This window comes from Mycobacterium sp. IDUB_5, assembly GCF_055419565.1.
The window spans coordinates 114,113-159,673 of sequence record NZ_JBVAXX010000003.1 but is presented as its reverse complement, the minus strand read 5'-3'; the positions used below and the strand labels follow the sequence as shown (position 1 = coordinate 159,673).

General features: G+C 67.4%; 41 protein-coding genes and 3 tRNA genes (1 of these 44 running past the window's edge). 18 read left to right on the top strand and 26 right to left on the bottom strand.

Going from position 1 to position 45,561, the window contains the following annotated elements; translation table 11 throughout:
• Positions 1 to 32 precede the first annotated feature (32 nt).
• Positions 33 to 806: an alpha/beta fold hydrolase gene (locus ACZY1G_RS10030; protein WP_463822311.1), complete on the bottom strand. Its 774-nt coding sequence runs from the start codon at positions 804 to 806 to the stop codon at positions 33 to 35.
• 47 nt (positions 807 to 853) lie between these two features.
• On the opposite strand from ACZY1G_RS10030, the gene sthA reads away from it, so the two are divergent.
• A complete protein-coding gene (gene sthA, locus ACZY1G_RS10025) occupies positions 854 to 2,269 on the top strand; it encodes a Si-specific NAD(P)(+) transhydrogenase (protein ID WP_463814134.1) in 1,416 nt (471 codons plus the stop codon).
• Positions 2,270 to 2,331: 62 nt separating this feature from the next.
• Here the strand turns inward: sthA and ACZY1G_RS10020 are convergent, their stop codons facing one another.
• The 8 genes from ACZY1G_RS10020 to ACZY1G_RS09985 all read right to left on the bottom strand — a co-directional run bounded on the left by ACZY1G_RS10020 (position 2,332) and on the right by ACZY1G_RS09985 (position 16,435).
• Positions 2,332 to 6,285 (bottom strand): DNA-directed RNA polymerase subunit beta', encoded by a 3,954-nt coding sequence (locus tag ACZY1G_RS10020; protein ID WP_463814133.1) that lies wholly within the window; start codon positions 6,283 to 6,285, stop codon positions 2,332 to 2,334.
• 48 nt (positions 6,286 to 6,333) lie between these two features.
• On the bottom strand, positions 6,334 to 9,828 hold the full coding sequence (rpoB, locus tag ACZY1G_RS10015) for a DNA-directed RNA polymerase subunit beta (protein ID WP_463814132.1): 3,495 nt from the start codon (positions 9,826 to 9,828) through the stop codon (positions 6,334 to 6,336).
• A gap of 351 nt (positions 9,829 to 10,179) precedes the next feature.
• Entirely contained in the window at positions 10,180 to 11,784 is a 1,605-nt protein-coding gene (locus tag ACZY1G_RS10010; RefSeq protein WP_463822310.1) for an alpha/beta hydrolase, read from the bottom strand.
• 294 nt (positions 11,785 to 12,078) lie between these two features.
• On the bottom strand, positions 12,079 to 13,158 hold the full coding sequence (locus ACZY1G_RS10005; RefSeq protein WP_463814130.1) for an ABC transporter ATP-binding protein: 1,080 nt from the start codon (positions 13,156 to 13,158) through the stop codon (positions 12,079 to 12,081).
• Positions 13,159 to 13,346: 188 nt separating this feature from the next.
• Complete coding sequence (rplL, locus tag ACZY1G_RS10000) at positions 13,347 to 13,736, bottom strand: 50S ribosomal protein L7/L12 (RefSeq protein WP_046361092.1); 390 nt, start codon at positions 13,734 to 13,736, stop codon at positions 13,347 to 13,349.
• 53 nt (positions 13,737 to 13,789) lie between these two features.
• Positions 13,790 to 14,317, bottom strand: coding sequence for a 50S ribosomal protein L10 (rplJ, locus tag ACZY1G_RS09995; RefSeq protein WP_463814129.1), 528 nt, complete (start codon positions 14,315 to 14,317; stop codon positions 13,790 to 13,792).
• Between the two features lie 246 nt (positions 14,318 to 14,563).
• On the bottom strand, positions 14,564 to 15,466 hold the full coding sequence (locus ACZY1G_RS09990; RefSeq protein ID WP_463814128.1) for an ROK family protein: 903 nt from the start codon (positions 15,464 to 15,466) through the stop codon (positions 14,564 to 14,566).
• A 15-nt stretch (positions 15,467 to 15,481) separates the two neighbouring features.
• Positions 15,482 to 16,435 carry a helix-turn-helix transcriptional regulator gene (locus tag ACZY1G_RS09985; protein WP_463822309.1) on the bottom strand — a complete coding sequence of 318 codons (954 nt, stop codon included), beginning with the start codon at positions 16,433 to 16,435 and terminating at the stop codon, positions 15,482 to 15,484.
• Between the two features lie 64 nt (positions 16,436 to 16,499).
• Between ACZY1G_RS09985 and ACZY1G_RS09980 the strand changes: the two genes are divergently transcribed.
• A complete protein-coding gene (locus tag ACZY1G_RS09980; RefSeq protein ID WP_463822308.1) occupies positions 16,500 to 17,108 on the top strand; it encodes a TetR/AcrR family transcriptional regulator in 609 nt (202 codons plus the stop codon).
• Here the strand turns inward: ACZY1G_RS09980 and ACZY1G_RS09975 are convergent.
• Complete coding sequence (locus ACZY1G_RS09975) at positions 17,054 to 17,626, bottom strand: DUF308 domain-containing protein (RefSeq protein ID WP_463814125.1); 573 nt, start codon at positions 17,624 to 17,626, stop codon at positions 17,054 to 17,056. The two genes, ACZY1G_RS09980 and ACZY1G_RS09975, sit on opposite strands and share 55 nt — an antisense overlap.
• Positions 17,627 to 17,750: 124 nt before the next feature.
• Here ACZY1G_RS09975 and ACZY1G_RS09970 point away from each other — a divergent pair, with 124 nt between their 5' ends.
• Both ACZY1G_RS09970 and ACZY1G_RS09965 read left to right on the top strand, forming a co-directional pair.
• Positions 17,751 to 18,287, top strand: a complete 537-nt coding sequence (locus tag ACZY1G_RS09970; protein WP_463814124.1) for a DinB family protein — start codon at positions 17,751 to 17,753, stop codon at positions 18,285 to 18,287.
• Between the two features lie 3 nt (positions 18,288 to 18,290).
• Complete coding sequence (locus tag ACZY1G_RS09965; RefSeq protein ID WP_463814123.1) at positions 18,291 to 18,887, top strand: DinB family protein; 597 nt, start codon at positions 18,291 to 18,293, stop codon at positions 18,885 to 18,887.
• A gap of 3 nt (positions 18,888 to 18,890) precedes the next feature.
• Here the strand turns inward: ACZY1G_RS09965 and ACZY1G_RS09960 are convergent, their stop codons facing one another.
• Entirely contained in the window at positions 18,891 to 19,487 is a 597-nt protein-coding gene (locus ACZY1G_RS09960) for a TetR/AcrR family transcriptional regulator (RefSeq protein WP_463822307.1), read from the bottom strand.
• A gap of 82 nt (positions 19,488 to 19,569) precedes the next feature.
• Here ACZY1G_RS09960 and ACZY1G_RS09955 point away from each other — a divergent pair, with 82 nt between their 5' ends.
• The 5 genes from ACZY1G_RS09955 (at position 19,570) to ACZY1G_RS09935 (ending at position 24,871) form a co-directional block, all read left to right on the top strand.
• The gene (locus tag ACZY1G_RS09955; protein ID WP_463814121.1) at positions 19,570 to 20,550 is read left to right on the top strand and encodes an oxygenase MpaB family protein; all 981 of its coding nucleotides are present in this window, start codon (positions 19,570 to 19,572) and stop codon (positions 20,548 to 20,550) included.
• Entirely contained in the window at positions 20,547 to 21,902 is a 1,356-nt protein-coding gene (locus ACZY1G_RS09950; RefSeq protein WP_463822306.1) for an ABC1 kinase family protein, read from the top strand. The genes ACZY1G_RS09955 and ACZY1G_RS09950 overlap by 4 nt, the downstream gene beginning before the upstream one ends.
• Positions 21,902 to 22,804: an alpha/beta fold hydrolase gene (locus tag ACZY1G_RS09945; RefSeq protein WP_463822305.1), complete on the top strand. Its 903-nt coding sequence runs from the start codon at positions 21,902 to 21,904 to the stop codon at positions 22,802 to 22,804. The genes ACZY1G_RS09950 and ACZY1G_RS09945 overlap by 1 nt, the downstream gene beginning before the upstream one ends.
• Positions 22,805 to 22,942: 138 nt before the next feature.
• Positions 22,943 to 23,821 carry a cyclopropane mycolic acid synthase family methyltransferase gene (locus tag ACZY1G_RS09940; RefSeq protein ID WP_463814118.1) on the top strand — a complete coding sequence of 293 codons (879 nt, stop codon included), beginning with the start codon at positions 22,943 to 22,945 and terminating at the stop codon, positions 23,819 to 23,821.
• A gap of 150 nt (positions 23,822 to 23,971) precedes the next feature.
• Entirely contained in the window at positions 23,972 to 24,871 is a 900-nt protein-coding gene (locus ACZY1G_RS09935; RefSeq protein WP_463814117.1) for a cyclopropane mycolic acid synthase family methyltransferase, read from the top strand.
• Between the two features lie 340 nt (positions 24,872 to 25,211).
• Here the strand turns inward: ACZY1G_RS09935 and rplA are convergent, their stop codons facing one another.
• The 11 genes from rplA to ACZY1G_RS09880 all read right to left on the bottom strand — a co-directional run bounded on the left by rplA (position 25,212) and on the right by ACZY1G_RS09880 (position 29,988).
• Positions 25,212 to 25,919: a 50S ribosomal protein L1 gene (gene rplA, locus ACZY1G_RS09930; RefSeq protein ID WP_463814116.1), complete on the bottom strand. Its 708-nt coding sequence runs from the start codon at positions 25,917 to 25,919 to the stop codon at positions 25,212 to 25,214.
• Positions 25,920 to 25,983: 64 nt separating this feature from the next.
• Positions 25,984 to 26,412 (bottom strand): 50S ribosomal protein L11, encoded by a 429-nt coding sequence (rplK, locus tag ACZY1G_RS09925; protein WP_046361080.1) that lies wholly within the window; start codon positions 26,410 to 26,412, stop codon positions 25,984 to 25,986.
• 55 nt (positions 26,413 to 26,467) lie between these two features.
• Positions 26,468 to 27,157, bottom strand: a complete 690-nt coding sequence (nusG, locus tag ACZY1G_RS09920; protein WP_463814856.1) for a transcription termination/antitermination protein NusG — start codon at positions 27,155 to 27,157, stop codon at positions 26,468 to 26,470.
• A gap of 193 nt (positions 27,158 to 27,350) precedes the next feature.
• A complete protein-coding gene (gene secE / locus ACZY1G_RS09915; protein ID WP_463822304.1) occupies positions 27,351 to 27,815 on the bottom strand; it encodes a preprotein translocase subunit SecE in 465 nt (154 codons plus the stop codon).
• A gap of 101 nt (positions 27,816 to 27,916) precedes the next feature.
• Positions 27,917 to 27,989: transfer RNA gene (locus ACZY1G_RS09910), tRNA-Trp, on the bottom strand.
• A gap of 127 nt (positions 27,990 to 28,116) precedes the next feature.
• Positions 28,117 to 28,668, bottom strand: coding sequence for a (3R)-hydroxyacyl-ACP dehydratase subunit HadC (gene hadC / locus ACZY1G_RS09905; protein WP_463822303.1), 552 nt, complete (start codon positions 28,666 to 28,668; stop codon positions 28,117 to 28,119).
• Between the two features lie 13 nt (positions 28,669 to 28,681).
• Complete coding sequence (gene hadB / locus ACZY1G_RS09900) at positions 28,682 to 29,110, bottom strand: (3R)-hydroxyacyl-ACP dehydratase subunit HadB (protein ID WP_463814113.1); 429 nt, start codon at positions 29,108 to 29,110, stop codon at positions 28,682 to 28,684.
• Positions 29,097 to 29,576, bottom strand: a complete 480-nt coding sequence (gene hadA / locus ACZY1G_RS09895; RefSeq protein ID WP_463814112.1) for a (3R)-hydroxyacyl-ACP dehydratase subunit HadA — start codon at positions 29,574 to 29,576, stop codon at positions 29,097 to 29,099. The genes hadB and hadA overlap by 14 nt, the downstream gene beginning before the upstream one ends.
• A 15-nt stretch (positions 29,577 to 29,591) precedes the next feature.
• Positions 29,592 to 29,759 (bottom strand): 50S ribosomal protein L33, encoded by a 168-nt coding sequence (gene rpmG / locus ACZY1G_RS09890; RefSeq protein WP_003929651.1) that lies wholly within the window; start codon positions 29,757 to 29,759, stop codon positions 29,592 to 29,594.
• Between the two features lie 54 nt (positions 29,760 to 29,813).
• A tRNA-Met gene (locus tag ACZY1G_RS09885) sits at positions 29,814 to 29,887 on the bottom strand.
• A 28-nt stretch (positions 29,888 to 29,915) separates the two neighbouring features.
• Positions 29,916 to 29,988 (bottom strand) — tRNA-Thr (locus tag ACZY1G_RS09880).
• A 125-nt stretch (positions 29,989 to 30,113) separates the two neighbouring features.
• On the opposite strand from ACZY1G_RS09880, the gene ACZY1G_RS09875 reads away from it, so the two are divergent.
• Positions 30,114 to 30,830 carry an MBL fold metallo-hydrolase gene (locus ACZY1G_RS09875; protein WP_463814111.1) on the top strand — a complete coding sequence of 239 codons (717 nt, stop codon included), beginning with the start codon at positions 30,114 to 30,116 and terminating at the stop codon, positions 30,828 to 30,830.
• A 29-nt stretch (positions 30,831 to 30,859) separates the two neighbouring features.
• Entirely contained in the window at positions 30,860 to 31,921 is a 1,062-nt protein-coding gene (locus ACZY1G_RS09870) for a phospholipase effector Tle1 domain-containing protein (protein WP_463822302.1), read from the top strand.
• 9 nt (positions 31,922 to 31,930) lie between these two features.
• Here the strand turns inward: ACZY1G_RS09870 and ACZY1G_RS09865 are convergent, their stop codons facing one another.
• Positions 31,931 to 32,068 (bottom strand): hypothetical protein, encoded by a 138-nt coding sequence (locus ACZY1G_RS09865; protein WP_463814109.1) that lies wholly within the window; start codon positions 32,066 to 32,068, stop codon positions 31,931 to 31,933.
• A 352-nt stretch (positions 32,069 to 32,420) separates the two neighbouring features.
• On the opposite strand from ACZY1G_RS09865, the gene ACZY1G_RS09860 reads away from it, so the two are divergent.
• Both ACZY1G_RS09860 and ACZY1G_RS09855 read left to right on the top strand, forming a co-directional pair.
• Positions 32,421 to 33,122, top strand: a complete 702-nt coding sequence (locus tag ACZY1G_RS09860; protein WP_463814108.1) for a crotonase/enoyl-CoA hydratase family protein — start codon at positions 32,421 to 32,423, stop codon at positions 33,120 to 33,122.
• A 17-nt stretch (positions 33,123 to 33,139) separates the two neighbouring features.
• Positions 33,140 to 34,135: a magnesium transporter CorA family protein gene (locus ACZY1G_RS09855; RefSeq protein ID WP_463822301.1), complete on the top strand. Its 996-nt coding sequence runs from the start codon at positions 33,140 to 33,142 to the stop codon at positions 34,133 to 34,135.
• 28 nt (positions 34,136 to 34,163) lie between these two features.
• On the opposite strand, the gene ACZY1G_RS09850 is transcribed toward ACZY1G_RS09855, so the two are convergent.
• The 3 genes from ACZY1G_RS09850 to ACZY1G_RS09840 form a co-directional block, all read right to left on the bottom strand.
• The gene (locus ACZY1G_RS09850) at positions 34,164 to 34,826 is read right to left on the bottom strand and encodes a GNAT family N-acetyltransferase (protein WP_463822300.1); all 663 of its coding nucleotides are present in this window, start codon (positions 34,824 to 34,826) and stop codon (positions 34,164 to 34,166) included.
• 78 nt (positions 34,827 to 34,904) lie between these two features.
• Positions 34,905 to 35,297 carry a hypothetical protein gene (locus ACZY1G_RS09845; protein WP_463814105.1) on the bottom strand — a complete coding sequence of 131 codons (393 nt, stop codon included), beginning with the start codon at positions 35,295 to 35,297 and terminating at the stop codon, positions 34,905 to 34,907.
• Between the two features lie 312 nt (positions 35,298 to 35,609).
• Positions 35,610 to 36,710 carry an NAD(P)/FAD-dependent oxidoreductase gene (locus ACZY1G_RS09840; RefSeq protein WP_463822299.1) on the bottom strand — a complete coding sequence of 367 codons (1,101 nt, stop codon included), beginning with the start codon at positions 36,708 to 36,710 and terminating at the stop codon, positions 35,610 to 35,612.
• 108 nt (positions 36,711 to 36,818) lie between these two features.
• Here ACZY1G_RS09840 and ACZY1G_RS09835 point away from each other — a divergent pair, with 108 nt between their 5' ends.
• The 5 genes in view from ACZY1G_RS09835 to recD are tightly spaced (at most 39 nt apart) and all read left to right on the top strand, a layout consistent with a single transcriptional unit that may run on beyond the window.
• Positions 36,819 to 37,484, top strand: a complete 666-nt coding sequence (locus tag ACZY1G_RS09835; RefSeq protein ID WP_463814103.1) for a DUF3060 domain-containing protein — start codon at positions 36,819 to 36,821, stop codon at positions 37,482 to 37,484.
• A 39-nt stretch (positions 37,485 to 37,523) separates the two neighbouring features.
• On the top strand, positions 37,524 to 40,799 hold the full coding sequence (gene recC, locus ACZY1G_RS09830) for an exodeoxyribonuclease V subunit gamma (RefSeq protein ID WP_463822298.1): 3,276 nt from the start codon (positions 37,524 to 37,526) through the stop codon (positions 40,797 to 40,799).
• Positions 40,800 to 44,141 carry an exodeoxyribonuclease V subunit beta gene (gene recB, locus ACZY1G_RS09825; RefSeq protein ID WP_463822297.1) on the top strand — a complete coding sequence of 1,114 codons (3,342 nt, stop codon included), beginning with the start codon at positions 40,800 to 40,802 and terminating at the stop codon, positions 44,139 to 44,141. It begins immediately after the preceding gene.
• Positions 44,138 to 45,064 (top strand): NYN domain-containing protein, encoded by a 927-nt coding sequence (locus ACZY1G_RS09820; protein WP_463822296.1) that lies wholly within the window; start codon positions 44,138 to 44,140, stop codon positions 45,062 to 45,064. The genes recB and ACZY1G_RS09820 overlap by 4 nt, the downstream gene beginning before the upstream one ends.
• On the top strand, positions 45,061 to 45,561 hold the beginning of the coding sequence (gene recD, locus ACZY1G_RS09815) for an exodeoxyribonuclease V subunit alpha (protein ID WP_463822295.1). It continues 1,176 nt past the right edge of the window; the window shows 501 of its 1,677 coding nt (coding positions 1–501); the start codon lies at positions 45,061 to 45,063; its stop codon lies off the right edge, out of view. Before ACZY1G_RS09820 ends, recD begins: the two co-directional genes overlap by 4 nt.

The following is a 45,561-nucleotide window of genomic DNA, read 5'->3' as shown; positions in this document are numbered from 1 at the left end:
GCGGTGAGGCACGAGCCGCGTTGAGGAGCCGCCTATAAGGCCAGGCGGGCGACGATCAACTCGAGCACGGGCGCCACCGCGGTGAGGAACACCCCGAAGTGGGTCTGGCCGGCGATCACGTCGAGGGTCACGCTGCGACGAAGTGGGCGGCGGCACAGCGCCGCGACGTCGTCGCGGACATGCGGCACGATCCAGTCCCGCGCTCCCACGTAGTAGGTGGCCGGGCAGGCGATCGACGCGAGGTCGATGTACCGGGTGGGCTGCAGGGACCCTGTGATCGCGGCCGCCACCGCGAGCGGATCGTTGCCACCTTCGAGCATGTCCTGCACCGCGGTGTCGGTGATGCCGAACGCCGTCCAGATGCCGGCCCAGTCGCGGCGGCCCAACAGCTCGGCGAACCGCGTCAGCATCCGGGCGCCCTCCATCTCGTGGGCATGCATCGCATAGGCGCCCACGACCAGGTGTGCCACGCGGTCGGGGTGGCGGCTGGCCAGGGCAGCCGCCAACCAGCCGCCGCGCGAGTACCCCCACACGGTCGCCTGCGAGACCCCTTCGGCGTCGAGGACCGCGACCAGATCCGCCGCCACACCCGACGCCCGGTAGACCTCGGGATTGTGGGGCTTGTCGCTGTCGCCGTGCCCGAGGGGGTCCACGGCGATCACCCGCCACCGCTCGGCCAGCGCATCGACGTAGCCGAGGTCCTTCCACTGACTGGCCGCCAGCAGCGTTCCCGGCACAAGAACCAGAGTCGGGCCGACCCCGGCGACGGTGTAGTGGATGCCGAACCCCCGCGATGTCACCCGCACCCCACGAGTGTGGGGTGTAGCTCGCCGAAATGGGGAAAGGTAAGGGCATGGCGTCGCAGACGGAGTACGACCTGGTGGTCATCGGCTCGGGCCCGGGAGGGCAGAAAGCGGCGGTGGCCGCGTCCAAACTCGGCAAGTCCGTCGCCGTCATCGAGCGGGGCTGGATGCTGGGCGGGGTGTGCGTCAACACGGGCACGATCCCGTCGAAGACGCTGCGTGAGGCCGTCATCTACCTGACCGGCATGAACCAGCGCGAGCTCTACGGGACCAGCTACCGGGTCAAGGACCACATCACCACCGAGGACCTGCATTTGCGGACGTCCCACGTCATCACCCGCGAGATCGACGTGGTCCGCTCGCAGCTGATCCGCAACCGGATCGACCTGTTCACCGGGCACGGTCGCTTCGTCGACCCACACACCGTCATCGTGGAGAACGACAACGACAGCGAACACATCACCGTCACGGCCGAGAACATCGTGATCGCGACCGGCACCAAGCCGGCCCGCCCGGAAGACATCGAGTTCGACGACGAGAAGGTGCTCGATTCCGACGGAATCCTCGGGCTCAAGAAGGTCCCGTTGTCGATGGTGGTGGTCGGCGCCGGCGTCATCGGTATCGAGTACGCCTCGATCTTCGCCGCACTGGGCACCAAGGTGACCGTCATCGAGAAGCGGCCCTCGATGCTGGAGTTCGTCGACTCCGAGATCGTCGAGGCACTCACCTTCCATCTGCGCGACCACGCGGTGACGTTCCGCTTCGGCGAGGAGGTCACCGGGGTGGAGATCGGCGAGGACACCACGCTGACGACGCTGGCGTCGGGCAAGCGGATCGCCGCCGACACCGTCATGTACTCGGCCGGCCGGCAGGGTCTCACCGACGGCCTGGACCTGAAGGCGGCAGGCCTGGAGGCGGACAAGCGGGGACGCCTGCAGGTCGACGACGACTTCCGCACCCCGGTCGACCACATCTTCGCCGTCGGCGATGTCATCGGCTTCCCCGCCCTCGCAGCCACCTCCATGGACCAGGGGCGCCTGGCCGCCTACCACGCGTTCGACGAGCCGGCCAACGACATGACCGCCCTGCAGCCCATCGGCATCTACACGATCCCGGAGGTGTCATTCGTCGGTGCGACCGAGGCCGAGCTGACAGAGAAGGCCGTGCCATACGAGTTCGGTGTGGCCCGCTACCGCGAGCTGGCCCGCGGACAGATCGCCGGCGACTCCCACGGCATGCTCAAGCTCCTGGTCTCGACCGAAGACCGAAAGCTGTTGGGAATTCACATCTTCGGCAGCAATGCCACCGAGCTGATCCACATCGGACAGGCCGTGATGGGCTGCGGCGGCACGGTCGACTACCTCGTCGACGCGGTGCTGAACTATCCGACGTTCTCCGAGGCCTACAAGATCGCTGCGCTCGACGTCACCAACAAGCTGCGCGCCGTCGAAGAGTTCCAGAAATAGAAAAGAACCCCCACCCTCTGTCGAGAGTGGGGGTTCTTCTCTGTGCCGACTAGTGGTAGTCGCTACCGGTAATCGCTGTAGCCGTAATCGTCCAGCGGCACCGCGGCACCGGTGGCCTGGCCGAAGTCCGGGCTGTAGTACTGATCCTCGTAGGACGGGATCGTGTACGCCGCAGCGCGGGCCTCTTCGGTCGGCTGAACCTGGATGTTGCGGTACCGGTTGATGCCGGTACCGGCCGGGATCAGCTTGCCGATGATCACGTTCTCCTTCAGACCCTGCAGCTTGTCGCTGCGGCAGTTGATCGCCGCATCGGTCAGCACGCGGGTGGTCTCCTGGAACGACGCCGCCGACAGCCACGAATCCGTGGCCAGCGATGCCTTCGTGATACCCATCAGCACCGGACGCCCCGCCGCGGGCTCGTTGCCCTCGGCGACCACCCGACGGTTCTCCGTCTCGAACTCGCCACGCTCGGTCAGCGAGCCGGGCAGGAACTCCGTCGCACCCGAATCGATGATCGTGACGCGACGCAGCATCTGCCGGACGATGACCTCGATGTGCTTGTCGTGGATCGACACACCCTGAGCGCGGTACACCTCCTGGACCTCCTTGACGAGGTGGATCTGCACCTCGCGGGGACCCTGGACGCGCAGCACCTCGTGCGGGTCGGCCGAGCCTTCCATCAGCTGCTGGCCCACCTCGACGTGGTCGCCGTCGGTCAGCAGACGCTCGGAGCCGTCGTCGTGCTTGAACACCTTCAGACGCTGACGACGCGAGAGCTTGTCGTACACGACCTCTTCGCCCCCGTCGTCGGGAACGATGGTGATCTTGTAGAACTTGTCGCTCTCCTCCAGGCGAATCCGCCCGGTGACGTCGGCGATCGGAGCGCGGTTGCGGGGCACACGTGCCTCGAACAGCTCCTGCACGCGGGGCAGACCACCGACGATGTCCTGACCGCCGGTGACACCACCCTGGTGGAAGGTACGCATCGTCAGCTGCGTGCCGGGCTCACCGATGGACTGCGCGGCCACGATGCCGACGGCCTCGCCGATGTCGACCAGCTTGCCGGTCGCCATCGAACGCCCGTAGCACATCGCGCACACGCCGGTGCCTGTCGTGCAGGTCAGCACCGACCGCACCTTGACCTCGGTGATGCCCGCGGCCAGCAGTGCGTCGATCGCCGGATCACCCAGGTCGTGTCCACGCTCGACCACGACGTTGCCGTCAGCGTCGACCGCGTCGGTCGCCAGGGTGCGGGCATAGGCCGACGTCTCGATGTGCTGATCGCGCACCATGGTGCCGTCGTCCTGACGCTCGGCCAGCGTGACGTTGATGCCACGCTCGGTCGCGCAGTCGTTCTCCCGGACGATGACGTCCTGCGACACGTCGACCAGACGACGGGTCAGGTACCCCGAGTCGGCGGTACGCAGCGCGGTGTCGGCCAGACCCTTACGGGCACCGTGGGTGTTGATGAAGTACTCCAGCACCGTCAGGCCCTCGCGGAACGAGGACTTGATCGGACGCGGGATGAACTCACCCTTCGGGTTCGTCACCAGGCCCTTCATGCCGGCCAGGGTGCGGGTCTGGGTGAGGTTGCCCGTCGCGCCGGACTTCACGATCGTGATGATCGGGTTGTCCTCGGGGTAGTACTCCTCCAGCGCCTTACCGACCTCTTCGGTCGCGTCCTGCCAGATCTTGACCAGGGCCTCGTTGCGCTCGTCGTGGTTGAGCGCACCGCGCTGGTACTTCTTCTCGATCCCGTCGGCTTCCTTCTCGTACCGGTCGAGGATCTCCTGCTTCTGCGGCGGCACCAGCACGTCGGCCATCGAGACCGTCACCCCGGAACGCGTCGCCCAGTGGAAGCCGGCGTCCTTGAGCTTGTCGACGGTCTGCGCGACGACGATCATCGGGTAGCGCTCGGCAAGGTCGTTGATGATCCGGGCCTGCACCTTTTTGTGCATCTGCTCGTTCACGAACGGATAGCCCTTGGGCAGCAACTCGTTGAACAGCACGCGACCCAGCGTCGTGTCGGCGGTCCAGGCGTCGCCCGGGGTCCAGCCGTTCTCGAACAGTTGCGCCTCGAGATCGGCCGGCGGACGTTGCTGCGTCAACCGGACGCGGATCTTCGCGCGCACCGACAGCGCGCCACGGTCGAGGGCCATGATGGCCTCGGCCGGGCTGCTGTACACACCGGACTCCGGCTGATCCTTGGCGGCCGGCGTGTACTCGCCGGTGTCGCCCTTGATCTCGGTGGTCAGGAAGTACAGGCCGGTCACCATGTCCAGACGCGGCATGGCCAGCGGGCGGCCCGACGCGGGAGACAGGATGTTGTTCGACGACAGCATCAGGATGCGGGCCTCGGCCTGCGCCTCCGCACTCAGCGGGAGGTGCACGGCCATCTGGTCACCGTCGAAGTCGGCGTTGAACGCCTCACAGACCAGCGGGTGCAGCTGGATGGCCTTGCCCTCCACCAGCTGCGGCTCGAAGGCCTGGATGCCCAGGCGGTGCAGCGTGGGCGCACGGTTGAGCAACACGGGGTGCTCGCCGATGACCTCTTCGAGGACGTCCCACACCTGCGGACGCTGACGCTCCACCATGCGCTTGGCGCTCTTGATGTTCTGCGCGTGGTTCAGGTCGACCAGACGCTTCATCACGAACGGCTTGAACAGCTCGAGAGCCATCAGCTTCGGCAGACCGCACTGGTGCAGCTTGAGCTGCGGGCCGACCACGATGACCGAACGGCCCGAGTAGTCGACGCGCTTGCCGAGCAGGTTCTGACGGAACCGACCCTGCTTGCCCTTGAGCAGATCCGACAGCGACTTGAGCGGGCGGTTGCCCGGGCCGGTGACGGGACGGCCGCGACGGCCGTTGTCGAACAGCGCGTCGACGGACTCCTGCAGCATCCGCTTCTCGTTGTTGACGATGATCTCGGGGGCACCGAGGTCGATCAGTCTCTTGAGACGGTTGTTGCGGTTGATCACACGGCGGTACAGGTCGTTGAGATCCGACGTGGCGAACCGGCCACCGTCGAGCTGCACCATCGGGCGCAGCTCCGGCGGGATCACCGGGACCGCGTCGAGGACCATGCCCATCGGCGAGTTCCGATTGGTCTGGAACGCCGCGACGACCTTCAGTCGCTTGAGCGCACGCAGCTTCTTCTGGCCCTTGCCGTTCTTGATGGTGTCGCGCAGCGACTCGGCCTCGGCGTCGATGTCGAAGGTCTCGATGAGCTTCTTGATCGACTCGGCGCCCATGGCGCCTTCGAAGTACTCGCCGTAGCGGTCCTGCAGCTCGCGGTAGAGCAGCTCGTCGACGATCAGCTGCTTGGGAGCCAGCTTGGTGAACGTCGTCCAGATCTCCTCGAGCCGGTCCAGCTCACGCTGGGCCCGGTCGCGCAGCTGACGCATCTCGCGCTCGCCACCGTCGCGGACCTTGCGCTTGACGTCGGACTTGGCGCCCTCGTCTTCGAGCTCCTTCATGTCGGCTTCGAGCTTCTGCGCCCGGGCCTCGAGGTCGGCGTCGCGCTGATCCTCGAGAGCCTTGCGCTCGACGGCCATCTCGGCCTCGAGCGTCGACAGCTCGTTGTGCCGCATCTCGTCGTCGACAGCGGTGATCACGTAGGCCGCGAAGTAGATGATCTTCTCGAGATCCTTCGGGGCCAGGTCGAGCAGGTAGCCCAACCGCGACGGCACACCCTTGAAGTACCAGATGTGCGTGACGGGAGCGGCCAGCTCGATGTGACCCATCCGCTCACGACGCACCTTGGCGCGAGTGACCTCGACGCCGCAGCGCTCGCAGATGATGCCCTTGAAGCGGACGCGCTTGTACTTGCCGCAGTAGCACTCCCAGTCGCGAGTCGGTCCGAAGATCTTCTCGCAGAACAGGCCGTCCTTCTCGGGCTTGAGCGTGCGGTAGTTGATGGTCTCCGGCTTCTTGACCTCGCCGAAGGACCAGTTACGGATGTCGTCCGCGGTCGCGAGACCGATGCGGAGTTCATCGAAGAAGTTGACGTCTAACACGTAACTCCCTTTCCCCTTTCGGGACTAGAAAAATTCACAAGGCCAGATCTACGCAAGGTCTTCCACAGAGGCGGATTCGTTGCGGGACAGGTTGATTCCGAGGTTGGCAGCAGCACGCTCCAGGTCCTCGTCGTCGCCGTCTCGCATTTCGATCGCCGCGCCGTCCGAAGACAGCACCTCAACGTTCAAGCAGAGCGACTGCAGCTCCTTGAGAAGCACCTTGAACGACTCCGGAATGCCCGGCTCGGGGATGTTCTCGCCCTTGACGATGGCCTCGTAGACCTTGACGCGACCGACCGTGTCGTCGGACTTGATCGTCAAGAGCTCCTGCAGCGTGTAGGCAGCGCCGTAGGCCTGCATGGCCCAGCACTCCATCTCACCGAATCGCTGACCACCGAATTGCGCCTTACCACCCAGCGGCTGCTGCGTGATCATCGAGTACGGACCGGTGGAGCGGGCGTGGATCTTGTCGTCGACGAGGTGGTGCAGCTTCAGGATGTACATGTAGCCGACCGTCACCGGGTACGGGAACGGTTCGCCACTGCGACCATCGAACAACTGTGACTTGCCCTCGGCGTTGACCATCACGTCACCGTCGCGGTTCGGCAGCGTCGAGCCCAGCAGGCCCTCCAGCTCGCCCTCGCGGGCACCGTCGAACACCGGGGTGGCCACGATGGAATCGGCCGGGGCCGACTGCATGCCCTCGGGCAGATTGGCCGCCCACTCCGGGCTTCCCTCGATGTTCCAGCCGGCCTTGGCCACCCACCCGAGGTGGGTTTCCAGAATCTGGCCGATGTTCATACGACGCGGCACACCGTGGGTGTTCAGGATGATGTCCACCGGGGTGCCGTCCGGCATGAACGGCATGTCCTCGACGGGCAGGATCTTGCCGATGACGCCCTTGTTGCCGTGGCGTCCGGCGAGCTTGTCGCCGTCGGAGATCTTGCGCTTCTGGGCCACGTAGACGCGGACCAGCTCGTTGACACCGGCCGGCAGCTCGTCGTCGTCCTCACGGGAGAAGACGCGGATGCCGATGACCTTGCCGGACTCACCGTGGGGCACCTTGAGCGACGTGTCGCGAACCTCGCGGGCCTTCTCGCCGAAGATGGCGCGCAGCAGGCGCTCCTCGGGAGTCAGCTCGGTCTCGCCCTTCGGCGTGACCTTGCCGACGAGGATGTCGCCGTCGCGGACCTCGGCGCCGATGCGGATGATGCCGCGCTCGTCGAGATCGGCCAGCACCTCATCGGAGACGTTCGGGATGTCCCGGGTGATCTCCTCGGCGCCCAGCTTGGTGTCGCGGGCATCGATCTCGTGCTCCTCGATGTGGATCGAGGTCAGCACGTCCTCTTCGACCAGACGGTTGGAGAGGATGATCGCGTCCTCGTAGTTGTGCCCTTCCCACGGCATGACGGCGACGAGCAGGTTCTTGCCCAGTGCCATCTCACCGTTCTCGGTGCACGGACCGTCGGCGAGGACCTGACCTGCCTCGACACGCTGCCCGGCGTCCACGATCGGGCGCTGGTTGGCGCACGTGCCGTGGTTGGAACGGGCGAACTTGCGCATCCGGTAGGTGTGCCGGGAACCGTCGTCGGCCATCACGGTGATGTAGTCGGCCGACACCTCTTCGATGACGCCCGCCTTCTCGGCGACGATGACGTCACCGGCGTCGATGGCGGCGCGCAGCTCCATACCGGTGCCGACCAGCGGGGCCTCGCTGCGGACCAGCGGAACGGCCTGGCGCTGCATGTTGGCACCCATCAGGGCACGGTTGGCGTCGTCGTGCTCGAGGAACGGGATCATCGCCGTCGCGACCGACACCATCTGGCGCGGCGAGACGTCCATGTAGTCGACCTCGGCCGCCGAGACGAACTCGACCTCGCCGCCCTTGCGTCGGACCAGGATTCGCTCCTCTTCGAAGCGTCCGTCACCGTCGAGCGGCGAGTTGGCCTGCGCCACGACGTGGCGGTCCTCCTCGTCGGCGGTCAGGTAATCGATCTGGTCGGTGACCCGGCCGTCGATGACCTTGCGGTAGGGCGTCTCGATGAAGCCGAACGGGTTGACCCGCGCGTACACCGACAGCGAACCGATCAGGCCGATGTTCGGGCCTTCCGGGGTCTCGATCGGGCACATGCGGCCGTAGTGGCTGGAGTGCACGTCGCGGACCTCGAGGCCGGCGCGCTCACGGGACAGACCGCCGGGGCCCAGCGCCGACAGGCGGCGCTTGTGGGTCAGACCCGACAGCGGGTTGTTCTGGTCCATGAACTGGCTCAGCTGGCTGGTGCCGAAGAACTCCTTGATCGCCGCCACGACGGGACGGATGTTGATCAGGGTCTGCGGCGTGATCGCCTCGACGTCCTGAGTCGTCATGCGCTCACGCACGACGCGCTCCATACGCGACAGGCCGACCCGGATCTGGTTCTGGATCAGCTCGCCGACGGTACGCAGACGACGGTTGCCGAAGTGGTCGATGTCGTCCACCTCGACCGGCACCTCGACACCGCCGGGCACCGTCATCGTGGTCTGGCCGTCGTGCAGACGGACCAGGTACTCGATGGTCGCGACGACGTCCTCTTCGGTCAGCGTCGAGCTGGTGATCGGCTTGCCTGCGTTGAGGCCCAGCTTCTTGTTGACCTTGTAGCGGCCCACGCGGGCCAGGTCGTAGCGCTTCTCCTTGAAGAACAGGTTCTCCAGCAGGGTCTGCGCGGACTCCTTGGTCGGGGGCTCGCCCGGCCGCAGCTTCCGGTAGATGTCGAGCAGCGCCTCGTCGGTGCCGGCGGTGTTGTCCTTCTCCAGCGTGCCCATCATGATCTCGGAGAAGCCGAAACGCTCGGTGATCTGCTCGTTGGTCCAGCCCAGCGCCTTCAGCAGCACGGTGACCGGCTGGCGGCGCTTGCGGTCGATGCGCACACCGACGGTGTCGCGCTTGTCGACGTCGAACTCCAGCCACGCGCCGCGGCCGGGGATCACCTTGACGCTGTGCAGCGTCTTCTCGGTGGACTTGTCGATCGTCTCGTCGAAGTACACGCCCGGCGAGCGGACCAGCTGGCTCACCACGACACGCTCGGTGCCGTTGATGATGAAGGTGCCCTTCTCCGTCATCATCGGGAAGTCACCCATGAACACCGTCTGGCTCTTGATCTCGCCGGTGTTGTTGTTGATGAACTCGGCCGTGACGAACAGCGGAGCCGCGTACGTCATGTCCTTGTCTTTGCACTCGTCGACGGGTGCCTTGACCTCGTCGAAGCGTGGGTCGGAGAAGGACAGCGACATCGAACCCGAGAAGTCCTCGATCGGGGACAGCTCCTCGAGAACCTCCTGCAGACCACCCTTGGGGTCCACATCGCCGCGGTCGACGGCACGCTGGAACCAGTCCTGCGCGCCGATCAGCCACTCGAACGATTCGGTTTGGACGTCGAGCAGCCCGGGAACCTCGAGAGGCTCGCGGAGTTTCGCGAAGGAAATTCTGTTTGGTGCTCCGGGAACGGAGTTGTTGGTTACTGACTCGATCTGGCGGGACCCTGCCAAGATGCATCCTTCCAGCACCTCATGCGACCGTGGAGACCGGAGGAGACCGGACCATCGTGCCGCGATTCTGCGTCGGTTCGGCTGGCTCCACGAGCCGCCTCCGGCGCACGGCACGCGTCGAGATCGCTGAGCAGAACTCAGGCTTCGACTACGTGGGCGGTGCGGATGAGGTGGGCAGGATGCAGCCAGCGCAACGTCCAACGATAGCGCAGGACGGGCTATTCCTCAACATCCAGGCACAGATCGCATGCTGTGAAGGCTTGGTCGCTGGCTGGCGTCCTCATCCCGTGCAAACATGCTGGCCAATAGATTGGCCCGGTTTCGCTGTTCCGTCAAGAGACAACGCGGTGTTTGGGAGTAATTGGAACATCAGATCGTCACGGTGCGCACGCGCCGGGGCGACGACGAGGTCAACTGATCCCACCACCAGCCGGTGACGACGCTCCACGCCGAGGCGTCGCTGTCGTAGAGCCGGTCGGTGTGGGTGCCGTCGAGCATGTCGTTGATCCAGCCCGCGGCGAGCACCTTGTTCGCCATCACGTCCAGCGGCGACGAGTGCCCCATCGCCAGGTAGGCGAAGTACTGCACGATCGGCGCGGTGGTCTGCATACCGTCGGCGTGCGACCCGTCCCGGAACGTGACGCCGGTGAACATGCCGGGCCGGACGGCGCTGAGCTTGCGGTTCGTGTCGCCGTACCAGTTCCAGGAGCTGGGCCCGGCCGCGATGTTGTACACGGGGATCGATGTCGGGATCGCGGCGATGTCCTGGCTCATGTAGCTGAGCGTGCCGACCCCGTCGAACATGATCAGTCCGGCCAGATCGTCGGCGTTGCCGGTCTGGACCATGTATCTCCCGACCATCGCCACCAGGCCGCCACCTGCCGAGTGCCCGGCCAGCACGACCCGGTCGGGCAGCACCCCGTCGTACCCGGCGGCGTGTGCGCTGGCCGTCAGCGCCGCGCGGTCACCGGCGAACAGGGCCGCGATCGCTCGACCGGTGCTCGGCCATTCGAGCGGGTAGTTCTCGACGTCGAATGGATTCCACGTCAGCGACGGCACCACGACGATGCTGTCGGTCTTCTCGGCCAGATATGCCGCGGTCGCACTGTAGAACGATGCGTTGGCCAGGAAGCCGTGCTGCAGGTAGATCAACCCGGCGGGGGTGTCGGTGTCGGGGAAGTACCAGTCGGCGGGGACGTCCTTGTGGCCGCCGATGGTCAGCGTCGACGATTCGACCCGGACAGTGCTGCCGAACGGCGCGCGGACCGGGCCGGCAAAGAACTGCATGGTGTCGGTGTAGAAGTCGTAGAACTTCTTGCCGATGGTGTTGAGGACGTCGAGCAGGGTCGTCGTCTGCGCCGGCGGCGCGTCGGCGGCAGCCAGGCGCATGACCATGGCCCCGTCCGGCGCGCCCAGATCGGTCTCTATGCCGGTGGCGAACATGCTCGGACGCACGAGACGCCGGGGCTGCGCGACGGTTTCGGACGACGATGGTTCGGACGACGATGTCTCGACGACGGGCGTCACGGTGGGTTCATCGGACGGTTCGGCCTCGTCGGTAGCACCGGCGTCCTCGGATGCGACGGATTCCGTGTCGGGCTCCGGCGCACGGTGTCTACCGCCGCCGAACAGGTCCCGCAAGGGTGTGCGCACCGGCTTGTCGATCGCGGACTCCTCGGGGGCCGCTGTGTCCGGTGGGGTCACCTCGGGTTGCGACACGTCGGGCTCGGGCTTGTCCGACCCGGGCTCGCCCTGGTCTGGCTTCTCCGGTTCTGGCTTGTACGATTCCGTCCGGTGCGGCTTCACCCCGAATGTACGGTCCCGTTTCGTCACCGGCTTCGAAGTCACCGTCTTCGAAGTCACCGTCTTGGCCTGCGACGCTTCATCCCCGCCGCCGGCATTCGACGACGCCTGGGTGCCCGTGCCCGACGACGATGCATCGTCGGCTGCCGCGACACCCGCGCTCGTCAGCATCGCAGCTGACATTCCCCCCGCTAAAACGCCTGCCCCAACCCAGACCCGATAGCGGTCGACCATTATTCTCCTGTGTCAGAAAGCGCTGAGAAACCGCGTTTCTGTGCCCTAAGTGCGATTTTCCGCACGGCAACGCGATTCTGGCAAACTGTATAACCACCGCGGCGGAGCCGCAAGACAACGATCGATGAAAACTTGACGGGCGCCAAGAGACGGCGCCGAACAGGCCTGATTCAGAGCGCGCGACAGCGACTCACGCCAGGTTGAGGGGGCGCCCGCAGAGCGGGCGGGACATCAGCGGTTCTCGCCGCCGACGGGGATCCGACCGGTGGGTGCGTCGTCCTCGTCACGGCGCGAGGACGACTCCGCGTCGTAATCGCGGGCCGAGTTGTTGTTCGAGCCGTCCAGGTCGGCGCGGATGGCTTCCTGGGCGGCCGGAGGCAGGGTGTGCATGATCTCGCGCACCCGGGCCTGGCGACGGCCCACAGCCTTGCGCTCGGGCATGCCAGGGGTCGCCATCACCTGCGGCGGAACGCCCTCGATCTCCTCGGTGCCACCGTCATGGTGACCCGCGTCGACCATGGCCTGCTCCTCGGCCATCGTCGACTCGTCCTTCTCCTCCGACATACCGATCGGGCCGATCCGTCGACCGTTGAGGAACTGCTTGACCACCGGCTCATCGCTGGTCAGCAGCACTTCGCGGGGACCGAACATCACCAGGTGCTTGCGGAACAGCATGCCCATGTTGTCGGGCACCGTGCGGGCGATGTTGATGTTGTGCGTGACGATCAGGATCGTGCAGTCGATCTGGGCGTTGATGTCGATCAGCAACTGCGACAGGTACGCCGTACGCACCGGATCCAGACCAGAGTCCGGCTCGTCGCACAGGATGATCTGTGGGTCCAGCACCAGCGAGCGGGCCAGGCCGGCGCGCTTGCGCATACCGCCGGAGATCTCGCCCGGGAACTTGTCCTCGTCACCGCCCAGACCCACCAGGTCCAGCTTCTCCATCACGATCTGACGGATCTCGGATTCCTTCTTCTTCGTGTGCTCACGAAGCGGGAACGCCGTGTTGTCGTACAGGCTCATCGATCCGAACAGCGCGCCGTCCTGGAACATGACACCGAACAGCGTGCGGATCTCGTAGAGCTCCTTGGCCGAGCACTCGATGATGTTCGTGCCGTCGACGATGATCTTGCCGCGCTCCGGGCGCAGCAGACCGATCAGCGACTTCAGGAACACCGACTTACCGGTACCCGACGGGCCCAGCAGAACGCTCACCTCGCCGGCGGGCAGATCGAACGTGACGTCTTCCCAGATTCGCTGTGAGCCGAAGGACTTCGTCAACCCCTCGACCTGGATACCAATACCCACGCGAATTCCTCTCGCCAATCCAGCATCTGCTCGCCACGGATCCCCGCTTGTGGCTTGAGTCACCATAACCTACCGGTCACACGGCCGGGGCCGGACCGGGCCCGAACGTAGCGCGGGGCTGGTCTGTTTGCCAGACCAGCCCCACGACTGACGTCACCGTCAGAACGACGGCTCCGGAATACCTCTTACTACTTGACCGACACCGATGCGCCGGCGGCCTCGAGCTTGGCCTTGGCGTCCTCGGCGGCCTCCTTGGTGACCTTCTCGAGCAGCGGCTTGGGGGCGCTGTCGACCAGATCCTTGGCTTCCTTGAGGCCCAGGCCGGACACGATCTCGCGGACGACCTTGATGACGCCGATCTTCTTCTCGCCGGCACCTTCGAGGATGACGTCGAATTCCGACTGCTCCTCGGCGGCCTCGGCGGGGGCACCACCGGCGGGGCCGGCAGCGGCGACGGCGACCGGCGCCGCAGCGGTGACCTCGAAGGTCTCCTCGAACGCCTTCACGAACTCGCTCAGCTCGAGCAGGGTGAGCTCCTTGAACGCGTCGAGCAGCTCTTCAGTGGACAGCTTGGCCATGATGGTCCTTCCTTCGTTACTTCTTGATGTCAGTGGTGTGTGCCGAGCAGCCGTCAGGCCGCTTCCTCGGCGGCCTTCTTTTCCTGCAGTGCGGCAGCCAAACGTGCGACCTGCGACGCCGGAGCGTTGAACAGACCGGCAGCCTTGGTCAGATTGCCCTTCATCGCGCCGGCCAGCTTGGCCAGCAGCACCTCGCGCGACTCGAGGTCCGCGATGCGGTTGACCTCGTCGACGGACAGCGCGCGGCCGTCCATGTAGCCGCCCTTGATGACCAGCGCCTTGTTGTCCTTGGCGAAGGTCTTGATCGCTTTGGCGGCGTCGACGGCCTCTCCCTTGACGAACGCGATCGCGGTGGGACCGGCGAACAGTTCGTCGAGGCCTTCGATGCCTGCCTCTGCCGCCGCACGCTTGACCAAGGTGTTCTTGGCAACGGTGTAGGTGGCGGAGTCGCCGAGCGAACGGCGCAGCTGCGCGAGGTTGGCGACCGTCAGTCCGCGGTATTCGGTGACGAGCGTCGCCGTCGCCTCCTTGAACTGTTCGGCGATGTCGGCGACCGCGGTGGCCTTTTCAGCCTTGGCCATGCATGCCTCCTCGTGGTGGGTGTACGGATGTCCCGTCGAGGAGCGCCGGCCGGACGCAGGAGAGAAGGTCTTGTGACGTCGTGAAACGACGAACGCCCCGACGCAGACAGGTCGGGGCGCACACATGTGAGGTACGTGCCTCGTCCTCCTGCGTGGGCCGCCGGGTGAAACCCGGACCTTCAACCATGTGACTGGTGACCGACGGTCTTCGGTGGAACCCGGCAAGAATAGCCTGCTGCGCCCCGATCAGCCAAAACGGCCGAGAGCGGCGGCGCCGATCAGCCCGGCGTCACCTCCCAGGTGGGCCGGCACCACCTCCAGGCCGCGGAGAAAACTCAACCCCGCGTACCGGTGCAGCGCCGCCCGCAGCGGGTCGAACAGCAGCTCCCCGGCGCGGGCCACACCGCCGCCGATGACCACGCGATCCAGGTCGCACACGGCGCCGACAGAGGCGATCATCCGGGCCAGCGCGTCGGCACCGCGACCGAATGCCTGCACGGCTACCGGGTCACCCCGCCGCGCGTCCTCGGCCAGCTCCTTCGCGCCGGCCTCAGGTGGGGCCTGCCATCCGCGCTCGCGCGCCCACCGCGCCAGCCACGGGCCGGCTGCGACTGTCTCGACGCAGCCGTGCCCACCGCATGTGCACGGAGCGCCGTCCGGTTCCACCACCACGTGACCGACGTGGCCGGCGTTGCCGGTCCGTCCGTGACACGGCGCGCCGTCGAGAACGAGGCCGCCGCCGACGCCGGTCGAGACGACCATGCCGAGCAGGAATCGGGCTCCCACGGCCGCTCCTCGCCACTGCTCCCCCAGCGCCATGCACAATCCGTCACCGCCGAGACGCACGGTCGCGCCCGTGCGCTGCGCCACCCGCGCAACGATCGGAAAGCGTTGCCAGGCAACGATGTTGATAGGACTGACGGTGCCAGCCGGGACGTCGATCGGTCCGGCGGACGCAATGCCGACGGCGTCCACATCGCCACCGGCGGCGGCCAGGGCATCGACGAGCAGGGCGTCTGCGACGGCCCAGACCGCCTCGGCGTCGGCGCGCGGGGTCGGCAGTTCCGCGCGGTATCGCAGCGCACCGGAGTCGTCGACCAGTCCGACCGCGAGCTTCGTGCCGCCGACGTCGAGGGCGAGCGTGACCATCAGGTCGTCCTTTCTTCAGTGCGTGGCCCGGCGCAACCGCTCGCCGACCGCGGCCACAGCCTCGGCCACCTCGGGCGACCCGAGGACCTCGAACTCGGCGTCGACCATCGCGAGGTAGGGAACCATCTGCCGGGGATCGTCGGCACCTGCGGTGACGATGGTGGCGTCGGGGCCGTCGGCTTCGACGTTCACCGAGCCGGGCGGGAAGCACGGGGCGACGGTGTCGACGGGTGCGTGGTAGCGGACCCGGGCCACGTACCGGTAGGGCGATGTGCTGATGGATCGGCGCACGTAGGCGGCCGCGTCGGGGGCGTCGCGTGCGGTGAACGTGGTGCCGACGGCCGCGACGTCGGACATGCGGTCCAGCCGCAGGCTTCGCCAGTCTTCCCGGTCACGGTCGTAGGCGAGCAGGTACCAGCGGCGTCCCGTGGTCACCAGCTGGTAGGGCTCCAGGCGGCGTCGCGTCGCGGTGCCGCCGCGGTCCACGTAGCCGGCGGTGACGTGCTCGCGGTCCCGGCTGGCCCGCGCGAGTGTCATCAGGACGTCGGGTTCGACGACGGATTCGGGTGCGCCCGACGTCAGCGTGACCGTGGCCTCGTGGACCGCGGAGACCTGGGAACGCAACCGCCGCGGCATCACCTGGTCGAGCTTGCTGAGCGCCCGCAGTGCCGACTCGCCGACCCCGGCGACGCTGCCGCCGGCCGCGAGCCGCAGGCAGACCGCCATCGCGACCGCCTCGTCCGGGTCCAGCAGCAGCGGCGGCAGCGCGGCGCCGGCGCCCAGTTGGTATCCGCCACCGTGTCCCCTGCTGGCGGCGACGGGATAGCCGAGCTCGCGCAGCCGTTCGATGTCGCGGCGAACGCTGCGGGTGGTGACGTTAAGCCGGGCGGCCAGCTCCTCCCCCGACCACACCCGTCGTGACTGCAGTAGGCCGAGGAGCTGCAGAACGCGGCTGGTCGTCTCGGACATCTCGTCAGCGTGCCAGATTCTGCGGACCGAAACTGTCCTATGAGGCGGGCGCTAACGTAGTCACGTGGCTACAGACAGCAGCACGCAGAGGGAGGCCGGTGCGCGCATCCGGCCCGTCCTGCTCTCCCATGCCGCGGATCTGTTCGCCGAGCGCGGACCGGCGGCCACGAGCCTGCGCGACATCGCCGAGCGCTCGAACATCAACGCTGGACTCATTTTTCGCCATATCGGCAATAAGGACGCCGTGGTGGCGGCGACGTTGGATCATCTCGCCGAGGAGCTGGACGCGGCTCGCTCGACGGCGGCGGGTCCGCACGATGTCGAAGCTCTGGCCCAGCGCAACTGGACGGTGATCGCCAGGGCGTTGCTCGATGGTTTCGACGTCGGGCGGATGCAGCACCGGTTCCCGAATGTGGAGCAATTGATCGCTGTCGCCCGGGATCGTCTCGGAGATGACCAGGCTGCACGGGTGGCCACCGCCGATGCACTCGCGCTGCAGCTGGGATGGCGCCTGTTCGGACCGTTCTTGAAAGTGGCGACGGGCCTGGAGGACGGGCCGCCCGCCACCGTCCCGAACGCCGGCCCGCTGGCCGACCAGCTCGCCGACCCCCGGGGACTTCAGCGTGAGCGCAGCAGCGACACGGAGAGCCAGCCCGCCGATACGAGGAAGTAGAGCGCGCCGAAGGCGGCATAGGGCGCGATGTCGGCGACGCTCGGAACACTCTGGCCGCCCGCTTTGACGAGGAACATGACGCCCGCGGCCGCGGATTGCACGCCGCTGATCACCAGAAACCATCGCCCCCCGACCCCCGTGCCGCGGCGCACGGTGGTGGCGACGAGCAGCAGGCCGGACAGGACCGCCCACACGCCGAACACGGCCAGAACGGCGTTCATGCCCAGGGTGAGCGCCCCGCCGACAGCCGCCGTGGTCACGACGCTGACGAGGACATTGACCAGGTGGGTGGGGTTGCGCCGGAGACCGCCCGCGCGCCGGGCGTCGGCGATGTTGGCGAGCGCATCCCAGGCCGGATAACCGACCAGCAGGACGCCGGACAGAACGGGCGACATCGGGCCGACGGCCAGGGCTGTGGCCACCCACGCCAGCGATACGGCGCCGCGCACCGCGTAGTACCCCCGCAGCCACGAAGCTGTATCCGCGGTGCGGCGTGCGTCGAGCGTCGTTCCGGTCATGATTTCTCCTCAGAGTGTAGTCAATCGACTACACAAGTGTAGTCACACGACTACACCCACCGAAACTGTGAGACCGTCTGGTTTCAGGACCGGAACAGTCCTGAATGGGTGCGATGCTGACGCCATGGACGTCACCGACGAACTGATCGACCAACTCGACCTGCACTGGCGGTCGCAGCTGCGGCCGCGGCTGACCGGGCTCACCGACGACGAGTACTACTGGCAACCGGTCCAGGACTGCTGGACGGTGCACCGCGACGGCCGCGTCGACTTCGCCGCCCCGCCTCCGGATCCCGAACCGTTCACCACGATCGCGTGGCGGCTGGCGCACGTGATCGTCGGAGTGCTGGCGATGCGCAGTCACTCGCACTTCGGGGGACCGCCCGCGGACTATGACTCCTGGCCCTACGCCACCGACGCCGCGACCGCGCTCGCCCAACTCGACGACGAGTACGACCGCTGGCTGCGCGGTGTCCGCAGCCTCGACGCCGACGCCCTGGAACGCCCGTGCGGACCGGCCGAAGGCCCGTACGGCGAGCGCCCGATGATCACGCTGGTACTGCACATCAACCGAGAGATGATCCACCACGGTGCCGAAATCGCTTGCATCCGTGATCTTTACGCACACACCAACCTTCGCGCACAAAACAAGGAGAAGTGACAAATGCCCGGACTCCCCCCACCCGCCACCGGCGAACGCCAGAGCCTGATCGAATTCCTCCGGTTCAACCAGAATGCGTTCTTCTCGGTGACCCACGGTCTGACCGACGAACAGGCCCGGGCAACGCCCTCGGCGAGCGCGCTGTCGGTCGGCGGCTTGGTCAAGCATGCCGCCGGCGTGCAGCGCGGCTGGCTCGCACGTGTCCTCGCGGCGCCCGACTTCCCCGCCCCCGACCCGCGGCCCATCGAGGAGCAGATGGCCGAGCACGCCGACCAGCACGTGATGCGCGACGACGAGACGTTGACCGAGCTGCTCGACGACTTGCGCAGCGTCAGCGACGACGTGCTGGCGGCGTTCGCCGAGAAAGACCTCGACACTCCCGTCCCGGTGCCCCATCAGGTGCCGTGGTTCCCCAGCGACGTGGATTTCTGGACCGTGCGCTGGGTGGGATTCCACCTCATCGAGGAGCTGACCCGGCACGCGGGTCACGCCGACATCATCCGCGAAACCTGCGATGGCGCAACGATGTACGAGTTGATGGCCGCCCACGAGGAATGGCCGGAGACCGACTTCATCAAGCGCTGGCGCCCAGCTGGCTGAGCCTCAGCGCAGCACGAGGGCGAGCGCGTGGTCGACGACGGCGTCGAGATCGTCGCCGAGGCGCCCGGCCAGCCACTGCTGCGCCAGCTCGGCCATCGCGCCGGCGTACAGCGCGGCCGCCACCTGCGCGGCCACCGGGTCGGAACCCGGGTGTAGTCGCCACCCCTCCGAGAGCACCGCCTCCCGCAGCAGGTCCTGGGTGGCGGCCCGGCGAGCGGCGAGTACCGGGTTGGCCCGGGCGTCGGTGAACAGCACCCGGCCCCGGCGCGGATCACTGGAGCTGAACTCGAGCACCGCGGCCATCCCGGCGCGGGTGCGGGCAGACAGGGATGCGCCCGCTGTGGTCATCGCGGCGTCGACCGCGGAGGTCAGCCCGACGCTGACCCGGTCGTAGACGGCGCCGAGAAGGGCGTCGACGTCGGCGAAACTCTCGTAGAAGTAGCGCGAGTTCAGGCCGCTCTCCCGGCATACGGACCGCACCGAGAGCGCCTGCTCACCGCCCTCCCCGAAGATGCGGTAGGCGGCGTCGACCAGCAGCTCCCGTCGCTCGGCGCGGCGGTCGACCAGCGGGACGCCCGCCCATCTCGTGGGAGTCGACACCCGATAAGGGTAGGCCGCCGCAGATCTGGTCACAACCGTATCCAGAAGCTAAACTGGGCACACCCGTGACCAGGAGGACCAGATGTTCCTGCCGCACCAGCTGATCGGCCAGGTGCTCGACCGTCGCTTCGACCAGGACGTCCGCCGCCACTTCTTCAAGGGAATGGAGTTCGCGACCCCCGCGGGAGATCCGGGCTGGTTCGGCCCGGACAGCGCCGTGTGGCACGTGCACTCGCACACCCACGCGCTGATCTTCGGGCTGCAGTGCGCCGCGTTCCTCGAGCGTCTCGACCCCTCCATCTATTGGATGGGCGTCCATCACTCCCGACTGGTTCGAGACGACACCCGCGATGACCCGATGCCCCAGATCGATCCCAAGGGCGCACTCACCCGGCTCGGACACTCGGTCGCCTTCTTCATCGGCACGGCCTACGGCTCGACCGAGACCGCCGAGCGCCTGGCCACCACCGTGGCTTCCATGCACCACACGATCAAGGGCACCCGGCCCGACGGTGCGCGTTACGACGCCGACGACCCCGAATGGTTGCGCTGGAACTACGCGACGGTCGCCTGGGGCATCGCCACCGCGCACGAGCTCTACCATCCGAATCCATTGCGCGGCAAGAAGATCGACCGCTACTACGGTGAGTTCGTGCGCGTCGGGCACGCGCTGGGCGGCACCGATCTGCCCACCACGAAAGCCGACACGCTGGACTGCCTGAAGTCCTATCTGCCCAAGCTCGCGGTCACCTACGGCACCGCCATGGCGACCGGGCCGAACCTGCCGCTGCCGCAGGCCGCCCTGAACTGGGCCGTTCGCGACACCATGCCGTCCTGGGCCAAGGGACTGATCCAGCACCGCGACCCCAACATCGTCGAGCGCACCGCCCGGCGCGCTCTCGTGTGGTCCATCATCAACGGCGTCTCCGCCGCCTCCGGCGCGATGCCGGAGTTCACCCAGGCGAAAGCACGGGTGGCCGCGGGCTCACAGACAGAGCAGCCTGTGACCCGGGGCACACACATTTTCGAGCGTGCAGGCTCCTTTGAGACACTGCAGGGATGAGTACAACGCGGAACACACAGCACCGCGAGGTAGCCAAGCTCGATCGGGTGCCCCTGCCGGTCGAGGCAGCGCGCATCGGCGCGACTGGATGGCAGGTGACGCGCACCGGCGCCCGCGTGGTGGCGAAACTGCGCTCCCGCGGTTCGCTGCAGCAGAAGATCGTCAAGCAGATCCCCCAGGCCTTCGCTGACCTGGGCCCCACCTACGTCAAGTTCGGCCAGATCATCGCGTCCAGCCCCGGCGCGTTCGGTGAGCCCCTGAGCCGGGAGTTCCGCAGCCTCCTGGATCGCGTCCCGCCCGCCGACGCCGAAGCGGTGCACAAACTGTTCCGGGAAGAGCTGGGCGACGAGCCGACGAATCTGTTCGCCTCGTTCGACGAGAAGCCGTTCGCCTCCGCGTCGATCGCCCAGGTGCACTACGCGACGCTGCACAGCGGCGAAGAGGTCGTCGTGAAGATCCAGCGGCCGGGCATCCGCCGCCGCGTGGCCGCGGACCTGCAGATCCTCAAGCGGGGTGCCCGCATCGTCGAGATCGCCAAGCTCGGGCAGCGGCTCTCCGCGCAGGACGTCGTGGCCGATTTCGCCGACAACCTGGCCGAGGAGCTGGATTTCCGGCTGGAGGCGCAGTCGATGGACGCCTGGGTGGCCCACATGCACGCCTCCCCGCTCGGCAAGAACATTCGGGTGCCGCAGGTCTACTGGGACCTCACCAGCGAGCGGGTGCTGACCATGGAACGCGTCTCGGGTACTCGCATCGACGACGTGGCCGCGATCCGCGAGAAGGGTTTCGACGGCACCGAGCTGGTCAAGGCGCTGCTGTTCAGCCTGTTCGAGGGCGGGCTCCGGCACGGCCTGTTCCATGGCGATCTCCACGCCGGCAATCTCTCCGTCGACGACGACGGCAGGATCGTGTTCTTCGACTTCGGCATCATGGGCCGCATCGATCCGCGGACCCGGTGGCTGCTGCGCGAGCTGGTGTACGCGCTGCTCGTCAAGAAGGACCACGCTGCGGCCGGCAAGATCGTCGTGCTGATGGGTGCGGTTGGCACGGTCAAGCCCGAGGCCCAGGCGGCCAAGGATCTCGAGAAGTTCGCCACCCCGTTGACGATGACGTCGCTGGGTGACCTCAGCTATGCCGAGATAGGTAAGCAGCTCTCCACGCTCGCCGAGGCTTACGACGTGAAATTGCCCCGCGAGCTGGTGCTCATCGGGAAGCAGTTCCTCTACGTCGAGCGCTACATGAAGCTGCTGGCGCCGAGCTGGCAGATGATGAGCGACCCGGCGCTGACGGGTTACTTCGCGAACTTCATGGTCGAAGTGTCCCGGGAGCATGACCAGGAGCTGGACGCCTGATGCAGGTGCGCAGTGGCACCGCGCCGTCCGGCGAGATCGACATCCACTACGAGGACATGGGCGACCCGGGCGACCCGGCGGTCCTGCTGATCATGGGGCTGGGTGCGCAGATGATCTTCTGGCGCACCGAGTTCTGCGAGAAGTTGGTCAACCAGGGCCTGCGCGTGGTCCGCTTCGACAATCGCGACTGCGGGCTGTCGGGCAAGCTGCGCGGCCAGCGCTCTGGGGCCCCGCTGCCGTTCAGCATGGCGCGCTCGTTCCTCGGCATCGCGAGCCCGGCGCCCTACCGGCTCGAGGACATGGCCGACGACACCGCCGCGCTGGCCGACCATCTGGGCATCGAGCGCGCACACGTCGTCGGGGCGTCGATGGGCGGCATGATCGCGCAGGTGTTCGCCGCGCGCCACGCCGACCGCACCCGGTCGCTGGGCGTGATCTTCTCGAGCAACAACCAGCCGGCGCTCCCGCCGCCCGGGCCGCAGCAACTGCTCGCGATCCTGTCCAAGCCGTCGGGCACGGGGCGCGACGCGATCGTCGACAACGCGGTCAAGGTCAGCAAGATCATCGGCAGCCCGGGATACCCCCGGTCCGACGATGCGCTGCGCGCCGAGGCCATCGAGGGCTTCGACCGCTCCTATTGCCCGGCGGGGATCGGCAGACAGTTCTCGGCGATCCTGGGCAGCGGCAGCCTGCGCCACTACAACCGCGCGACCACCGCACCCACGGTCGTGATCCACGGCACCGCCGACAAGTTGATGCGCCCGTCGGGCGGCCGCGCGATCGCCCGCGCGATCCCCGACGCCCGACTGGTCCTGCTCGACGGCATGGGCCATGAGCTGCCCGAACCCCTGTGGGACGACATCGTCGGGGAGCTGAAGACGACGTTCGCGCAGGCGCGCTGATAAGACGCTGAAGCTCCGGGCACGTCAATTCGGGCGATTCGGGACCTGCCGGGGAGACCACGTAACATGCCTGACGGACATGCGTGACCGCCGTTTCAGGAGATCCTCTTCGGGCAGCATGCCCAGGAAGCCACGCTCATGGCCTCGAATAAGAAAAACCTGACTCCCCACTTCGACGACGTCCAGGCGCACTACGACCTGTCCGACGAGTTCTTCCGCCTGTTCCTCGACCCGTCGCAGATGTACAGCTGCGCGTACTTCGAGCGCGAGGACATGACGCTGGAAGAGGCGCAGCGCGCCAAGGTCGATCTGGCGCTCGGCAAGCTCGGTCTCGAGCCCGGCATGACGCTGCTCGACGTCGGCTGCGGCTGGGGTTACACGATGATGCGCGCGATCGAGCTCTACGACGTGAACGTCATCGGCCTGACGCTCAGCGAGAACCAGAAGGCACACGTGGAGCGCACGTTCGCCGCGTCGCAGAGCCCCCGCACCAAGGAGATCCGCCTCGAGGGCTGGGAGAGCTTCGACCAGCCGGTGGACCGCATCGTCTCCATCGGGGCGTTCGAGCACTTCGGCAAGGACCGCTGGGACGACTTCTTCACCACCGCCTACAAGGTGCTGCCCGACGACGGTGTGATGCTGCTGCACACCATCACCGCGCTGACGATCCCGCAGATGATCGAACGCGGCATTCCGCTGACCTTCTCGGTCGCCCGGTTCATCAAGTTCATCCTCACGGAGATCTTCCCGGGCGGGTACCTGCCGACGATCGAGCTGGTCGGTGAGTATGCCGGCAAGGCGGGCTTCACGTTGACTCGCGAGCAGTCGCTGCAGCCGCACTACGCGCGCACCCTGGACCACTGGGCGGCCGCGTTGGAGGCGCACAAGGACGAGGCGATCGCCGTGCAGTCCGAAGAGGTCTACGACCGCTACATGCACTACCTCACCGGCTGTGCCGATTCGTTCCGCAAGGGCTACACCGACGTCAACCAGTTCACGTTGGTCAAGAAGCCCTGAGCGGATTGGCCCGTGCAGACGCCGACCCGATAGGCTGATCGCCCAAGAGAGCGTGTTTACCGCTAGGCCGTGCACTGTTTGGGTACGGTCGGGACACCATCGCGATGTCGCATCGGGCGGGGGCCCACGAAATTGAGGACGAACAAGCGCATGTCTGACAACTCCACCGGCACGAAGGATCTGACCCCTCATTTCGAGGACATCCAGGCCCACTACGACCTGTCGGACGACTTCTTCGGTGTGTTCCAGGACCCCACCCGCAAGTACAGCTGTGCGTACTTCACCGGTCCCAACGCAACGCTGTCGGAAGGCCAGATCGCCAACGTCGATCAGCATCTGGATCGGCTCGACCTCAAGCCGGGGATGACGCTGCTCGAGGTCGGCTGCGGTTGGGGGCTGACGCTGCAGCGAGCGATGGAGAAATACGACGTCAACGTCATCGGCCTGACGCTGAGCAAGAACCAGAAGGCCTACTGCGATCAGTTGCTGTCGAGGCTGGACACCGAGCGCACGTTCGACGTGCGCCTGGAGGGCTGGGAGCAGTTCCACTCCCCCGTCGACCGCATCGTGTCCATCGAGGCCATCGAGCACTTCGGCTTCGACCGTTTCGACGATTTCTTCAAGTCGTGCTTCGACATCCTGCCCGAGGACGGCCGGATGACGATCCAGAGCAGCTGCGGCTACCACCCCTACGATCTGCAGGCCCGCGGCAAGAAGCTCACCTTCGAGCTCGCCCGCTTCGCGAAGTTCATGGCCGAGGTGATCTTCCCAGGTGGCCGCATCCCGTCGACGAAGATGCTGGTGGAGCACGGCGAGAAAGCCGGTTTCACGGTGCCCGAGACGCTGTCGCTACGGAACCACTACATCAAAACGCTCGGCATCTGGGCCGCTCGCCTCGAGCAGCACAAGGACGAGGCTATCGCCGCGGCCGGTGAGCAGAGCTACAACGACTACATGCGCTACCTGACCGGTTGCCAGTACTACTACGTCGACGAAGCGCTCGACGTCAGCCTCGTCACCTACCTGAAGCCGGGTGCCGCGGCCGTCTGAGCCCCTTCCCTTTTCACTGATGACGGCGCGGTTGCCCGTCACCGGTGTTATGTTGCTGGCAGGGGCTCCTCGACCACCGCATCAGGGTTCGATGTGGGGGACAACTCGGATCTCCGGCTGATGCCGCTCACCTGTCGTTCGTGGGGGACGACGGCTGCGCCTTCGGCCGGGCTCGTCGGTGGTCGAGGAGCTTTTCAGCACCCCCTACATACCGAAAAGTCCCCCACGCCGAAGCGCGGGGGACTCTTGCTGGATTCGGCTGGCGCCTACTCCTCCGTGCCCATGGTCGGATTCGGCTGGCGCCTACTCCTCCGTGCCGATGGTCGGATTCGGCTGGCGCCTACTCCTCCGTGAAGTTGCGGGTCACCGCCGGGTCCACCGGGATGCCGGGGCCGGTGGTGGTCGAGACGACGACCTTCTTCAGGTAGCGGCCCTTCGAGGAGGACGGCTTGGCGCGCAGGATCTCGTCCAGCGCGGCGCCGTAGTTCTCCACCAGCGACTTCTCGTCGAACGACGCCTTTCCGATGATGAAGTGCAGGTTGGCCTGCTTGTCCACGCGGAAGTTGATCTTGCCGCCCTTGATGTCGTTGACGGCCTTGGTGACGTCCGGGGTGACGGTGCCGGTCTTGGGGTTCGGCATCAGGCCGCGGGGCCCGAGGATGCGTGCGATGCGGCCGACCTTGGCCATCTGGTCGGGGGTGGCGATCGCGGCGTCGAAGTCGAGGAACCCGCCCTGGATCTTCTCGATCAGGTCGTCGCTGCCGACGACGTCGGCGCCGGCGGCCAGCGCCTGCTCGGCCTTGTCGCCGACGGCGAACACCGCGACGCGGGCCGTCTTACCGGTGCCGTGCGGCAGGTTGACGGTGCCGCGCACCATCTGGTCGGCCTTGCGAGGATCGACGCCCAGGCGGATCGCGACCTCGACGGTGGCGTCCTGCTTCTTCGACGACGTGTCCTTGGCCAGCTTCGCGGCCTCGAGCGGCGTGTAGAGCCGGGTCTTGTCGACCTTCTCGGCGGCTTCCTTGTAGGCCTTGCTGTTCTTGCTCATTGATGTCTCCTTGATTCAGAGGTCGTGGTTGCGAGCCGAAGCGGGCTCTCCCACAGGGGTGGTCTTATTCGACCGTGATACCCATGGACCGGGCCGTACCGGCGATGATCTTCGCGGCCTGATCGATGTCGTTGGCGTTGAGATCTTCCTTCTTGGTCTCGGCGATCTCGCGCACCTGATCCCAGGTCACCTTGGCGACCTTGGTCTTGTGCGGCTCACCGGAACCCTTCTGCACGCCGGCAGCCTTGAGCAGCAGCTTGGCCGCAGGCGGCGTCTTCAGCGCGAACGTGAAGGTGCGGTCCTCGTAGACGGTGATCTCCACGGGGATGACGTTGCCGCGCTGCGACTCGGTCGCCGCGTTGTACGCCTTGCAGAACTCCATGATGTTGACGCCGTGCTGGCCGAGCGCGGGACCGACCGGCGGGGCGGGGTTGGCCTGCCCGGCCTGGATCTGCAGCTTGATCAGCCCGGAGACCTTCTTCTTCGGGGGCATGGTTGTGCTGTCCTTCTTCTATCTCGTGGGCGTCCTCACGACCGAGGGGCCCGGCTTAAATCTTGGCGACCTGGTTGAAGGTCAGTTCGACCGGTGTCTCACGACCGAAGATCGACACCAGCACCTTGAGCTTCTGCTGTTCGGCGTTGACCTCGCTGATCGATGCCGGCAGCGTCGCGAACGGCCCGTCCATGACGGTGACGGACTCGCCGACCTCGAAGTCGACCAGGATCTCGGGACGCTCCATCGATGCCTCGGACGATGCCGCCGACGTCGACGCAGCCTTGCCGGGCTTCTTAGCCGCTGCCGGGGGCAGCAGGAACTTCACCACGTCGTCGAGCGACAGCGGCGAGGGCCGCGACGTCGCGCCGACGAAGCCGGTGACACCGGGGGTGTTCCGCACGGCGCCCCACGACTCGTCGTTGAGCTCCATGCGCACCAGGATGTAGCCGGGTAGCACCTTGCGGTTGACCTGCTTGCGCTGGCCGTTCTTGATCTCGGTGACCTCTTCGGTGGGCACCTCGACCTGGAAGATGTAGTCGCCGACGTCCAGGTTCTGCACGCGGGTCTCGAGGTTGGCCTTCACCTTGTTCTCGTACCCGGCGTAGGAGTGGATCACGTACCAGTCGCCCGGCTTGAGACGCAGCTCCTTCTTCAGCGCGACCGCGGGGTCTTCGTCTTCCTCGACAACCGGTGCTTCGTCGGCTTCAGGGGCCTCGGCGGGGGTTTCGTCGGCCGCATCCAGGGGCGCGTCCTCGACGGCTTCGGCCGGGCTGGTCTCCTCGAGATGCTCGGCGGCCTCGTCGGCGATCACCACTGCCGGATCGGCCTCTTCGGCGCGCGCCTCGGACACGCTCGCGGCAGTCTCGCCGTCGAAGCTGGTCACGTGTCAGTCCTCTCTACAGATGTATTGCGTCGGGGTGGGGTGACCGTGCAGGTCAGCCGAACACCAACGTCACGAGCTTGGCCAGGCCCAGGTCCACTCCGCCGATCAGCGCCACCATGAAGACCAGGAACACCAGCACCACGGTGGTGTAGCTGACCATCTGCTTGCGGTTCGGCCAGATGACCTTGCGCAGCTCGGCGACAACTTCCTTCAGGTAGTTGAGGACGAAGAGGATGGGATTGCGCGACGGCCCGTCCTTGGCCTTCCTCGCCGTCTTCTTCTTCGCCTTCGGGCCCTTGCCGTCGTCCTTGCCGCCCGACCCGTCGGCCTCGGGTGCCGCGTCGATGTCGGAGGTGTCATCGGCAGTGCCATTGCCATCCGCCGCCCGGCGCGACCGCTTGCCCGTCGGTCGCAGCGGGCGGTTCACGACCGCGGTCTGCGCTCGTGCGTCACCGCCGTCGGTCTCCGCGCCGCTGTCGGTGCCTGCCGAGCTGGCACCGTCGCGCTCGTCGCTCACCGCGTGCTCCCTCGTGATCGGTCGTCATGGGTCCCGGTTCGCGGGCCCCTCCAGTCCAGTATCCAGACCGGCCGGTCCCACGTATCGAGTATTCAGTTGAGCAGGGGCGACAGGACTTGAACCTGCAACCTGCGGTTTTGGAGACCGCTGCTCTGCCAGTTGAGCTACGCCCCTAGACGGGTTCCCTGTAGGGCCCACACAATTTGCGCGCTCCCCGTGCGGTGACACAAGCCCCGACGGACAGCGCGCTCAACTGGGAAAACCCCGAGGACCGAGTGTAGCGCGCCGCGGGTCGGAGTTACTAATCCGTCGCCGGCTCCGCGCCCAGCGAGTCATCGGAGGTGTCGTGTGTGACGGGCTTGCGCACCACCTGGCCCGTCTCGGGATCCCACCCCGCCGAGATGGAGTTGTCACCTTCGTGGCCCATCAGGGTGGTGAAGGACTCCATCACGATCTCGCCGTCCGGATCGGTGAGGACGTTGCGGGTGGTGACGATGTCGGCGCCGAACCGTTCGTCGACGCTCTGGATGTACATCGTCCCGTTGAGCGCGTCGCCGGCCCTGATCGGACGGTGGAACAGGAACTTCTGATCGACCTGCACGATCTGCATGGTCGCCAGGCCCACGTCGACGTGCTGGAAGAAGTGGTTCTGGATCATCACCGCGAAGATCGACATGAACGTCGGCGGGGCGATCAACGAATCGTGCCCGAGCTCGGCGGCGGCCTTCTCGTCCAGAGTGGCGGGATCGGTGGCCTTCACGGACTTGGCGTACTGGCGGACCTGTTCGCGGCCCACCAGGAAGGTGTCGGGGTACTTCCAGACCATCCCGCGGATGTCGGTTTTGAGTGCCATGAGTCAGACCTGCCTACGCCAGCTTCGCCGTCGCCACGGCACGGCCGAAGATCTTCTTGCCGCCTGCGGTCGCGGTGAGCGCGATGGTGATCGACTTCGATTCCGGCTCAACAGATTTCACGCGGCCGTTGAACACGATCTCGGCACCCTTGCCGTCGTTGGGGACGGGGACGACGGCGGTGAAGCGCACGTTGTACTCGGTGACAGCGGCCGGGTCGCCCACCCAGGCGGTGACGTACCCGCCGCCGAGGCCCATAGTCAGCATGCCGTGGGCGATCGCGGTGTCCAGGCCGACCTGCTTGGCGATGTCGTCGTCCCAGTGGATCGGGTTGAGGTCGCCGGACACGCCGGCGTAGTTCACCAGATCGGCCCGCGTCAGCGGGATGACCCGCTCGGGAAGCTGATCGCCGACCTTGACCGAACTGAACTCACGCAGTGCCATCTGAAAAGCCACTCTCTCCGTCTTCTTCGCTCCGCCCCGCCAGGGTGGTGTAGGACTCCTGGACGACGTCGCCGTTGCCGTTGCTGACGATGTTCTTGGTGACGATGATGTCGGTGCCGTGCGCCGTGCGCACCGAATCGATCCACACGTCGATGTACAGCGTGTCGCCGGCCTGGATCGGGCGAACGAATTTCAGCGACTGATCGACCTGCACGATCTGGGCGTCGGCGATCGCGATGTCGGCGGAATCGAACATCGCCCGCTGCGCCTGGTAGCCGAACACCGAGATGAACGTCAGTGGGGCGAGCAGAGCGTCGTACCCGAGTTCGGCACTGGCCTGCTCGTCGAAGAACGCGTCGTCGTCGTTCTTGACCGCGGTCGCGTACTCGCGGATCTTCTCACGGCCGACGACGTAGTGATCGGGATGCCGATAGTGCAGCCCGACGAACTCGTCCAGGAAAGACACGGCGCAGCGGTGGTCCTAGCGGGACTCTTTGTGAGCCTGGTGCTTGCCGCAGTTCGGGCAGAACTTCTTGATCTCGAGCCGATCGGGATCGTTGCGGCGGTTCTTCTTGGTGATGTAGTTACGGTGCTTGCACACCTCGCAGGCCAAGGTGATCTTGGGCCGTACGTCGGTACTGGAGGCCACGGCAGTCGTCTCTTTCTTCTACGTCTCTTCGAGATACGTCTCGTTAGTGTCTTGTAGCGGTGGGGGGACTCGATCCCCCGACCTCACGATTATGAGTCGTGCGCTCTAACCAGCTGAGCTACACCGCCCCGGACGGACCCGCACAGCGGTCCACCGAGCCCCCTAACGGAATCGAACCGTTGACCTTTTCCTTACCATGGAAACGCTCTACCGACTGAGCTAAGGGGGCCTGCAGCACGTCACGGTGCGACGAGCCTTGAAAAGGGTACATTCTCACCGATTGCGGCGCCAAACCGCTGGTCGTGCCAGGCACGCCACGGCTGTTCAGGGCGCAGGCCGCCTACGCTGACCCGCATGGCCGAAGACGATCGTCTCTATTTCCGTCAGCTCCTGTCGGGCCGCGATTTCGCGGCCGGCGACATGATCGCCGAACAGATGCGCAATTTCGCCTATCTGATCGGCGACTCCGAGACCGGTGACGCCGTCATCGTCGACCCGGCGTACGCCGCCGGAGATCTGGTCGACGTCCTCGACGCGGACGGCATGCGGCTGGCCGGGGTGTTGGTCACCCATCACCATCCCGATCACGTCGGCGGATCGATGATGGGATTCGAGCTCAAGGGCCTGGCCGAGCTGCTGGAACGGGTCAGCGTGCCGGTTCACGTCAATACCCACGAAGCGGACTGGGTCTCCCGGATCACCGGGATCGCCCCGAGCGAGCTGACCGCGCACCACCACGGCGACACCGTCGAGGTCGGCTCGATCGCGATCGAGCTACTGCACACGCCCGGTCACACGCCCGGTAGCCAGTGCTTCCTGCTCGACGGCCGGCTGGTCGCCGGGGACACGTTGTTCCTGGAGGGCTGCGGCCGCACGGATTTCCCGGGCGGCAACGTCGACGACATGTTCCGCAGCCTGCAGGCGTTGGCCGCTCTGCCCGGTGACCCGACCGTGTTCCCCGGCCACTGGTACTCGGCGGCAAAGAGCGCGCCGCTGGATTCCGTGCGCCGCAGCAACTACGTCTACCGTGCGAGCAGTCTCGCTCAGTGGCGCACGCTGATGGGCGGCTGACAGCCCTCGTTCTGCCGATTCCGGCCCCGGTGGCATCGCGTTCTGGCAAACTTCCCTCCCGGGCGCATCCGCACATCCCGTCGGGGGCCATCGTGAAGAACATCGCGCTGTGTTTCGACAACTTCAATCCGGCCGGCAACGCCGTGGCGTTCGCCGGGATGCTGCGCCGATCCGCCGGGCAGCTCGTCTGGACTCCTGCTCACGTGCCACGAGAAGGCCGGCCGCGTCACCGCCGTGAACTCGACGCGGCGCGAGGGCACGTCGTCGCTGCCTACGACTTTCTCACCGATGCGTGGGAGCCCGGGGACCGCGTGTTCATCGTGGGTGCGGGTCGAGACGGCGTGTGCGCCCGCGCCCTGGCCCGGCTGGTCGGCACGGTGGGAGTGCTGCCCGCAGATGACGCGACGGGCTCGCTCGCCGAGCTGCGCGACTACCTGCTGAGCACCTACGCGATCTCCCGGACCGCGCGCGACGGGGCCGACTGGCAGCGCCTGCGCAGAGTCGCCGAGGAACTGCGCGGACGGGACGAGCCTCCGGCGACGGTGCGGTTCCTCGGGTTGTGGGACACCCGCGGTGTCCCGGGTGTGCCGCGTGGCGCCTGCGCCGATCCCGCGACGCACGTCGAGGCGGCTCGGCACGCGCTGGCCATCGACGCACACACGTCGGCGATCCCGTTCGGCAGCGCCGCGGATGCACACCAGCAGGTGTGGTTCCGCGGTGCGCACGGTGACATCACTCGTGCGCGACACTCGTGCGCGGCGCTCTCAGACATCGCGCTGGACTGGGTACTCGACGGTGCGGTCAGCGCCGGGGCCGAGCTCGCCGATCCCGCCGGACACCAGGCGCCCAATACGATCGACGCGCTGGCCGGAAGCCACCATCCGGTCTCGCCGCGCCGCCTGCCCGCCGGTGCAGCCGTGCATGCCAGCGTTGAGTGCTACCTGCGCGCGCACCCGGCGTACTGGCGACGGTTGCCCGCTCAGGTGGAATGGGCCGACCCCGACTGGGTGGCGCGCGGCGAGCGTCTGATGGTCTCCCCACAGACCACAGAGACGCCCGCCGCGCAGGACGCGCTCATCAGCACGTCCTGAGATCGACCGTCAGCGCCAGCCGGCGCCGATCCCGCATTCCCAGAGGCTGAGCGTGGGAATCCCGCTGGTACGCCGAGCTTTTCGGCCCTTCACCCGGTGCCTGCGGCGGTCGGGTTCGGGATCTGCCTGCTTGCGGTGTGCGCGCATCGTTCGTCCTCCTCCGTGGTAAGCGCGGCGACCCCTCGTAACCGCCGCGCTTGGACATCACGCTATGGAGGTGTGGCGGCCAGGTCTTGCGTAGTCGAGTACTTAATTGCGGAGACGCTGCGCGCCACCGATTGCGTAGTCGCGCGCTTCGCTCCTGCCCTCCGCTGTTCTTTCCCCGGTCGCTTCGCTCCTGCCCGCCGCTGCCTTTTCCCCGGTCGCTTCGCTCCTGCCCTCCGCTGTCTTTTCCCCGGTCGCTTCGCTCCTGCCCTCCGCTGTCTTTTCCCCGGTCGCTTCGCTCCTGCCCTCCGCTGTTAGGTTCGATGCGCCCTCACACCTCGCCCCAGGAGACCCGATGACCAGCACCGTGTCCTATGAGCTCGCCGATTCCGTGGCCACCATCACGCTCGACGACGGCAAGGTCAACGTCCTCGGCCCGGACATGCAGGCAGCGATCAACGAGGCACTGGACCGCGCCGAGGCAGACAAGGCCAAGGCCGTCGTGCTCGCCGGCAACTCGCGGGTGTTCAGCGGCGGTTTCGACCTCGCGGTGTTCCAATCCGGGGATCCCGCGGCGGCGCTCGGCATGCTCTCGGGCGGCTTCAAGCTCTCACTGCGCACGCTGACGTTCCCGGTCCCGGTGATCATCGCCGCGACGGGCCCCGCGATCGCGATGGGATCGTTCCTGCTGTTGTCGGCCGACCATCGCGTAGGGGCACCGAAGTCACGCTGTCAGGCGATCGAGGTCGCGATCGGCATGACCATCCCGATCTCCGCGATCGAGATCATGCGGATGCGCCTCACCCCGGCGGCCTTCGAACGCGGCACCGCACTCGCCGCGACGTTCGTCGGCGACGCCGCGATCGCGGCGGGCTGGCTCGACGAGATCGTCGAGGCCGATCAGGTGTTGGCCCGCGCGCAGCAGGTGGCCCAGGAGGCGGCGTCCACGCTGCACGCCGGCGCCCACCTGGCCACCAAGCTCAAGGCCCGCAAGCCCGCCCTCGACGCCATTCAAGCCGGAATCGACGGCCTGGCCGCCGAATTCACGCTGGGCTGAGCCATGCCCCAACTGCGATGACCCACGTGCGCGGCCGGATCTGGCGGCACGGTGAACCTCAGGACGACTTCGACTTCTCGGCGATCTCGGACTGCCTCAGCGGCGACGACACCCTCGTGTGGTGCGACATCTACGATCCCGACCACGCGATCCTGAAAGATCTTGCCGCCGAGCTTCATCTGAACTCCTGGGCCGTCGAGGACGCGCTCGCCGAATCCGAACGCACCAAAGCGGTGGTGTACCGCACGCACACGTTCTTCACCGTGTACGCGGTCACGATGGCAGAACCGGCTGCGCAGGACGACGGGGTGGCCTCGCTGCTCGAGGTCCACCGCATCTCGGGTTTCGTGCTGCCGCGCGGGCTGATCACGGTCCGCTTGTCACCGCACATCGACATCGACGAGGTGTCCCGCCGGTTCGACGAGCTCGGTGGTCAGGAGTACGGGGTCGGCTCGCTGGTGCACGGCCTACTCGACGTCGTCGTCGACGGCCACTTCGCGGCGGTGCAGGCGCTCGACGATGCGATCGAAGGACTCGAAGACGATCTGTTCGCTGACGCCACACCACCGAAAGGGCTGCAGCGCAGGACCTTTCAGCTGCGTAAGGATCTGGTCGCGCTCCGACGAGTGGTGCTGCCGATGCGGGAGGTGGTCTCGGCCATCCAGCACCGCCGGCTCGACGCGAAGACCGCACCGGAGCTCGACGCGGTGTACGCCGATCTGTACGACCACGTGCTGCGGGCCTCGGAGTGGACGGAATCGTTGCGCGACATGGTCACGACGGTCTTCGAGACGAACCTGTCGCTGCAGGACGCGCGATTGAACGTGGTGATGAAGAAGCTGACCGGATGGGCGGCGATCATCGCGGTGCCGACGGCCATCACCGGCTACTACGGACAGAACGTGGAGTACCCCGGAATTCAGACGGTCGCCGGATTCATCACGAGCACGGCGCTGATCGTGGTGATGGTCGTGATCCTCTACATCGCGTTCAAGCGCCGGGACTGGTTGTAGCTGAGTCCGGCTGCCTGGTGGACCCCGGTCAGGCGCCGGCGCCCGGGGCCCGCACCACCATGGGTACCGCGGGGAAGTACGACGCCATTTCCGAGCGTGACTTGCGCAAGGCAGCGGTGCCGTACCCGCGCCCCCGCTTCTCCGGATGAACCCAGACTCGGACGTTGACTTCGCCCCCGGAGAGTTCGCCGAAAACCATGCCGACCTTGTCGTCGCCGTCGAGCACGACGAACCACGCCGCCTCCTCGGCGCTGACCCGTCCCTGCGCCGAGCCGATCTCATTGTCGAGATCTCCTGCCGGTGCGCCGGAACCGTCGCCCGCGGCGCCGACGTCCGCCGTGCGAGCGGCGAAGATGTCTCGATCGACCTCCGACGAGAAGAGCCTCAACTCCAGGTTGTCCCCCGACGAGGCCGGGCGTTCGTTGAGCGTGAACGTCAGCTGACCGTTGAGATCGTCGAGTTCGGCTCTGATCGTGCGTCGCGACTCTCGGGTGAGCTGCTCGAACGACATGCCGATGACGGCTTCGCCCGCACGTGGTGACGCCCCGAGAAGCTGCGATATCGCCGTCACCGCGGCAGCCCGATTCTCGGCTTCGACGATGGCGTCCAAGAGTTCGTGACGGCGGTCGAGCGCAGTCAGAAGTGCGTCTGCGATCTCACGCCGTGCTGCAACCTTGTCGTGGTCAGTCATGTCACTGAGCGTAGGCGCTGTGTGGCGTTCGGCGTGTGCCCAAGGATTGCGGTCGGGGTTGGTCGACGAATCCGCGGATCAGGTCGACGGCAGGGCCCGGCGCCATTCGTTGTGAACGTCCCAGCCATCCACTACTTCGACCACGGCCAGGAGTCCCGTGGGATAGACGAGCGACACCAGCCAACGGCTCGCGCCGCCATCACAGACGGAGAACCCCGCGTTCATGAATTGCTTGAGCCACTTGATCTTCAGCTGATCGCGCCGGGAATCGAACGCCACGACGTCTTCTCCGGCTTTCAGCCGAGAGTCGAGATCCGATATCCCCAGGGCCCTCTCGACCCACCCGGAGTAGTCGGTGACGGTGCAGCGCACGCTGTCGTCGGTGAGTTCGAGCGCGCCTCGCACCGAGAACGGGTTGAAGCGGCTCTGCACCAAGTAGACCTCGGTGCGCGGTGGCGAGGACAGGGTCATGTCACCAACCGATCATCAAGGCGCAGCTGGAAAGGACGAAACGAAGGAGTTGCCGTGACGACGACCTGCGCGTGCCTACGCCACAGAGTCTACGACGCCCGCCCTCGCGTCCCCATCCGACGAGCGCGCGAACCGGGGAGACGAGGTCAGCATCTCGGGGGTAGTGGGGCCATTGCGATGACAGCGTCGGCGGTGTCGAGAACCGCATCGGAACCGTTGCACCCCAACGCTATTCCGATGGTAGCGGCGGCCAGCAGAGTCAGGCCGGCACGTCGCGCAGCGGTGACGACGGCGCGGACCGCGGTCGAACTCCTACGATGCGCGGCTGGTAGCCGTCAGCGTTGCGATCTCGTCACCGCGACGCGTGTACGTCGCGACGAAGCCGTGTCGCCGGTCGGTGACCCGGCAGGAATCCCAGTCGTCGCCCCAGCCGCGGTAGCGCATCGTGACCGCGCCGATCGTGCAGGAGAACCCGGGCACCCGGTCCCACGCCGCCGGGTAGCCCGCCGCGGTCAGCCCCGCCACCAGCCCCTGCTGGGCGGCGTCGCGCCAGTGCTCGGCGGCGACCGCCCGACCCGCGGTGAGGTTGTGTGCGAGCGTGATGTCGCCGGCGGCGAACACGTTGTGGACCGACGTGCGCATGTGCTCGTCGACCACGACGCGTCCTCCGCTCATCTCCAGCCCGGCCTGCTGCGCCAACCGGGCATCGGGCCGCACGCCCGTGGCCGCGACCACCAGATCGGCGTCGATGCATTCCCCGGAGTCGAGCATCACCCCGGTGTCGGTGACCGCGGCGACCGGGGCCACACCGGTGAAGCGCACCCCGGCATCGGAGAGCATCTTGACCACACGCTCGCCCACGTCCACGCCGAAACGGCGGGCCAGCGGCACCGGCTCGGGGGCCACGAGCACGGTGTGCAGACCGCTCGCCGACAGGCAGGCCGCCGCTTCGCAGCCGATCAGCCCCGCGCCGACCACGACCGCCGAATCGGCGTGGCGGGCCGCCATCCGCAGCGCCACCGCATCGGCGAACGACCGCAGCGGTAGCGCTTTGTCGGCGCCCGGCACCGTCAGCGGCACCGCGCGGGAGCCCGACGCGAGCACCAGGTGCCAGTAGGGATAGCGGGCGCCCCCGGCGGTGACGATCTCCTGCGCGGCGGTGTCGATGCGCTCGACCGTCACCCCGAGGACCAGATCGATGGCGTTGCGTTCGAACCAGCCGGCGCTGTGCAGGTCCAGTTCTGCCGGCTGGCCGCACAGGAACTGCTTGCTCAGCGGCGGCTTCGCGTACGGCAATGCGGGATCGGCGGAGAGGATGCGTACGGGGATGTGGCGGTGCCGGGCACGGAACGTCTCGGCGGCGCTGACGCCTGCGGGACCGCCGCCGATGGCGAGGAAACCCGGTGCCACCATGGCGCAGGAGTACCACCGCGCAGCGAACTCAACCGGTGCGCGTACGCACCGGTCAGCGTTTGGTCAGATCCGCGCGAGCATCGGCGACCGGTGTGCGAGCATCTGCCCATGGAGCCAACTGGGGATCCCGAGGCCCGCATCCGGGACCTGGAGCGGCCACTCGCCGGCCAGGCCAGTGCCAGCGAGTTGGGTGATTCGACCGTGCCGGCACCTCCCCCGAATTCGTATCCGTTCCCGACGCCGTATTACGCCATGCCGCAGCAGGTCGTCCGTAAGCGCGCGAATCCTGCGGCGTGGCTGATCCCGTTGATCGCCGGCGTACTGGTCCTCGGCGGGGTCATCGGTGTCGCCGTGTACTTCCTCGGGAACAGCGCGCTTCAGGGCCGCCCCACGGTATCCGGTGGCGGCGGCACGCTCACCGCACCCACGATCCCGTCGATCCCCTCAATCCCGTCCTTCCCCGGCCTTCCGGCAAGCCCCGGCACCGACCAGGTGGTCACGGTCGAGGCGGGTGGGTCGCTGTCGATCGGCGGCGTCGACCGCACGCAGACGGTGATCTGCAATCAGGGGATGGTCAGCATCAGCGGCATGAACAACACCATCGAGGTGCGGGGGTCGTGTGCCGAGGTGTCGGTGTCGGGCATGGAGAACAAGCTGACGGTGGAGGCCGCGGGCAGCATCACCGTGTCGGGCTTCGACAACACGGTGACCTATCGCACCGGCGACCCGAAGACCTCTCAGTCGGGTTCCGGCAACGTCATCGAGCGCGGCTGACGTCCTTCCGGCGAGCGCGCACCCGTAGTCTGAGTCGCGATGGCGCTACACCTCCATCGGGCTGATCGCACCGACCTGCTCGCCGACGGCCTGGGTGCCGTGCTGGCGACCCCACCACCCGACCCCTTCGCCGAGGACCTGGTGCTGGTGGCCGCGCGCGGCACCGAACGCTGGCTCAGCCAGCGGCTCTCCCACATTCTGGGCCGCGGCACCGGCCAGGACGGTGTGTGCGCCGGGATCACCTTCCGTCATCCGCGCTCGCTCGTCGCCGAGCTGACCGGCACCACCGACGACGATCCGTGGGCACCCGACGCCATGGTCTGGCCGCTGCTCGCCGTCATCGACAGCTCGCTCGACCAACCCTGGTGCGCCACGCTGGCCACCCATCTCGGCCATCACGAACAGGGCGAGGAGCGGGAACTGCGCCAGGGCCGTCGCTACGCCGTCGCCCGTCGGCTCGCCGGCCTGTTCGCCTCGTACGCGCGGCAGCGCCCGCAGCTGTTGACCGACTGGGCCGAGGGCCGGACCGACGCACTCGACGCCGACCTGAGCTGGCAGCCCGAGCTCTACCGCGCCCTGCTGGCCCACGTCGATGCCGATCCCCCACCGGTCCGACACGCCGAAACCCTTGCGCGATTGCGTGATTCCGGTACCGACCTCCCGAAGCGGTTGTCGCTGTTCGGCCACACCCGCTTGCCGCTCACCGAGATCGAACTGCTGCATGCCCTGAGCACGCACCACGACCTACACCTGTGGTTGCCGCATCCGAGTGACGAACTGTGGGCGGCCCTGCGGCGCAGCCACGGCCTGATTCCGCGGCGCACCGACACGTCGCATCGCGCCGTGGGACACCCGCTGCTCGCGACATTGGGCCGCGATATGCGCGAGCTGCAACGCACCCTTCCCGCCGATCCCGCGGTCGACGAATTCCTCGGTTCGGCCGCCCGCCCGCAGACGCTGCTCGGTTGGCTGCAGTCCGATATCGCCGCCAACAGCGTTCGGCCCCAAGGCCGTTGGATCGATGACGCCGACCGGTCGGTTCAGGTGCACAGCTGCCACGGTCCGGCGCGCCAGATCGACGTGCTGCGGGAGGTGCTGCTCGGTGTGCTGGCCGATGACCCCACGCTCGAGCCGCGCGACATCCTCGTCATGTGCCCCGACATCGAAACGTACGCACCGCTGATCATCGCGGGTTTCGGTCTCGGCGACCTCGATGCGGGTGGAGTGTCGGACACGCATCCCGCCCACCGGCTGCGCGTCAAATTGGCCGACCGCGCGCTGACCCAGACCAATCCCCTACTGGGCGTGGCGAGCCAGTTGCTCGCCTTGGCGGGCGGGCGGGCGACCGCCAGCGAGGTGCTCAACCTCGCCGAGGCCGCCCCGGTGCGCCTCCGATTCGGTTTCACCGACGACGATCTCGACACGATCGGAGAGTGGGTGCGGGAGGCCAACATCCGCTGGGGCTTCGATCGCGAGCACCGCCACCCCTACGGGGTGGACTTCGTGCAGAACACCTGGCGGTTCGGCATCGACCGGGTGTTGGTCGGCGTCGCGATGTCCGAGGACTCCCACGCCTGGTTGGACACCACACTCCCCCTCGACGACGTCGGAAGCAACCGGGTGGAGCTGGCCGGCCGGCTTGCCAGCTACGTCGACCTGCTTCGCGAGAGTGTCGAAAGCCTGACCGGCACACGGACATTACGCGAATGGCTGATCGCGTTGCGCAACGGTCTCGACCAGCTCACCGCCGCCTCGGACGCCGACGCGTGGCAGGGGGCGCAGGTGGACCGGGAGTTCGCCGACATCCGCTCCGACGCCGGAACGCACGCCGAGACACTGTTACGCCTCGCCGATGTCACGGCGCTACTGGACCGTCACCTCGCCGGCCGTCCGACCCGCGCCAATTTCCGCACCGGCACACTGACCGTCTGCACGATGGTGCCGATGCGCTCGGTGCCGCACCGGGTGGTGTGCCTGGTCGGTCTCGATGACGGTGTCTTCCCTCGCCAAGGGGTCACCGACGGAGACGACGCGCTGGCGCGCGACCCGGTGACCGGTGAACGGGACAGTCGCTCCGAGGATCGCCAGCTCCTGCTCGACGCGATCGGCGCGGCCACCGAGCGGCTGGTGATCACCTACACCGGCGCCAACGAATACTCGGGTCAGCGCAAGCCGCCGGCTGTGCCGCTCGTCGAGCTCCTGGACGCGCTCGACGTCACCACGCCGCACGCCGTACGCGACCACGTACACATCCGGCATCCGTTGCAGCCGTTCGATGTTCGCAACGTCACGCCCGGAGCACTGGGAACCGGTCCGGGTGAGCCGTTCACGTTCGACACCGCCGCGCTGACCGCGGCCCGTGCCGCCACGGCCCGACGGACGGTCAAGCCGCCGTTGGTCGGGGCGCCGCTGCCCGCACCACCGCTCGACGACGTCGGGCTCGACGATCTGGTGGCCTTCTTCAGGGATCCGGTCAAGGGCTTCTTCCGGGCGCTGGACTTCACGCTGCCGTGGGATGTCGACGCTGTCGAGGACGGGATGCCCGTCGAGATCGATGCGCTGGCGGAGTGGAAGATCGGCGCTCGGATGCTCGAGGACATGCAGCGCGGCATGACGCCGGCGCAGGCGCAGCAGGCCGAGTGGCGCCGCGGCTCGCTGCCGCCCGGCCGGCTCGGCTGGCGGCAAGCGCAGGAACTCGCGCAGCGGGCCGCCGCGTTGGCCGCCGCCGCTCAGCAGCACCGCACGTCAGCGCCTCAGGCGTTCGACGTCGACGTCGCCATCGACACAGCGGTCGGTGCCGGCCGCCGCGTCACGGGCACCGTGCCGCGCGTCTACGGCGGGCGACTGGTGTGGGTCACCTACTCCAAGCTCGACGGTAGGCATCTGCTGGAATCATGGATTCGGTTGGTGGCGTTGGCCGCTCGCCACCCCGGCCGGGAGTGGTCGGCGGTGTGTATCGGCCGCGCCAAACGCGGCGACACGCCGCGGCAGCGGCTGCTGGGGCCGCCCGAGGACCCCGTCGGCGTGCTGGCCGACCTCGTCGAGATGTACGACGACGGTCGTCGTGCGCCGATTCCGTTGCCGCCCAAGACGTCCTACGCGTGGGCCGAGACCGAGCATCACCGGGGCGCGCCGTCGCGGGAGGCCGGCTGGAAGTGGAAGTCCGGCAAGTATCCGGGCGAGGACGCCGAGCCGGCGCACGTCACGGTGTGGGGTGCGGGCCGTCCGCTGGTCGATCTCGTCGCCGCCGGCCTCCCGGCGTATGCGACGCGGCTGTGGTCCCCGATGCTGCGTGCGGAGAGGATGCCGGAGTAGATGGAACCGTTCGATCTGCTCGGTCCGCTGCCCGAGGCGCGCACCACGACGGTGCTCGAAGCCAGCGCGGGCACCGGAAAGACGTTCACGCTGGCCGGATTGGTGACCCGTTACGTCGCCGAGGGGGTGGCGACGCTCGATCAGATGCTGCTGATCACGTTCGGTCGGGCGGCCAGCCAGGAGCTGCGGGAGCGGGTGCGCGCTCAGATCCTCGACGCTCTGCTCGCGTTGGGCGACCCGTCCCGCGCCGGTGACAACGCGCTGCTGGCCCATCTGGTGTCGGGCCCGACCGAGGACCTCGACCTGCGTCGGCAGCGGCTGCGTGATGCGCTGGCAGGCTTCGACGCCGCGACGATCGCGACCACACACCAGTTCTGCCAGCTGGTGCTGAAGAGCCTGGGGGTGGCGGGCGACACCGATTCCGGGGTGGAACTGGTGGAGAGTCTCGAAGACGTGGTGCGCGACATCGTCGACGATCTGTACCTCGCGCATTTCGGGCAGGAGCGCGATGAGCCGCTGCTGTCCTACGACGCCGCGCTGCGCCTGGCTCGCGAGGTCGTGGCAGGCGCACACACCGAGCTCCGTCCTGCGGCTCCAGCGCCCGGCACAGATGCGGCGGTGCGGGTCGAGTTCGCGACCGCGGTGTGCGCGGAGTTGGAGACGCGCAAACGGCGGCTCGGCATCCTGCACTACGACGATCTGCTGTCGCGGCTGGCCGATGCGCTGGAGGACGACGGCTCCCCCGCGCGCGCCCGGATGCGGCGGCGCTGGTCGATCGTCATGGTCGACGAGTTCCAGGACACCGATCCCGTGCAGTGGCAGGTCATCGACCGGGCGTTCAGCGGGCACTCCACGGTGATCCTGATCGGCGATCCGAAGCAGGCGATCTACGCCTTCCGCGGCGGTGACATCGTCACGTATCTGCACGCCGCATCCAGCGCGGGCCGACAACGCACGCTGGGCACCAACTTTCGCAGCGACGGCCCACTGGTGGCGAGCTTGCAGGCGGTGATGCGCGACGCCCAACTCGGGGATCCGCGCATCGTGGTGCGACCGGTGGACGCCGCGCACCCCGAGCATCGCCTCGCCGGTGCACCGCACGATGCACCGTTCCGGCTCCGGGTCGTCACCCGCGAGCAGCTGCGGGTCCGGCCCGACAAGACGATCCCGATCGACCGGCTGCGCGAGCACATCCCGAGGGACATGGCCGCCGACATCGCAGCGCTGCTCGCCGCAGGCGCGACCTACTGCGGAGACCCGCTCCTGCCGGGCCACATCGCGGTGATCGTCGAGAGCCACCGCGACGGCCGCGCCTGCTTCGAGGCGCTGAACTCCGCGAACATCCCCGCGGTCTACACCGGTGACTCCGATGTGTTCGCCTCACCCGCGGCCGACGACTGGCTGTGTCTGCTGGAAGCGTTCGACCAGCCCCACCGCTCGGGTCTGGTGCGGGCCGCGGCCACCACGATGTTCTTCGGAGAGACCGCCGAAACCCTTGTTGCCGAGGGTGATCGGCTGACCGACCGGATCACCGAGACATTGCGCGGCTGGGCTGATCACGCGCGCGAGCGTGGCGCGGCGGCGGTGTTCGAAGCGGCTCAGCGCTCGGGCATGAGCACGCGGGTGCTGTCGTGGGTCGACGGCGAACGACACATGACGGATCTGGCCCACCTGACGCAACTGCTGCAGGAGACCGCACACCGGGAGCACTTCAGCCTTCCGGCGCTGCGGGACTGGCTGCGCGCACAGCGCGACGAGCGTGGCGGCGCGGCCGAACGCAGCCGCCGCTTGGACAGCGACGCTGCCGCCGTGCAGATCATGACCGTGTGGGTGAGCAAGGGGCTGCAATTCCCCGTCGTGTATCTGCCGTTTGCGTTCAACCGCAACATCCAGACCCGCGACGTGGTGCTCTATCACGAGGGTGACACCCGCTGTCTGCACATCGGCGGTGAGCTCAGTCCCGATCACGACGCGGTGCAACGTCAGGGCCGCCGGGAGGCGGCGGGCGACGACGTCCGGCTCACCTATGTCGCGATGACCCGTGCGCAGTCCCAGATCGTCGCGTGGTGGGCGCCGTCTGCCGATGAACCCAACGGCGGCCTTTCGCGGCTGCTGCGCGGGCGCAGGCCCGGCGAGGCGGCGGTGCCCGATCGCTGCGACCCACCCCGTATCGACGACCCCGACGCCATGGCCGCGCTGCGCGCCTGGGCCGACGCCGGTGGACCGGTTCTCGAGGAGTCCGTTGTCGCCGCGCCGGTACCCGTCGAAACACACTCTGTGCCTGACGGTTTGGATGTACGCCACTTTCACCGCCGCATCGACACGTTGTGGCGCCGGACGTCCTACTCGGGGCTGATCCGTGCGGCCGAGGAGACGCCAGGGGTGTCGAGCGAGCCGGAGGTGACCGAACTCGACGACGAAGTGGCCGACGTCGCAGTGTCGGATGTCGCAGTGTCGGATGTCGCCGTGTCCGATGTCGAAGTGTCCGAGTCGGTCACCGCCGCTGGCGACGTGCGCTCGCCGATGGCGGATCTGCCGACCGGCGCCACGTTCGGCACGCTGGTGCATGCGGCGCTCGAGACGGCTGACCCGTTCGCGGCCGACCTGGGGGCCGAGCTCGAGACCCAGATCCGCCGCCACGCTCTGTGGTGGCCGGTCGACGTGGCCCCCGCCGATCTGGCCGCGGCGCTGATCCCGTTGCACGACACCCCGCTGGGACCGCTGGCCCCTGGCGCCACCTTGCGGGCGATCAGGCTGCGAGACCGATTGCGCGAGATGGATTTCGAAATTCCTCTCGCCGGGGGCGACATTCGCTCGGCCGCGCGAGCGCTCACCCTCGCCGATGTCGGCGCACTACTGCAGACGCATCTGCCGCCCGATGATCCGCTGGCGAGCTACGCCCGTCGACTCTCCGACGGCGCGCTGGGCGCCCAGCCGCTCAAGGGCTACCTCACCGGGTCGGTGGATGCGGTGCTGCGGCTCGGCGACCGCTACCTGGTGGTGGACTACAAGACGAACTGGCTGGGCGAACCCGGAGGTGAGCTCAGCGCCGCCGACTACGGGCACCCCCGGCTGGTCGAGGCGATGCTGCACTCCGACTACCCGCTGCAGGCGCTGCTGTACTGCGTTGTGCTGCACAGGTTCCTGCGTTGGCGGCTCTCCGACTACACACCGCAGCGCCACCTCGGCGGCGTGCTCTACCTGTTCGTGCGCGGAATGTGCGGACCGGACACGCCCGTGGTGGACGGACATCCGGCCGGGGTGTTCAGCTGGCAGCCGCCGGCGGATCTGATCGTGGCGGTGTCGGATCTGCTGGCCGGAGCGGGGACACTGGTGCGATGACGGATTCCCAGGACTCCCGCGTCGCGGTCTATTTCGACTTCGACAACATCGTGATCAGCCGCTACGACCAGGTCAACGGCCGCAATTCGTATCAGCGCGACCGGGCACGCGACGACGGCACCGGCGAGTTCGCCGAGAAGCTCACCCGCGCCACCGTCGACGTCGGCGCCATCGTCGACTTCGCGTCGTCGTTCGGCACGCTCGTGCTCACTCGCGCCTACGCCGACTGGTCGGCCGATGTCAACGCGAACTACCGCGGTCAATTGGTGGGTCGCGCCGTCGATCTGGTGCAGCTGTTTCCGGCCGCGGCGTACGGCAAGAACGGGGCCGACATACGTCTGGCCGTGGACGCGGTCGAGGACATGTTCCGACTCCCCGACCTGACCCACGTCGTGATCGTCGGCGGCGACTCCGATTACATCGCGCTGGCGCAACGCTGCAAACGGCTGGGCCGCTACGTCGTCGGCATCGGGGTCGCCGGCTCGTCCAGCCGCTCTCTGGCGGCGGCGTGCGACGAGTTCGTCACCTACGACGCACTGCCCGGCGTTCCGGTGTTCGAACCCGACAAGTCCCGCGACGGGTCCCCGGCCGGCGCGACACCGAAGAAGCGCGGCCGCAGGACCAAGGCCCCGGACACCGCGCCGGACGACACCGACGACGACACCGAGGACGAGCCCGACCCGCTGGACGCGGCGACGGCGTTGCTCACCCGGGCGTTGCGCATCGGGCTGGAGAAGGACGACGTGGACTGGCTGTACAACTCGGCGGTCAAGGCCCAGATGAAGCGGATGGACCCGTCGTTCTCCGAGAAGTCGCTCGGTTACAAGTCGTTCAGCGAATTCCTGCGCTCGCATGACGACCTGGTCGAACTCGACGAGAGTTCGACGGCGCGCCGGGTCCGGTTGCGCGGGGAGTCACCGTGACCGCGCCGACGCTCGACGCGTTCGCCGAGGTGCTCGAGCCCGCTGATGTTCATGTGGCGCAACGCCTCTCCGCGCTGACCGGCGAGTCGGATCCGACCGTCGCGCTGGCCGTGGCGTTCACGGTGCGGGCCGTGCGGGCGGGGTCGGTGTGTGTCGATCTGAGATCGGTGGCCGAGCAGACGGGCCAACCCGAACTCCCCTGGCCCACAACGCCGGAATGGCTGCGGGCCGTGAAGGCCAGCCCACTGGTGGACAAGCAGGTGGTGCACGTGCTGTCCGATTCCAGGACCGACCTGCTCTACCTCGATCGGTACTGGCGCGAGGAGCAACAGGTCCGCGACGACGTGCTCGCGCTGCTGGCCTCACCGCAGTCCGGCGCCGCGCCGGGACTCGAGCGTCTGTTCCCGTCCGGCTGGGAGGAGCAGCGATGCGCCGCGGAAGTGGCTCTGGCGCAATCGCTGACGGTGCTGACCGGTGGGCCGGGAACCGGCAAGACC

Excerpts from the sequence above, each read along its gene's own strand:
- ACZY1G_RS10010 (WP_463822310.1), bottom strand. The coding sequence starts at position 11,784 with ATGCTGACGAGCGCGGGTGTCGCGGCAGCCGACGATGCATCGTCGTCG.
- rplJ (WP_463814129.1), bottom strand. The coding sequence starts at position 14,317 with ATGGCCAAGGCTGAAAAGGCCACCGCGGTCGCCGACATCGCCGAACAG.
- ACZY1G_RS09875 (WP_463814111.1), top strand. The coding sequence starts at position 30,114 with ATGGCCGAAGACGATCGTCTCTATTTCCGTCAGCTCCTGTCGGGCCGC.
- recB (WP_463822297.1), top strand. The coding sequence starts at position 40,800 with ATGGAACCGTTCGATCTGCTCGGTCCGCTGCCCGAGGCGCGCACCACG.
- hadB (WP_463814113.1), bottom strand. The coding sequence starts at position 29,110 with ATGGCACTGCGTGAGTTCAGTTCGGTCAAGGTCGGCGATCAGCTTCCC.
- ACZY1G_RS09990 (WP_463814128.1), bottom strand. The coding sequence starts at position 15,466 with ATGGTCACGCTCGCCCTCGACGTCGGCGGCACGAAGCTCGCGGTCGGA.
- recC (WP_463822298.1), top strand. The coding sequence starts at position 37,524 with ATGGCGCTACACCTCCATCGGGCTGATCGCACCGACCTGCTCGCCGAC.
- rplL (WP_046361092.1), bottom strand. The coding sequence starts at position 13,736 with ATGGCCAAGCTGTCCACTGAAGAGCTGCTCGACGCGTTCAAGGAGCTC.
- ACZY1G_RS09855 (WP_463822301.1), top strand. The coding sequence starts at position 33,140 with ATGACCCACGTGCGCGGCCGGATCTGGCGGCACGGTGAACCTCAGGAC.
- ACZY1G_RS09955 (WP_463814121.1), top strand. The coding sequence starts at position 19,570 with ATGTTCCTGCCGCACCAGCTGATCGGCCAGGTGCTCGACCGTCGCTTC.
- ACZY1G_RS09860 (WP_463814108.1), top strand. The coding sequence starts at position 32,421 with ATGACCAGCACCGTGTCCTATGAGCTCGCCGATTCCGTGGCCACCATC.
- ACZY1G_RS09970 (WP_463814124.1), top strand. The coding sequence starts at position 17,751 with ATGGACGTCACCGACGAACTGATCGACCAACTCGACCTGCACTGGCGG.
- sthA (WP_463814134.1), top strand. The coding sequence starts at position 854 with ATGGCGTCGCAGACGGAGTACGACCTGGTGGTCATCGGCTCGGGCCCG.
- ACZY1G_RS09845 (WP_463814105.1), bottom strand. The coding sequence starts at position 35,297 with ATGACCCTGTCCTCGCCACCGCGCACCGAGGTCTACTTGGTGCAGAGC.
- hadC (WP_463822303.1), bottom strand. The coding sequence starts at position 28,668 with ATGGCACTCAAAACCGACATCCGCGGGATGGTCTGGAAGTACCCCGAC.
- ACZY1G_RS09850 (WP_463822300.1), bottom strand. The coding sequence starts at position 34,826 with ATGACTGACCACGACAAGGTTGCAGCACGGCGTGAGATCGCAGACGCA.
- rplA (WP_463814116.1), bottom strand. The coding sequence starts at position 25,919 with ATGAGCAAGAACAGCAAGGCCTACAAGGAAGCCGCCGAGAAGGTCGAC.
- rplK (WP_046361080.1), bottom strand. The coding sequence starts at position 26,412 with ATGCCCCCGAAGAAGAAGGTCTCCGGGCTGATCAAGCTGCAGATCCAG.
- ACZY1G_RS09865 (WP_463814109.1), bottom strand. The coding sequence starts at position 32,068 with ATGCGCGCACACCGCAAGCAGGCAGATCCCGAACCCGACCGCCGCAGG.
- ACZY1G_RS09950 (WP_463822306.1), top strand. The coding sequence starts at position 20,547 with ATGAGTACAACGCGGAACACACAGCACCGCGAGGTAGCCAAGCTCGAT.
- ACZY1G_RS09985 (WP_463822309.1), bottom strand. The coding sequence starts at position 16,435 with ATGTCCGAGACGACCAGCCGCGTTCTGCAGCTCCTCGGCCTACTGCAG.
- ACZY1G_RS09975 (WP_463814125.1), bottom strand. The coding sequence starts at position 17,626 with ATGACCGGAACGACGCTCGACGCACGCCGCACCGCGGATACAGCTTCG.
- ACZY1G_RS09965 (WP_463814123.1), top strand. The coding sequence starts at position 18,291 with ATGCCCGGACTCCCCCCACCCGCCACCGGCGAACGCCAGAGCCTGATC.
- ACZY1G_RS09935 (WP_463814117.1), top strand. The coding sequence starts at position 23,972 with ATGTCTGACAACTCCACCGGCACGAAGGATCTGACCCCTCATTTCGAG.
- ACZY1G_RS09820 (WP_463822296.1), top strand. The coding sequence starts at position 44,138 with ATGACGGATTCCCAGGACTCCCGCGTCGCGGTCTATTTCGACTTCGAC.
- ACZY1G_RS09945 (WP_463822305.1), top strand. The coding sequence starts at position 21,902 with ATGCAGGTGCGCAGTGGCACCGCGCCGTCCGGCGAGATCGACATCCAC.
- ACZY1G_RS09840 (WP_463822299.1), bottom strand. The coding sequence starts at position 36,710 with ATGGTGGCACCGGGTTTCCTCGCCATCGGCGGCGGTCCCGCAGGCGTC.
- ACZY1G_RS09835 (WP_463814103.1), top strand. The coding sequence starts at position 36,819 with ATGGAGCCAACTGGGGATCCCGAGGCCCGCATCCGGGACCTGGAGCGG.
- ACZY1G_RS09940 (WP_463814118.1), top strand. The coding sequence starts at position 22,943 with ATGGCCTCGAATAAGAAAAACCTGACTCCCCACTTCGACGACGTCCAG.